A 57152-nucleotide genomic window follows, 5' to 3' on the forward strand; every position below is an offset into this window, starting at 1 on the left:
TTAAAGATATTTCGTGATGGTCTTGAATTCATCGACCGGACCGCGCCGATCGGCCGACATGGCACCAACGACTTCTTCCAGGCAATGGTCGAGGTGATCCTGAATCAGCGTCTTCTTGGCCTGGTTGATTGCTTTTTCGACGGCATGCAATTGCTGGGCGATATCGACACAGGGGCGGCCCGTCTCGATCATCCCGATGACACTCTTCAAGTGACCGTCCGCCCTTTTCAGGCGGGTGGCGACGTCTTTGTGGTGAGAATGCTTTTGATCGTTGCTCATGCCCATCGTTATCCTCCCTATGGGGATATGGTCAAGTGATGGAACTTGAGTTGCGTCACTTTGCGAATGGGTATGTCGTGTTTCTCCAACCGGGTTCGTTGCCTGCGAGTCACGGTTACCGTTTCAGGACCGGCGAGCCACAGTCAGACGAGTCCAGCCGTGCGTGATATCTGAACAATAAGCGGTCGGAAGGTGAAGCCAATTGTGGAACTCCTTGGCAAAGCGCCCGAGCTTGAGGCCGTCAGGCTGAGTGATGACAGGGTCGTGCCCATAGAGGCTGTCTTCACAGCGCCGAAGACACACATGGCCAGCTCGTTGGCGGAGCAACTCGGCTGCGCCTTCGATGAGGGACCACTTGGCGCTTTCATTCGCGTGGACGACCATAAGCAAACTACGGCTGCGGGCGTGCAGCTGGCGACGCAGCAAGCCCGATGGCCAATGCCACTTTAGCGTCTGCTGCAGGTGTGATGGCGGGCGTCGGAGCGCATCAGTCTCTCTTCATCAGAAACTGAAACATGGCAGGCGTTGATGGCTAGAGTGGATCGCAATCTGGACGGGTCTTCCTCAAACGCGCAATATAGGATCGCGCAAGCGCTGAACTCCTACGAGCGGGAATGCTGCCCCCGACGCGTCCATCCACCACGCACTTTGAGGAAGGCCCAATTAAACACACGCGACATGCGGAACGCTTCTCAAACCAAAAGAAGGTGATTGCTGCGTCTTCTCCTATGGTGACGCGCCGTGCTGATCCGGGAGGAAGCTTGGGAGGGCAAGCGGGATCCTGTCGGGGTGAAGGTTGCCATGCCTGACAAGGTGCCCCTGCTGCAAGCACATGACATGTCCTGACAAGCGTTGGCCGCAGTAATTGGGAAAATATCGGATTCGACACGCCTCGCATCGAGAGTATCGTCAGGGTGCTGGCGGTTCACGACGTCGTGAATTAGCAGCTTGTAACCTTCTTCGCTCCCGACCGAATTGCCCTGTGTGCGCATGATGAACCGGCGCATGCAACCCAAGGGAGATGATAGCCATGTCAACGCGATCAACCGTAAGCGCAGCTGCATTGGCGAGCGCTGTATCATTCGCGCTTTCCTCATTTGCAATGGCAGCACCGCTGACCCCAGAACAGGTAAAGGCGGCGATGGATGCGGGCAAGGAGAAGTGCTTCGGAGTGGCCCTTAAGGGCCAGAACGATTGTGCCGCCGGTCCCGGTACAACCTGCCAGGGCACTTCCACCATCGACTATCAGGGCAATGCCTGGAAATTCGTCGATGGCGGAACCTGCACCACAATGCAACTGCCCGGTGACAAGAAGGGTGCTCCAGAGGCGCTGACCCGCGATATTCCATCATAAGAGCATAAAACACCGGAGAGTGGAGGCTGAGATGGGCACATTAGCAGCACGGCCCGAGCTTCGCATGTCACAAGCTGTCCGCTTTCCGGAACATGCCATTGCGGCGCGGGTGGGCACCAGTTTCAAACACGAGCATTTGGCGGCGATCCTCAATGACAATTTGTATGCGGGCTTCTTCGAAGTCCACGCAGAGAATTATATGGGCTCCGGCGGTCCACCGCATCATGCGCTTGCCCGTATCCGGAGTGACTACCCTGTCTCGCTTCACGGCGTGTGCATGTCGATTGGCGGGCCGCAGCCACTGGAGAAGTCGCATCTCGGACGGTTCAAGGGACTGATCGAACGCTACGAGCCAGCGCTCGTATCCGAGCACCTTGCCTGGTCGACGCATAACACGACCTACTTCAACGATCTGCTGCCACTGCCCTATACGGAAGCCACTCTTGCCCGCGTTGCCGACCATCTCGACGAGGTGCAGGAGACCATCGGCCGTCCGATACTGCTGGAAAACCCGTCAACCTACCTGGTCTTTAATGAGTCCACCATGAGCGAGACGGATTTCATCAGGGGGCTTGTCAGGCGCACAGGCTGCGGTCTGCTGCTCGACGTCAACAATGTCTTTGTTTCCGCCGCCAATCTCGGTTTTTCCGCACTGGATTATCTGGCCGACTATCCCCTCGAACATGTCGGCGAAATTCACCTGGCAGGGCATGCCGAACAGCAGGACGATGAGGGGGCGCTCCTTCTCATCGACAGCCACGATGGACCGGTGGCCGACGCCGTCTGGAAGCTCTTCGACATCGTGATCAGCCAATGCGGCCCTGTTCCCAGTCTTGTCGAATGGGACAGCACCATCCCCGAGTGGCCTGTCCTCAAGGCGGAGGCGCGCGCGGCGCAAGTTATTCTTGATCGCCACGCCCAGAGTATCATGCCTGGAACAACCCATGGCGCGGCTTGATTTTTCCATTCCAGACTTAAGTGGCATCCCATCCTATGCGGCGGCTTTTGCTTTGCCGCTGCTTGACCCTGACCATGCAACGCCTGTCAAGGTTTCCGGACCCAACGGAAAGGCCGCGGCGAGGCGCTACAATGTCTATCGCAACAACGTTACGGTCAGCCTCATCGAGGCTCTGGCAGCAACATTTCCGGCAACGCGGCGCATAACCGGCGAGGACTTTTTTCGGGCACTGGCACGCTCGCATATTCGCGCCAGTCCGCCGACCTCACCGCTGCTGTTCGAGTATGGCCGCGACTTTCCCGCATTCATCGAGCGATACGAATATGCCCAGTCATTGCCCTGGCTGGCGGACGTCGCGCGCATCGAACGCGCCTGGCTTGATGCTTATCACGCCGCCGACGTTCCGCCCCTTTTACCGCAGGACTTGGCATCGATTCGGCCCGAGCGGCTTGGAGAGATCGTTCTTGTTCCGCATCCGGCAACGCGGATTGTCTTTTCGCCTTACCCGGCGGTCAGTATTTTTGCGGCAAACCGCAGCAGCGGCCCGGTCGGGCCAATCGAAGCCACCGGACCGGAAGCTGCTCTGGTGACCCGGCCGGCGCTCGAAGTCACCGTTCAAATCCTGCCGCCTGGCGGCTTCACCTTCCTGGACCACCTCATCAAAGGGGAAACGTTCGGTGAGGCCGTTGCGGCAGCAACTGCAGCATCTGCGGAATTCAACCTGTCCGCCAATATCGTTGGAATGCTTCAGGCCGGGGCATTTACCGCGATCCATCAGGGAGATTGAGGGAATGACCGTTCATAAGGACATTGGCAACAGGCCCCCAAAGGGACTACGCGGATTGTTTGAGCGGGCAAACCGCCTCATTGCCGGGGTTGCCCCACCATCCTTGACCCAGCTTGTATTGCGCATCGGACTCGCGGTGCCTTTCTGGAGGTCAGGCATCAACAAGTGGGACGGTTTTCTGCAGTTGAACGATGTTGCGGTGCTGCTGTTCAGCTCGGAGTTCAAGTTGCATTTGCCGGGCGGCCCATATCCATTTCCTGCACCGGGCATCTTTGCCTTTGCAGCCGCTTGCGCAGAGATTGTTCTGCCGCTGCTTCTCGTTGTCGGCCTCGCGACACGGTTTGCCGCCCTCGGTTTGCTGTTGATGACGCTGATCGTTGAGCTCACAGTTCCCGAAGGCTGGCCGCTTCATGTTACATGGGCGGCAATGGCGCTCGGAATTATGGCCTGGGGACCGGGACGGTTTTCACTTGATAGTTTGCTGACACGGAGCAACCCTTGAGAGAGGCCGGCTTCCCTGGTGTTCGATCAAGCCCCGACAACTTCTTCGATAAGCTAAAAGAACAGCGGCCGACAAAAAGGGAGAACCAGCATGGATGCCACAACACTGCGCGCCGTTCAGGCGCCGATCAAGGAGCGTTACAAAACCCATCCGAAGGACGCATACATCACGCTGAAGGCGCATGGCACGCTCGATGATCAAAACATCGCCTGCAAAGTGGAAACTGGACGCCTTCTCGCAGTCGCGGGCCTGCATCCCGCGACGGGGGGAACCGGCCTGGAACTGTGCTCCGGTGACATGCTGCTCGAAGCACTCGTCGCCTGCGCCGGTGTGACCTTGAAGGCAGTGGCGACGGCGCTGGAGATTCCGCTTCAATCCGCAGCCGTTTCGGCCGAAGGTGATCTCGATTTCCGCGGCACTCTCGGCGTTGCCAAGGATGCTCCGGTTGGCTTTGCGCAAATCCGCCTAACCTTCGACGTTGAAACGAACGCACCGCAAGACAAGCTCGACCAGCTTCTCAAACTTACCGAACGCTACTGCGTGGTGTATCAGACCATTCGCAACGGACCGCCCGTAGAGGTGATACTGCGGCGTTCGTGATGTTCTGTTTCTTGTTGAAGGCTCTTGTTCGAAAGAGACGTGGTCGAAGTCTGGACCCAAGGAAGACGTTGCCTTGGTCAGAGTTGACCTCAAAGCTGCCGATTGTCGCGATCTTCGGAGCGCCGCCGTGAACCATCGGGCGAAATCACTCACATCTGACCGAACTAAGAAGCCGGCGCGCGCACCGCGCCTGCGTTCCCGGATGCGTAAATGCTCAGGATGCTGGCGACCGCCCGGTTCATGGCTGTTGGTATGCCCAGTTCCTCTCCCAAGGCGGCGACTCCGCCACTCAGCCACGCCAACTCCATCCGCTTGCCGCGAACAAGATCATGGTGCATCGACGATGTCATCGAAGCTGGAAGTGTATCGCAAAAGGCCAGCCGGTCCTCGGCAAAGTCCGGAGCGAGGGGCACGCCTTTTGCCCGCCCGACGGCAACCGTTTCATTCATAATGTCGAACAAGAGGGCACGGGCAGCGGGATTTTCCCGGATTGGTCCAATGGTCTGGCGGATAGCCGACGTTGTTGCCGACAGTCCGACGAGAAAGACGTACTTCTCCCAGATCAGCCGCTCAATCTCATTGCTGATATCGGCGTCGATGCCGCCGGCGATGCAGGCTTGATGGAAGGCTTCAATTCGGACGGTGCGGGTCCCGTCATATTCGCCGAAAACGATGCGTTGCATTGTTCCGTCGTGGCGGATGATCCCCGGCTCGGCGATTACGGCTGCGATACAGCAGAGTCCACCGATGACCGCTTCGGGTGGTACGTGCTTGCGCAAGACCTCGTCCTTATGAACGCCGTTCTGCAAGGAGAGGATCGCCGCGCCGTGTTCAGCCAATGGCTTGAGTGTGGTGGCAGCTAGTTCCGTGTCCCATAATTTCACGCCGACGATGACAAGGTCAACCTCAGCGACTTTGCTGATATCGTCAACCGCTTTGATGTCCTGCAGATGGATGTCACCATGTTGGCTGATTACACGCAGCCCGTCCCTTTGAATGGCTGCAAGATGGGCGCCGCGCGCGACGAAGGTCACATCCGCACCGCCGGCCGCGAGTCGTGCCCCAAAATAACCACCGACGGCTCCTGCGCCGAGAATCGCAATACGCATGATCGTGCCTCCAAGAAATGAGAATGGGGTCATACATCGAGAAGGCACCGTAACGTTAACTGGAGGCTGATGGAAATGTCGGAAGATGCGGCATGAAAAGCTCCTGCCGTGATCCGCTCTATCGTCGCCATCGCTTTCCCGCCGAGATAATTGCACATGCAGTCTGGCTCTACTTCCGCTTTCCACTGAGCCTGCGCATGGTCGAGGATATGCTGGCCGCCCGGGGCATCATTGTCAGCCATCAAACGATACGAGCATGGGCAGAGAAATTCGGACGACGCTTCGCCAACGAGATCCGGCGAAGGTCGGCCGGTCGACTTGGTGACAAGTGGCACCTCGACGAGGTTGTTGTTACAATTGCGGGCAAGAGACGCTGGCTCTGGCGCGCTGTTGATCAGGACGGCTTCGTCCTCGATGTTCTGCTGCAAAGCCGAAGAAATGCAAAAGCTGCAATACGCTTGATGCGCAAGCTTCTCAAAAAGCAGGGCCACGTGCCGCGCGTCATGATCACTGACAAACTTCGATCATACAACGCCGCGAAACGGCAGGTCATGCCGAGTGTGGAGCATCGCTCACACAAAGGCCTCAACAACCGGGCCGAGAATTCACATCAACCCATCCGAAGACGAGAACGAATGATGAAGTGCTTCAAGTCAACGCGACAGCTTCAGCGTTTCGTTTCCATCCACGATCCTGTCGCCAACCTGTTCCACTTTCCCCGCCACGGCATTTCATCTTCTGACCATCGCCACCTACGAAATGCCGCTATGCACACCTGGCGGCAGATCGCTCATCTCGACACCGCCTGACAACAGGAAAATGAGAGCGCTATCCAACCTGGCTACTTTAACTTTACGATGCCCGCAGGCCCAAGCGTTTATCGAGCTCATCCGTCGCGTCTGGTGTTCGGGTGAAAGGCTGGTCGTATGTGGCGATTTCAACTTGCTTCCGAGAAGCTCGACATTCGAAATTCTCCGAGCCCTTGGTCTCATCGATCTGGTGACGACCGGCGGCTTTACCGATACGCGGACCTCCCAATACCCAAAGCAGGATCGTTATGCCGACTATCTGCTGGTGTCTCCGAACGTGAAGGTCGTCGACTTCGAGGTCGTTGCAGAACCCGAAGTGTCCATCGGCCTCTCTTGCTTACGGCCGCTGAGTAGACATAACCGTTTGAGACCTGCAAATATCATCGTGCCGTCGCATTGGCGCTAGGCCACGGTCTTGCCCCTCGTCGCGCCGGTCGGCGCGCGCCAACGGTTCTGCTAGCAGCTGACTTTCTGGTGTCCGTAGGCCGGATCACAGGAAGCCCACTCTACACTGGCTTGCTCGCCAGGGCCCTTGCTCCCGGACTCCGCCAGGCAGAGCGATCGCCGCCAGCGTGCCGATCGCGGTCATCGCACTAGAGACGGCCCGGAAGCCGTGGGTACGCTCCGCAAGGCGATTTCATCGGAATGCCCCATCCGGCGCAATTCAAGTAGCGGGTAGAATTCGACAGAACCTTGTTTCATGAACTTGCTCATAATGCCGATGTCCGGTTTATGCCGAACATGCTGCGAATAAACCAGACACATTGCGGATCTGGTATTTAAATCGCGGCATAAATCTGCTGGCTGTAGCCGCGGCAAGGGCGTCCAGTGCTAAGTAGCAAATGTCACTAGAGGCAATTTACGGCTCGTTCGGACCGAGGGTCCGCCGCTCAATGCTAGACGAGACGAGATTCTCGCCGAAGCTTGGATATTGCGCCAAGATCGATGTCTCTTATCTGATCTGCTAACGCGGATGGCGCTTCCAATGCCTTAACTATAGCGGGATCGGCAGTCATCGGCGATCCCGCGAATGGAGGTTCAGGAGCATACTCCATCATTAACTGGATTTTACGCGCGACATCTTCACCTGCCAGTTCGGCGGCCATGACCAATCCAAGATCGATACCTGCCGTCACACCGCCGCCAGTGGCTCTTGTCCGGTCAAACACAACACGCCGACTTGCGGGAATTGCTCCGAAAGCGGAGAGTCGGTGCAGCGCCGTCCAGTGAGTGGTGCACTGGTAACCCTGAAGTAGACCAGCGGCGGCAAGCACCAATGTGCCTGTACAAGCCGCCATCAGGAACTGACAGCCGGGCTCCTGGCGCCGTAAAAAAGATAAAAGACGTTCGTCTTGCATCGCATCCAAATGGCCGGGCCCACCAGGAACAACCACGATGTCAAGCTGTGGGCATTCGTCAAGCAGCATTGTTGGGACGATACTGAGTCCGCTCGCACTTTCGACGGGGGCGTGTCCACTGGCCAGGAGGTGGCAACGTGTATCTGGTAGCCGCGTCAGAACTTCCCAAGGCCCAGTTAAATCAAGCTGGGTCATCCCGGCAAATAGGGTAAAGCCGATCTCACGAGTCGGTGCGTCAGACATGGAAGTGCTCCACCGTTTAGGGGACTAATACCCGCTTTGGCGAGCATGCGCATGGAAATACCAGTGAATGCAACATTTGGCGCCATCCGGCTAGTCCCGTCAGCGAACCTGCTTGACCGACCTCATGATGCTCTCGGACGTCGAGAGGCCTAGCCCCAGGTCCAGACATAGTTTGAAAAACTCGTCAGCGTGGGCTCTATCGAGATTTGCTTTGCGAGTGAGGTCCCGCGCGCACTTTCCAAGTGGAACGACATCACTTGAACTGACCCGTTGCGGATTGCCGCCCGTGCGTCGTCTTCTGCTGATGCAGAAAGTGAAGCCGATCGACGACCGCATCGTGCAACGCGATCAGGTCCGCTTCACTCAAGTTATCAACGTTGATCCCGTGCATTCTGGGCCTCTATCCAGAGCAATCGTCGCTCCGAAAAAGCGCCAATGCAATCGCGGATCACCGGCTACCCACAGCATCATTCAGCTAACAGAATTCTGGCCTTGCCACCCAATTTGCCCCGCGTACCTATAGCTGTAACTGGGGCAGATGTCCGGTGTGGGTTCTGGCTAACGATTTCAATTTGAAGCGATAAGCCAGAAATCGGTGCTAAACTTTTGCTTCCGCATTTCAATTCTGAGAGAGCAACGGTCGCGCAAACTTATATAAAACAGTGGATTAAGGGAAAATTACTGCAGAACATTGCGCAATTTTGGTATTTCGCCGCAATATCCGAAGAACTACCAATTCGAGGCCATGCGCCTGAGCGACTTTATAGCGCTATCGGGTTATATCTGCCCCAAACGAAAGCGCGTAGACTTCGCTGGATTACAAACTATGGAGGGGTTCGTGAACAAGCGTCTCGTTGCCGTAGCGCCCTTGTGCAGCATTTTACTCTGCACCAGCGCGCAAGCTACCTCGGATAAGCCACGCTCGATTGCCGCCTGCACAGCGGCATTGGAAAAAAAAGGCATCAAGGCGGACAGACTTTCCGAAATATCGACGGAAGTCAGGCGGAACGGCTGCTGCGCAAAGGTCACGGGAAGTGTAAACAGCGCCAGAAACCCGGGCGCGAACTTTGTTTGTAGGACCCGCGACAACGCCGTGTACAGCCTCAGGATCCGCCGGGAGGCGAAGAGACCTTGACTGGTTCTTAAGTAGGCACTTGTACACAGCTTCGAGTATCGCGTTAGACCCTTCTGCCGGCCGATATAAATGTTGGCTTCTCGGGCCGCCTCCATAAGGCAGTTCGAGTCTCAGTGCAAGTGATCCTGCCTTCCAATGCGTCCAGACACGTCTGTTTCGCTGCAGGCAGCATCAACACCAGCCTGGCAGACTTTGCCGACAGTTATGCTCTCAAGTGGTGACAGCTGCAGAATTTCACCTCGCCTTACTGGGGCGACGACAAGAACTGTTCCAAATCATACGCTAAGGTAGAACGAAAAAAGAACGCGCATACGTGACCGGCGACGGCTGTCGCACTGCATTTAATCAAGGTCTTCCTCAAAGTGTGTGGTGCTCGGCTTGAACGATCGCCCGAAAACACTTCTCCCTGCGCACACCGGACGCATCAGGTAGCTGAAATTGTTCACCTCGACGGCCTGCCAGCGCGCCTGATGAAGCATCTTGGCATTCCAGTCAGCGACGACACCATATCGCAGCAGTTTAAGCGCAATATCACCGCTGTGGCACCCAGGTAGGTGTTGAAGCTGGCCCAAGACTGTGACTTTGGGCCATTCTGGCGGATTTGGAACGCAACGAAGCTGTCGATGACCTGTCAGACCGCCCGGCTTCAGGGCGCCAGTTTGTAAAGCAAAATCACCACACACTTTGAGGAAGACCCCTTAAATGCGAGATGACGACCAGGTTCGTTCGATGGTATTTGATGTCGAGGCGTGACGTCGGTTCTCAATTTGGCGACCGATCCGGTCGACGGTTATAAGCAAGCGGTCGTCCTTTTGATTAGTCCGGAGCAAGGCGACTCTAGCGAAGTCATCGATACCAGTGTCAAACAACGCCGCTTTGAGCAGCGGACGCTTCTGGACCACTGCAATCGCGGCGAGACAGACTCGTTGGCTAAGAGGCTGCCGATTGTGCGACACCCGAGTTGATGGAGCTTACTGCTCTCCTCGGAAGCATCCTCTAGCAGTTTGATACGTCCTTAGTGGAACACGACACATCCTGCCGGCGCACCGCTATCACGACCGAGTGAGGCTGGATTGTGGCATGTCCAGTGTCGGGAAAATTATCTTTAATTAATTAGAAATAGCGACGGCTAGCCTCTAGGCTCTCGGGCAGGCCGAGAACTGCCGGCGATGGATGACCACCGCGACGCGACGGAACTGGACGGCCTGCCAACGGAAGGACGATTGGTCCTCCACCTTTCGGGAGATGCAAGAAATGCGCTCTTTGATCTTTAAAACGGCGCTCGCCGCCATCCTTATCTCTACCCCTCTCGCAACCGCCTATGCGGCCTCCCATGATTCACACGATTCACACGGGTCGCGCGCCTCCGGCGAGTTTGATAGTCACGATCATGACCGTCGCGATTATAGGGCTTTGTACGACCTCGACGATGACCCTGTTGTGAATGAAGTGACGCCGATGCCGACCTTCGTCTCCGACACCCGGTTGAACACGATCCTCGGAGAGCTCCATGCCGCCGACGGTCGTATCATGGCTGACCGCGGGCGTAGGATGCTCAACCCCGCGGAAGTTCGCGGTCTCCGTTCGAAGGAAGCCATGATCCGCGGAGAAGCGGTCCGGACGGCGGCTCTGAACGGCGGCGTCGTACCCGGCATGCGTTATCACGTGATACAGCGTCAGATCGCCAATCTCGATACAACAATCTCACGCGACGCCCGCCACGTCTGATCACTAACCTCCATTGCCCGGTTGATCAAAGCAGGACGTGAAACCCTCGCCGGTTTGACTGGTGTTGAAATTCAAGGAATGCCGAGAACAACCGGGCAAGAATTAAAAGAAAACGATATCTGCCAGCAGCCCTACGATGCGCATGCTGCCTCCGGCTTCTACGTATCACTCCTTCCCGAGCTCGTGCGGAACAGCGGAGCGCTGAGCGCACCAAGGGGCAGAGCCCAAAGCCCTTGTTTTCTGAAATGGGCGCAGGTGCGAAAAAAGGTGGGATGGAGCGATTGGCCCACAGCTATTGTGCAATGCGACAATTTGCACCCTATTATGCAGAGTCGTGTTGCCACGAATTTGAGCGGTGCGGGTTCTATCCTCCCGGAAGCCCCGCCATCAAATGCACTGCACCTCTCAGGACCGCTGCTCTCCTCCTCCCTGCAGCGGTCGTTTTTATGCGTCAACGCGGCGCAAGCGCAACGGAATCATCTCTCAACCGCAAAAAAAACGGGCGACGACATCAGCCGAGGCTCCAGGATCGTCGTCCCGTATCCACCGCCATCCGGCATCGCTGTGGAACGGGTCGCCGATGTAGAGCCTTTTGGAAATTGGATAACCGTGGCGCCAGAGCCAGTTCAGGCGAGCCTTCCGGCTCAGGCCGAAGGTTCAGCGGGCGGTCGATGCTTTGCTGGAAGAGATGGCCAGTCCGGCGAAGTTTTAAATCAGCTCACTAGCGCGTCGTAAAGCCAGTCGGAGCCCATCGCAAGAGCAACTGAAGCAACCACAAAGACTAGTAGGATGAACTCCGCCTGATCCAAGTGCGGCATGTGGTTGTGATGAGGACCTTTACCAAAGTTCAGCATAAATGCCTCCGTTAAAAGGAGTTCATATTATAGCATCTTCTTGAAGCCTAAATATTCAAAATTTCGCGATCCTACCATCAGGACTTTGGTGCATGAATAATTTCTGGACGTTCGGCGATACAAACGGCTGGAGCAAGCCATGGCTCAGTGGAAAGCCGTCAGCGGCCAGATTGTCTGAAACAGTCAGCACGTGCCTTAATATGCCTGTCCTGCAAACAAGGTGACAACGCCGCCTGGTTCAACGGCAACAAGGCTGTGCAAATAACAGCATAGAATATATGTGAAAGCATTCGCCCCTTTCGGGCAAAACAGTTGGCGGAGTGACCATGGCGTGATGTGCAACAAGACGGCTTGGACCGTATGAGCCGGAGAACCCGTGGCGTTGTCTTGCGCAATAAAGCGCGTCAACGTGAGAGGGACCGGATCAAGCGGAAAACGTCAGGCCAGCGGTCATGACGTACCGCAGGCGAAGGCCGGAGACATGACTGCACCCGACCCGCCAAGCTTCAACATCTCCCAAAATCACCTTGCCAAACGGGCGCCATCCAGACATGACAACGCCAGGTAAAGTTGTCGTCGGCGGTATACCTAGATCTTGGGATCAATATAGCCAAAAATACGTTGGCAGATAACCGGTGGTCTGGAGGTATTCGATGCCCTCGATGGCCGGAAAGATCGCCAGGAAATAGAGGGCATCGAAGAATGTGCTTCCTAACGCTTTCGTGGAGAATCTGTGTTCATGCTCGTCCTGATACAGCCATGGCTTTGGCCAGTACCGCGGCGTTCTGGCTACATATGCTTCGAACTCCGGGCCAAATTTGTCCCGAAGAAACGCCTCTTCCTTTCGGGCGGTCTCCCTGAACACCGCATAGGTGCCGAAACCCAGGCATGCGGCAACGATTATCGATCCAAACATGAGGCCGATGCCGAATGCTCCGATAGTCGAAAACAGATATAGAGGATTGCGAGTGACCGAGTATGGCCCGCTTATCGCCAACTCGCTGTTCTTCCGGCCTCCCACATATAAGATGCTCCACAATCTCCCGAATATGCAGACGAGGATCAGGACAAAGCCTGTCATCTCTACAACCTCGTGAAAGATAGATGCTTCATCCCAACCGGGTCGAGAGAACAACAGCGAGCCGATCGCCGCTATGCTTAATCCCTGGACGACCTGAAGTCTTTTCCGCTGATTGAATGGTTGCGGGGCAGTAGAAACGGACATCATGGTTCTTTCGACAGAGCTTTTGGCACTTGCGCCATACCGTCTATCCAATGTCGACGGATTTGTCAGAAGTGTGGCGCTGTCCCAGTTTGTCTACCATCCTTGTTTCTCGCAGAACAGTTTGAAATCCTTGCTGCATTAGCCCTCGCGAGTGTCGCAAGCCAGCGGCCATCAATTTGGCCATTTACAGGTCGCCTGCATTTGCCCAACAATTTGCGATAGTGCCCTCACAACGGCCTTCTATGAGAGATCCGCTGATCAGCAGATCGCAGAGGATAATCTTGGGTTATCAGCGTCGTCTTGGCTCCGAGGTTAATTACTTTCGCGTTGGCAGGTAAATTCGTCAAACCTCCGGCCGTCAAAATTTGATCGGCTGGAAAGACTTGCTCAACGGTCGAAAATCCAAATGCAAATTCGTCCATAGCTTCTGTCGTAAATGAGCCTATCAGGAGCGGGCTGCTGTTGGACGGTTTGTCGATCATAACGTCGGTTGGCCAGAATCGCAGCACCCGGCGACTGATTGGGTTGCTCAAATCCCGCTTGGTCAACGTCAGGGAAGCCGGCTTACCAAGATTGGTGTTTGGTAGGGAGGCAAGGTGTTCGAAAGGTTGACGCGTTGGAATGACGGAGAAATATATTCCGTCCACCCAACCGTGATCCGATTGCGTCCACCCTGATGAAAATCTTGGCCAAATCACCCGGTGGCAAGTCAGATTGCAGCGACAATGGCTCGCCGACATCGCCATCCAAAAGCGAGCGGGCTTCGGGCAGCGTCTTCCATCCGCCACTCAGCCAATCCTCGTGGTCATGGCCTGGATCTGGAGTTGGTTGGCATATTTGATCTTCGCTGTGTCAAAGGATGATCTGACATGAAACGGATAGACGATTGCCAACACCAGACCAAGTATTGCCGCCATTTTACCTACCGACCCTGCAATCGGTCGATCATGAATCACAAAAGCAAAAACCGAAACGACGCCGGTACCAAATAACAGACCTGCAAGAACGTCGCTTGGCCAATGCGCTTGAAGATACATTCGGGAAAGGGCGATCATTGTGACCACAAAGGCGGCGGCGGCGTAGATGGCCATGCGCCAGCGCGCCGACAAGTTGCGCGCGCATAGGACAGCAAGGGAGGAGGCAACCCCGAGCCTTCGGGCAGCGGGCTCGACATACAGGTGATCCTTTCTCTTTGTAACAGGATGGTGCCGTCCGAAGTAGACATCGGCCGGAGTGAGATTGCTGATGCTCTCATGATATCGGCGATGGTTGTAATGATCGACGAATGCGGCGATTTGCGCTTCGAGGTCTTCTGAGAAGAAGTAGTTCTCGAGCAGGATGCGGTTCTTCAGGGGTCTGGTGCCAGCGCTCGATCTTGCCTTGGGTCTGTGGGTGTCCGGGAGCACCGTGAGCCTGTCTGATAGACCGCTTTTCGAGCCATTCGCCCAGCTCGCCCGCGAACTCCTTCGACCAACTGTAAATAGAGGCTCTCGGCAATGCCCTCACGGCGGCAAAGCGCTGCGATGCGTGGACGCTGGTGTGTATTCACGGGGTACGATCCTTTTCCCACATGCTCAGGTGCTGGAGTCGGCATCCGCCGATCGGATCGGGCAGCAGGCGTTGACATTGGATTTTAATAACTGTAGTAATACCGCATTGAGTTTTGGATCGTTTGACTTTTGTTTCTTCGCGCCTTGAGCGTGCTCTAACGAACTTCCCCTTCAAAAATCGAGAATAGCGGCAAACGTGCATTTGCGCGGTGCTTATCTTTTATTGCTACGAAAGGGTTTGTTATGACCACTGGCACAGTTAAATGGTTTAATACTACAAAAGGTTTCGGTTTTATTCAGCCCGACAATGGCGGTGCGGATGCCTTCGTTCACATCTCGGCAGTCGAGCGCGCAGGAATGCGCGAAATCGTCGAAGGTCAGAAGATCGCCTACGAAATGGTTCGCGATGCCAAGTCGGGCAAGATGTCCGCAGAACAGCTTCAGGCTGGTTAATCAGCGTTGGCTTCCCTGGTGACCACGGATGTACTGGCACCGCGGGGAAGTAAATGCGAATGGAAGGTCAGGCTAAAAGCCTGGCCTTTTTTGTGACCTGCTTTCGCTTTGGGCGAGCCGGAACAAGGACACGACAATAATGGTAGAGAATTCGAAGAAGACACGTGATGCTGCTGAGTTGTCATTCAGCAAAACCCAGACCCAGGCCCTAACACGAAGCCGTATAATATCCGAACAGGATGCTCTCATCCAGGCGCGCGACATCAAAACCGCTCGATTGAGAGAATTGCGACTGGATAAAGAAGCTGAGGACGCAACTCACGTTGACGCCAATCCCGGTTCGAAACGTTCCGGCCGACGCTCGCTGGACCCAAACTAGTATCTGAGGTTTGGAAGTTCTTCCACGACGGTGATTTGGAATCACACGCCCTCAGATCTGCATAAAACTTGCCTCCTTTAAAAACTTACACAATAGGACGACCATCGATTGAAACATGTTCAGGACTTCGCCGATCGGCGCAATGCGGCTGCCGAGGCCAAAAAAGCCCTCCTTAAAAAGTTTGTGACTGCGCCAAAAGCCAATGATCCCCAAATGGTCGCCAAACGCACGGAGCGGGAGGCACTTTCGGCAGCCCGTGCGGCGAGGCGAGCGGAGCGAGAGCGCTTGTTCCAGGAAGAGCAAAATCGTCAGCAGGTAGAGGCAGCAGCCGTCATCGAAGCTGCCGCGGCGGAAGCCAACGCGCGGGAAGCTGATGCCAAGAACCGCATCTCCCGCGTTGTGTCAGACGAAGCCGAGCGCAAGGCTGAACGTGACCGGCGCTATGCGGCGCGCAAAGCGCGGCAAGGCTAGCGCCCGATGTCAATCTCTGGTTTCGATTTGGTCAAAATCAGTGGGAAACGCCCCGCCCAAAGGATATTATTACGCGATCAGCGGGAGATAAGACGTGTTACCATACCGACCAGTTCGGTCATTGCTAAACGGTTTCCTGAGAGAGCCGTCCCAAATATCGTGAACGCAATTGCCGGTGGAAAAGACAATCGGAACGGCGAGTGCGTCGGCTCGGCTGTTGTTACCATTCAGATTCATATCCAGCATGGCGGCGTCGAACACTTGCACGTCGATCAGGGCAATGGCCTGATCGATCGTGGCGGCCGAGGTCACGGTTTCGCATCCGAGATCGGCCAGCCCCTACACTGCCCCGAGCCAGGTTTTACACCCATGCTTTCGTGAAGATCCTCGCGGCAAGTGCGAGCGCTCTCGGTTTTCAGCGGTTACGGCGCCGGAGACCGAATCCATGAAGCGATAGGACTCATGTAGCTCGGCGTTCATCGATCCAACGCATCATGGATAGACGCGGTGAACGCATATGTGCCTTGTGCAGTCGACGTCGGCGGAACCGAAGGGCAACGGAGGCCTCATTGACGAATACTCCCTATGGGCAACGTCCGACCTGATACGGGCATGTCCTGCTTTCGTGGAGACGCGAGCACGCGAATGCTTAGCAGCATGGGGTAAGCTTCTTCTTGGCAATCTGATGCTGATCGCCAATGAGCTGCGCGGCGTATGTCGTCAACAGCACTTGCGGCATAATATATTTCTTTCTGTCCCGGCAGATCAATAAATCCTTCGGACAAAGCTCAGCCAGGCTTGCTTATAAAGCTATTTGGGCGGAAACATCTCTTGCCTGATCAGCAGGTCGAAGCGGGCAATAGATTGCTTGAGATGAAGCGGACTTTTACTCGTGGCCACTTCGGTCCATGGCTCGCCAAGGACTCTGGCATCTCTCAGGGAACTGCACACAAATACATGCGGATCGCCAAGGAGGCTGCGTGATGCCGGTCTATCGCAATGTGCGCTGCGTTCGCGACTGGATCGTCACCGCGAGGGATGCGCCTCAGATCATCCATATCGATCCGTACACCTTTGGGCATTGGATCGCGAAGGCTATATCCAGCAGACAGCCCGCAAGGGATGTTGCCGGCTCGGCTCAAACATAGATGCACATGCAGAACCCGTCAGAATCGCCCGTATCAAACCGCCACACGCGAGAGGGCAAAATCCAGCGGCCAAAGAGCTGCCGGATCGAGAATGCGCTCAGCGATGCTGCTTCATGCTGACGTTGCCGGCGCGACCAGCCCCGACAATATAGCCGATCATTAACACCATTGAGGATGGTGAGCTAAGGAACCTCAGGTTAGAAGCCCCGTCAGCATCCCCAGCTCACGCTGATGCTATAGCCTTTTCGATCTCTTGGACCGAATGCCCTGTCAGGTCTTTCGAAATCTCACCAATCAGGATTGATACAAGTTCCTTATGATAATGCTTTCGCAACTCTCCAAGAGCTTTGGGTGCTGCGATTATAACGAGGCCAGTGATCCTTCCCTTGAGCACCCGCTGATTAAGCAAGTCTGCAATTCCGGCAGCAAAATTGTCCTCGTTAGCTTGGCCTTGATCGGGATTTGCCGAACTGCTCTTGCGTCCAGCACTTGCGTTGTTTGTTTCGGTGTCGACATCGGCTTCTGCAAGAGCATTTAGTTTTGGAATTGCGTCCTCACTAACATTCTGAAAAAGATTCAACTTGCGCCCGGCATTGCTCGCGGCTATCGCCATCGTCGAGCGCGCCGGACCGGCCATACTCGAGATGCTTCACGCCTATACACTCGGCGAAAACCGCGCCCACTTCGGCAAGCTCGCCGTTCAAATGCTTGCCCAAAACTGTATGTCTGCCGATCCACAACAATTGCAGTTAATTTGATAATGACGTCGCTTGGATTCTCAAATTAACTACAGCAATCTCGCCTGAACGGCCGCATTCGTACGATTAAGTACAGCGCGACAAACAATCCCAACAACATTGGCGCTTGTTCGTTGCCGATGGGTGAACGATCAGTCGTCAGCCGCTCGGAAACACTTAACAATTTCAAGAGGATGCCTTCATGGGACATTATACTCGAATTCTCATTGTTGCACCAAATTTGAGAATTTTAGCGTACAAAATCTCATAATTGCGAGGTCTTCCTCAAAGTGTGTGGTGCTCGGCTTGAACGATCGCCCGAAAACACTTCTCCCTGCGCACACCGGACGCATCAGGTAGCTGAAATTGTTCACCTCGACGGCCTGCCAGCGCGCCTGATGAAGCATCTTGGCATTCCAGTCAGCGACGACACCATATCGCAGCAGTTTAAGCGCAATATCACCGCTGTGGCACCCAGGTAGGTGTTGAAGCTGGCCCAAGACTGTGACTTTGGGCCATTCTGGCGGATTTGGAACGCAACGAAGCTGTCGATGACCTGTCGGATCGCCCGGCTTCAGGGCGCCAGTTTGTAAAGCAAAATCACCACACACTTTGAGGAAGACCCAATTAAGTGCAGCAGTTAAGCGTGATCGGCCGCATTCTTACAGTTAAGTGCAGCGTGACAGAGCGCCTTGATGGTGAGCGTGACCTCGAACTCTGCCTTCGGCCGGATGGAGCCGGACTCGCGCACCAGCCAGTCGGCGATTTCTTCCCGGTGCTCTTCCGCTACGCGGTCGGCCGTCCGCAGGATTTCGGCGCGCCGCTCATAGGATACCGCGGCCCAGACCGGCTGCGCCAAGCGGGCTTTGGCGGCGGCAGAGGCGATCTCGGCCGGCCCAGCCATGCCGATCCGACCGAGCTTCTTGCCCGTCGCAGGCTCGATGACATCCGCGACAGCTTCGGGCGCGGTCCATTTGCCATCGAAAGTAACGCCGCTCAACTGTCGTTCCTAGAGAAGCCTGTTCGTGATGTTTCCGTTCATGGTGTTGTATCCTCCCGTAATTGTTGATGATGGTGACGCCGATCAGCGTCGTGAAGATCAAGTTTCAGTGTCGACCGCCCGCCAAGTCGGCTGAAGTACAGAAAACTCCTCCGCGCATGAATGATTTACTCGACTGTCGTCTACCGCATTGCTGTTGAAAAATTCCAGAAGTGCGGCGTTGAAGGTGTGCGCCGACTCGATGTTGACGATATGCCGGCCGGGCAACGACAGATGCCGGCCCTGTTGCACGCCGGCGGCAATGCTTTCCAGGTCGGCTGGCGGGCACACCGGGTCGTCATCGCCGGAAACCGCGAGCAGAGGGTTGGCGATCCGTTCGATACCATCGCGCAAGTCGGCCCCGGCCAGAGCGGCACAGCAGCCGATATATCCATCGATCGACGTGGCGACAAAACTGTCGAGCACCTTGCCGACGGTGCCGCCGGGTTCGACTGCGTTGAAACTCGGAGAGAACCAGCGTTCGGCGGTGGCGGCGGTCAGTGCCGCAAGACCGTTCTCCCGCACGGCGTCCATTCGCGCGGTCCAGCTTTCGGCGGTACCGATCTTCGCGGATGTCGCGCACACAGCGATACTGCCAAGGCGCTGCCCGGCATGAATGCCCAGCCACTGCCCCGTGAGGCCGCCGATAGACAGACCGCAGAAATGCACTCGCTCTATTTGCAGCGCATCGAGCAGCGCGAGCACGTCGTTGCCGAGGTCGGAGAGACCGTATGGCGGCGGTGGAGCCGACGACAGTCCGTGACCGCGACGATCATACCGCAGCATGCGGAAATGCCGCCACAGTCCGGCCACCTGCGCGTCCCACATGTGAAGGTCGGTGCCGAGCGAATTGCAGAAGATAAGCCAGGGCTTGCTTTGGCTGCCAGCCGTGTCGCCGTCGATGCGGTAATGGAGGCGATGACTGGGAAGATCGAGATAAGGCATAGGTCAAATACTCACGATCTGGACCGTCGGCAGAAGGTGCCCAGCGGCGCCGAACCCGGCGCCGACCAGGCGATCACCACCGGCACCCCATATTTTCAGGCTCGGCACGATGCCGAGCAGGCGGTTGCCGATGGCCGATTCAACAGTGCCGGGCTCCGGCCGTGCGCTGCCTGAAACAGGATGACCGGCGGTCGGGCACATGCGATCAGCGCGGATACGACACCGGCCAGAAACAGCCGGGAGAGATGCATCCGCGTAAAGATTGCCTTTCGTGCCGGTCATCGTTTCCTCTCCCCTATGCCGCGGCAAGCTGCACGGCGACGGCGCGGCGTGCGTTGCTTATCGCGAACACCAGCATCGCCAGAGCCGCGATCGCCGCAGGGATGGAGAAGATCAGAAAGTTCTGCTGGATCGGAAATTCCATCGCCAGCAGCGCGCCGCCCATGGTGGGGCCGACAATGGCACCGATGCGGCCAACGCCCGAAGCCCAGCCGAGCCCCGTGGAGCGGACGGACAGGTTATAGAGCTGGGCCACGCTGGCATAGAGCAGGATCTGCGTGCCGATGGTGGTGGCGCCCGCAACGAACACCATCAGAAACAGCAGCCCAGCGGACGGGTTGAAGCCGATCAGCGCGATCGACACGGCAGCAGCAACGAAGAAGCCGACCACCACCTTTGGCAGACCGAACCGGTCGCCCAACCGACCGCCAGCGATCGCTCCGACCATGCCGCCGAAATTGAGCGAGAATAGGCTGAGCAGGCTCGCCTTCTCGGCATAGCCGGCTTCCTGCAGCACCTTCGGCAGCCAGGACGACAGGAGATAGACGAGCAGCAGGCAGCAGAAGAAGGCGACCCACAGCATGAGTGTACGCAGCGTACGTTGGTGACGGAACAGCTCCGCGACCGACGCGGACGCGCCCTTGATTTCGGAAAAGACCAGCCTGTCGGCCTCGCCGAGGCGCGCGGAGGGATCAATCTTGGCGTAGATCCGCTTCGCCTTCTCCTGCTCGCCCTGACGGATGAGGAAGCCGAGCGATTCCGGCAGCTTCCACAGGATGACCGGCAACAGCACCAGCGGCAGCGCGGCGACGAAGAACATTGGCTTCCAGCCGAACTGCGGGATGAGGCCGATGCCGAGGCCCGCCGCGACCATGCCGCCGACCGAATAACCCGAGAACATCAGAGCCACCATTGTGCCGCGAAGGCGCTTGGGCGCATACTCGTTCATCAGCGCCACCGCATTCGGCATGAGCCCGCCGCACCCCAGACCGGCGACGAAACGGAAGATCTTGAACTCGCCCGGCGAGCTGGCGAGGCCGGTGAGCAGAGTGGACACCGTGAAGAGCACGAAGCTGATGGCGATGCCCTTCTTGCGGCCGATCCTGTCGGCCAGCGGTCCGAAAAAGAGAGCGCCGAACATCATGCCGAATAGCGCCCAGGCCTGCAGCGCGCCGGCCTGCGGCTTGCTCAGGCCCCACTCGGCGATCAGCGTCGGCAACACGGTGCCGGCGACGAACACGTCATAGCCGTCGACGATCAGCAGCAGGGCGCAGAGCCCCACTACCAACCATTGAAATCCGCCGAACGGATTGTTGTCTATAGCCTCATTCACATCGATGGTGCGCATTGTCACTCCTCCCAGAGTCGTTGTGCATTCCAATTCTCAAGTCTTCAGCCGAGATCACCTCCGGCGACGGGCAGCACGCTGCCGGTGATGTAGGACGCCTCGTCGGAGGCCAGGAACAGGATCGGCGCGGCCTGTTCGTCGATAGTCCCGTACCGCTTCATGAAGCTGGACTGCTTCACCTGATCCACGACCACGGCCATCCACGCCTTCTCTGTCTCCGTGTCGCCGGCGGCATTGCGCGGGACGCGGCGCGGCGGCGCCTCCGTCCCGCCGGGCGCCGTGGCGACCACGCGGATGTTGCGTTCCGCCAGTTCCATCGCCAGCGATTGGGTGATGGCGTTAACTCCGCCCTTGGCCGCCGAATAGGGCACGCGGTGGATGCCGCGCGTGGCGTTCGAGGAAACGTTGACAATCGTGCCGCCGCCGCGATTGAACAGGTGCGGCAGGACAGCGTGACAGCAGTAGAGCGTCGGCATCAGCGAGCGGCGGATCTCGGCATCGATCTGCTGCGGCTCGAATTCAGCATAGGGGCGCATGCGGATCGCCCCACCGACATTGTTGATCAGGATGTCGATGCCGCCGAACCGCGCCTCGGCAAACTGCATCGCTGCCGCCGCGCCTTCATAGGTTTCGAGGTCAGCCTTGAATGCCGCGGTTTCGGCATCTCGTGCCTCGGCCGCAACATCGGCGATGAAGTCGGCGCGATCGACGAAGACCACCTTGCCGCCTTCCTCTGCCGCGCGGATCGCTACGGTGCGGCCGATGCCCTGCGCGGCGCCGGTCACGACCAGCACCTTGCCGGCAAAGCGATCCGCGAAGCGCGCGGTGCTCATGCTGCCTCCTTCACGACCGCATTAGGCGTGAACTTTTCGTAGTGGAAGCTGTTCGGCTTCACGTCGTTGTCGTCGAAATGCCTGCGCACCGCATCGACCATCGGCGGCGGGCCGCAGAGATAGACGTCGACGTCGCCGCCGTTCAGCACCTCGACCGGCATGTGCTGGGTGACCCAGCCTTTGCGCGGATGGTCCGAGGCCTCCTCGGCCACCACCGTCGTGAAGCTGAAGTTGGGCAGGCGCGCTCTGTGCGCCTCGATCTCCTCGACCAGCACCAGGTCGAGATCACGCGTCACGCCATAGATCAGGTGGATGTTCTGCCGCGAATTCTCGCGCGCCAGCACTTCCAGCATCGACAGGAATGGCGCAAGCCCCGTGCCGCCGGCGAGGAACAGCAGCGGCCTCTGGACGTCGCGGAGATAGAAACTCCCCAGCGGCCCTGTGAGTTCGAGTTTCGTGCCGACCTCGGCACGCTCCAGCCAGCCGCTCATCAGCCCGCCGGGTATCTTCTTGATCAGAAAGCCGATGCGCCCTTCGCCGGGCGCCGAGCTGAACGAATAGGAGCGGCTCTGGCCGCTGCACGGCACGTCGATGTTGACGTATTGGCCGGGCAGGAAGGCAGGCGCAGCGTCCACGTCCAGCTCCAGCATGATGGCCGCATCGTTGTGCGGGCTCACGCGCGCCACTGTCGCGGAGAACTTCTGCTGCCCCGTCTTGCAGGCGACCGACGTCGTCGGCACGGCGATCACGCAATCCGAGGTCGGCTTCATCTGGCAGGTCAGCACAAGACCGCTCTCGGCCTCGTCGGCGGTCAAGGCGTCGTCGATGAAGTCGTCGCCGAGGTCGTAGCTGCCGCTCTCCGCGCGGCACTTGCAGGTCCCGCACACGCCGTCGGAACAGTCCATCGGCAGGTTGATCTTGCTGCGAAAGGCGGCATCGAGAACCTTCTCGCCGTCCTTGCACTCGATGAAACGGGTCAGCCCGTCCTCGAAGTTTAATGCGATGCTGTAGCAGGCCATGGAACTCTCCTCATTAGTCCCTGCCCCGGTCGGCGACGTCCGTCAGATGTGATAGACGTCGATGACCTGGCGGATGTAGTCGTTCTTCAGCACGATCTTCTTGCTGGCGATCAGCAGCACGTCGTCGCTCTTGCGCAGGGTGACGAACAGGGTTCCGAAGAACTGGTCGGTGACCTTGTAGCGATGGTTCAACGTGTGGAAGTTGTAGCGCACATCGACCTCGCCGCCCCGGACCGCCAACACTTCGACATTGGTCACGTTGTGGCTGGTGCGCGGTTCCGGCGTGGATGCGCCGGAACGCTCGGTCTTGATGCGGAACACGCGGTCTTCCAGTCCATCGCGGTTGGGGTAGTAGATCAGCGAGATCTGCGAGTGCGGATCCTCGGTGATCTGGTCGTCGTCGTCCCAGGCTGGCATCCAGTAGGTCACGTCGGGGGCATAGCAGGTCAGCCATTCGTCCCATTCGCGATCGTCCAGAAGGCGCGCTTCCCGGTAGAGGAAGGCACAGATGGCGTCGTAGGAGATGCTCATGCGACCACTCCTTGCTTCTCGGCCACGAGGGCATCACGCATCACCTTGGCCCAGTATTCGTGCTGGCGGACGAACAGGCCCTCGTCCTCGCTGCGCTCGCCGGACAGCAGCGGCTCGATGCCCATCCTCTTTGCGTTTTCGTCAGGACCATCGATCCAGAGCGGCGCGCCGCGCGAAAGGTCGTTCCATAGCGCAGCGGTGCCGGCATAGCCGGCCTGGCAGGCGCGGAATTCCTCCAGGTCATCGGCCGTGCCCATGCCGGAGACGTTGAAGAAGTCCTCGTACTGGCGGATGCGCAGCGCGCGGTCGGCGGCACTTTCGCCTTTGGGCGCGAAGCAGAAGATGCTGATCTCGGTCTTGTCGACGCTGATCGGGCGCGTCACGCGGATCTGCGTGCTGAACTGGTCCATCAGGAAGACGTTTGGATAGAGGCAGAGATTGCGGGTCTGGTTGACGATGAAATCCGCCTTGTCCTCGCCGACGCGTGCCTTGATCTCGTCGCGGTGGTTGTAGACCGGACGAACCTCGGGGTTCATCGTATTGGTCCACAGCAGGATGTGGCCGTTGTCAAAGCCGTAGACGCCCGCGACCGAGCGGCTCCAGCTGTTGGCGTCGACGGCCTTCGTGCCCTCCTCCTTGCGCCGGCCCATAGTGGCGGCGTAGTTCCAGTGCACGGAGCTGACGTGATAGCCGTCGCAGCCATTCTCCATCTGCAGCTTCCAGTTGCCATCGTAGATGTAGGACGAATTGCCCCGCAGCACTTCCAGCCCATTCGGCGCCTGGTCGACGATCTGGTCGATGATGACCTTCGTCTCGCTGAGATAGTCCTCGAGCGTCGCTACCTCGTCATTCAGGCTGCCGAACAGAAAGCCCCGATAGCTCTCGAACCGCGGAACGCGCTTCAGGTCGTGCGATCCTTCCTGCGCGAACTGGGGCGGATACTGGGTGGATTTCTCGTCCTTGACCTTCAGCAGTTTGCCCGTGTTAGAAAACGTCCAGCCGTGGAAGGGACAGGTGAAGCTGCCCTTGTTGCCGTGCTTGCGCCGGCACAGCATGGCGCCGCGATGGGCGCAGGCATTGATGACCGCATGCAGTTCCCCGTTTTTGTCGCGGGTGACGACAACCGGCTGACGGCCGATATAGGTCGTATAGTAGTCGTTGTTCTCAGGAATCTGGCTTTCGTGGGCCAGATAGACCCAGTTGCTTTCGAAGATGTGCTTCATCTCCAGTTCGAACAGGTCTTCGTTCGTGAAGATGTCGCGGCGGCAACGGAATATGCCGGCCTCCTTGTCGTCCTGCACGGCGGTGGCGAGCAGATGATCCAGGTCCCGGGCTTTGTCGATAATTGCAGACATGACCTTCCTCCCGCAAAGTGCGCTATGACGGGCGCAGCCTTTGCAACAATGTCGATGATGACGATGGTGTCGGAGCTGGCGGCCCGCTTGGGCCGCCGGCCTCGGCGCTTACGCGGCTGCGCGCTTGCGCTGCTCGTTGATCTGGTTGTCGACGCCATTCACCAGAGCTGTCAGGTGAATGTCGAACTCGATCTCGGCAAACGGGCCGCTCAGGCCATTGGCTTTGATGCTGGCCTCATCGGTTCGCTCGATGAGCGCCGGAACCAGACCGTCGCGCGTCGCATAAGCGAAATCGTCATTGACCAGCGGATCGCCTTCGATGTTGATCTGGGTCGTCAGCTTGCGATGGTCGTCGGCGCTGATGAACAGGTGGATATGCGCCGGGCGCTGGCCATGGCGACCGAGTGCCGACAACAACCGCTCGGTCGGGCTGCCCGGCGGCACGCCATAGCCGTGCGGCACGATGCTGCGGAACTTGTAACAGCCCCTTTCGTCCGCGACGATCGTGCGGCGCATGTTGAACGGCACCTGCTTTCCCGTCGGGTCGAATTGCGAATAGAAACCGCGGGTGTCGCAGTGCCAGACTTCGACGGTGGCCCCCGGCAACGGCTCGCCGTCGGCGCCGAAGACGGTGCCATGCATGATCAGGGTGTGGCCGTCTTCGTCGGTGCCGTCGTCGAGACGGGCAAATCCGTGTGATACGGGCGCGCCTGCCACATAGAGCGGGCCTTCGATGGTGCGCGGGGTCGGGTTTTCGATGCCGAGCGCCTCATCGATCGCGTCGAGGCGCTCGTCGAGGAAATGGTCGAGACCAAGACCGGGCGAGATCAGGCCGGCCTGGCTGGTGGCGCCGATCTCGTTGAGCCAGGCGATGCCGGTCCAGTATTCGTCGGGGGTGATGTCGAGATCATCAATGGCCTTGAACAGGTCTGACATGATCCGGTGGACGATCTGCTTGACACGCGGATTTCCGCCGTTGTTGTCGAGGCCGCTCAGGACCTTGAGAAAGTCCTGGATCTCCGGTTTGCCGAAAATTTCTACACTCATGTTGATTCCTCCACTTGGATTGCTTTGAAAGCTGGGGCCGCTTCCGTCCTCTCGGCAGCGGCGCCTACTACGGGGTGCTAGCTATCGTCGTCACGGACCGCCGAGGGATGTCGAAGCAGCGGCGTCGCCTCGATATCCATGAACCTGAACAACGGCAGCCCTGACAGAATCTCGTGCAGCTCCGCATTGTCCTTCACTTCGAAGACGCTGTAGTTCGCGTACTGGCCGGCGATGCGCCAGATGTGCCGCCATTTACCACTACGTTGCAGCTCCTGCGAATAGGCCCTTTCCCGGGCGATGATCTCGGCCGCCTCTGCCGCGGGAAGGTCATGGGGAATGTTTACATCCATCCGTACATGAAACAGCATAATCTCACCCCACCACACGCAAGCTCGAAGCGTGCTTGCCGCCCCTGCGGAAACGATCGACGGCCTCCTCGGAGAGCATCACCCCGAGGCCGGGACCCGTCGGCAATTGTAGCTCGAAGTTCTCGAAGCGGAGCGGCTCCTCTAGGAGTTCCTCGGTCAGAAGCAGGGGACCAAAGAACTCGGTGCCCCATTCCAGTTCCTTGACGGTTGCCATCAACTGCGAGGCGGCGATCGTGCCGATCGGCCCCTCCAGCATGGTGCCGCCATAAATGCCTACACCCGCGGTTTCCGCGATCGCGATCACCCGGGCGGCGGCGAACAACCCTCCCGCCTGCTCGATCTTGATCGAGAACACGTCGGCTGCCCGCGCGGTCGCCGCCTCGAGGGCGCTTTCCGGTCCAACGAGAGCCTCGTCGGCCATGATGGCAATCGGGCAATTCCGCCGCAGACGGGCGAGCGCTGCGATCCCCGGCACTGGTTGTTCGACCAGTACACAGCCCGCGTCGGCCAGAGCCTGGATCGCATTGCGCGCCTCTCGCTCCCGCCACGCCATGTTCACGTCGACCCGGATGGAGGCCAGGTCCGGCAGCGCCTTGCGGATGGCGCTCACATGGCGGATATCATCGTCAATCGACTTTACCCCGATCTTCAGCTTGAAGTCCTTGTGGCGCCGCCGGTCGAGCATGGCTTGCGCCTCATCGATGTCCTTGACGGTGTCGCCGGAGGCGAGCGTCCAGGCAATTGGAAGGCTGTCACGGCGCCGCCCACCGAGTAGTTCCGACATCGGCAGACCGAGGCGGCGCGCATGGCAATCGATGAGCGCCACCTCGACCGCGCATTTGGCGAAGTGATTTCCCTTTACCGCTTTGACGACGACGTCCATGGCAGCCTGGATGCGCGTCGCATCACGGCCGATCAGCAGCGGCGCGATATACGCGTCGATCGTCAACTTCATGCCTTCCGGACTTTCCGGCCCATAAGCGAGACCGCCGATCGTCGTCCCCTCTCCGAGCCCCTCGAAGCCGTCGGAGCAGCGGACGCGGACGATCGTGATGCTCTGCCGGTTCATGGTCACCATCGACAGCCGATGGGGCCGGATGGTGGGCAGATCGAGTATAATCGTTTCGATCGCACTGATACGGATTTCCGTAGACACCAGGCTTTCCTCCCTTGATTACGAGGAAATTAGCGCCCATTTTGAAATCAGTCCAAAACTATAAAAGTTGGATTTGATACCTGAAAGGTATAATGATGGAACTGAGGCAGCTGCGCTATTTTCTTGCCGTCGCGCGCGAGCGGAACTTCTCGCGTGCCGCGGAAATCCTGCATATCGCACAGCCGCCCCTCAGCCGGCAGATCCAGCAATTGGAAGACGAACTGGGCGTTCTGCTTATCGACCGGTCGAACCGTCCTCTCGATCTGACGGAGGCCGGCCGCTTCTTCTACGAACAGGCTGGGCAGATCATCGCCCGGACCGAGCACATGCGCGAGCAGACGCGCAAGATCGGCTTGTCCAAACGAGAGCGTTACGTCATCGGCTGCGTCGGTTCGACCCTTTATGGCGGCATGCCGGACCTCGTCCGCCGCATGCGCCAGCGCTGGCCGGAACTCGACATCGAGATCCGCGAAATGATGTCGACCGAGCAGGTCATCGCTCTCAAGGAAAGGCGGATCGATCTGGGTTTCGGCAGGGTTCGCTTCAACGATCGGGAGGTCGAGAGGCTGACGCTTCGAGAGGAACGACTGGTCGTCGCTTTCCCCAAGGGACATCCGAAATCGCTCTCCACCGAGCCGATCGCGCTTGCCGAACTGGAGGGTGAGCCGCTCATCGTCTACCCGTCGGCTCCGCGCCCGAGCTTTGCCGACGAGATCCTCAACATGTTGAGCGAGCAAGGCATTTCTCCTGGCAGCGTGGAAGAGGTCCGTGAAATCCAGACCGCATTGGGTATCGTGGCGGCCGGGGTGAGCTTGTGCATCATTCCCGCGGCGTCGCAGCGGCAAAGACCCGACGACGTGTGCTACCGCACCATAAAGGACGAGAACGCCACGTCGCCGGTCATCATGAGCTTCAGGCGCGACGATGCGAAGGGAAGGATCGAAGAGATCAAGCAGATCATTCGCAAGATGTACGCCGACAATCCGCCTTGGCTGCAGCTATCCAACGTACAACTCGACGGAGCGTGAGGTCCCTCGCATTCGCGGCTGCACCGAAAGCCGGCATCCAAGACTGGCGCTCCAGCTCTTCGCACCTTTGCGCAAAGCAGGAATTCCCCGGAGATCCGTTTTCGGCCACGATTTACCAATGACCGCCTTCGCAGATTTCGAACTGGTGACAGCTGTCGATTTACACTTGAAACGGTTCTTCCTCAATTTCTGTGGTTAACAGAGTGTTAGCGCCGCGCTTGCTATCTGCGGGGATGCGAACGCAATTGAAATGGTCACCCGGCCCAGGGGTCAAAGTTCTGGGTATCACCCTTCAAGATGAAGAAAACTGGGTTGTTTCTGCCGCTGCGAAACCTGTCGGTATCTGCCCGGATTGCGGAAGGCGAAGCCGGCACCGGCACGGCTGGCACAACCGCCGCCTCCAGGACTTGCCTGTTCAGGGTCAAGTTGTGAAAATCAAACTCGCACTGAACCGGTGGCAGTGTAGGCACCGGAAATGCGGGCGACGAACCTTCACCGACAGGTTGCCCGAGATTGCTTCACCCTACACGCGACGAACTGAACGGATGGATGAGATTGTACGCTTGATTGGCCACAAGATGGGCGGTCGCCCGGGTGAATACTTGATGCATCGGCTCGGCATGCCGGTCAGTGACGACACGATCTTGCGGCAATTGAAGCGCAATAATCCGGCGTCCATGCAAAAAGACAATATTCGGGTTGTGGGCATTGATGATTGGAGCTGGCGGCATTCCTCGCGGTACGGCACGATCATGGTCGATCTTGAGCGTCAATCGGTCGTCGATGTTCTGGACGACCGCAGCGTTGAGAGCGCAAAAGCATGGTTGCAAGAACGTCCGACGATCGAAGTTGTTAGCCGAGATCGCTGTGGCCTGTATGCCCAGGCAGCCCGGGAGGGCGCACCGCAGGCCCGCCAGGTGGCTGACCGTTTTCATCTGGTCCAAAATCTCAGGGCGGCGATCAAAGAACAGATGAGCGTTTATGGCCACGCCCATGTTAGACCCATTCTCTCCGAAGATGCGATCGCCAGCGCTACGGCACAACACCGCCGAGCCCGCTTGCAGCACAGACAATCCCGTCAGGAAATATTTGCCACGCTTCAAGCTTTGCGCCAGCAGGGCCTCACCTACAGCGAGATTGCAAGGCGGACCGGATACGAGCGCCGCAGCATCGCGAATTGGCTCACTTCTAACGCACCTCGAGACAGAAACCGGGCAGCATTGAATCCGACATCGCCGTTGTATTTTGAAACTTTTCTGGCTGAATGCTGGAAGAATGGAAACCGCATTGGGCGCCATCTATTTCACGATATCAAGAACCGCGGCTACACGGGCAGTCGTTCCAATCTGGAGCGCCTGTTGAAGGTGTGGCGTGAAGCCGAAAACATCCAACCCGACGACCCGCTTCCAGATGTGCATGTTTTAGAACCTGTCCGCGATCCTGATACCGGCCATGTGATCTCGTCTGTGGTGGCCGCAGCTTTGTGCATAAAACCGCGCGGCCTGCTGACAGATCTTCAGACCAGAAAGGTCAATGCTTTGAAGCAGGGCTCGACAGTGTTCGCCATAATGCGTGACTTGGCCATGCGCTTCAACGGCATCTTGCGCAGCAGGAATTCGGAGGCACTGGATGAATGGATCGACGAACTCACGGCGATCATGCGTTTCGCCAGCGTTTTGCGCCGGGATATTGATGCCGTCAAAAATGCAATCGAACTCCCTTGGAGCAACGGTCAAGCCGAAGGGCAGATCAACCGCCTCAAGATGCTGAAGCGAGCAATGTACGGTCGCGCCGGCCCAGAACTGATAAGGGCAAGAATGCTGCCGCTGAATCACAGAAATTGAGGATGAACCTTCAATCATGAGAATGCCGAGTCAATGATTTCAAATGGTTATCCTTGTACATAATTTGATAATTTGTACTTAACTTGGAGAGTGGAAGGAACCGTGGGGTAATGAATAGGCCGTAGACCCATGCCGTCTTTTGAACGGAGCAGACGGTGGATGGGCAAAGTAGTTATGTGGACAGTGCGGTTGGAGGCGACCGATGCGGAAGGGAGGGTTGTGGAAATGTCGGAGATCGCGTCAATAAGCCGTGATCTCAAAAAGCCGACAGGTGCAGATTTCGGCTTGAAGCTGTCGGAGGGCAAGGCCGTTCTGGAACGGCTGCAAACGCGGATAACGCAGCGACAGGTCGACGATGCCTCAGCCATGAGTCGATGCTGCATGGGGTGTGGATCACGGCGTCCGATACATGACTACCAGACACGAACGACCCAGACGCTCTTCGGAAAAACCGTCGTCAGGCTCCCTCGATTCCGGTGCTGCGAGTGTCAGAGTGGCAGACCAAGATTCAACATCCGCTGCGCTCTCGATCACCTTCTGCCGGGGCGCACGACGCCAGAGCTCGACAATGTTCTCGCCGAACTGGGCGCGCGGCATTCATTCCGCGAGGCAGCGCGAATTCTCAACCTGTTCCTGCCCACAAGCGGGATGAGCAACCACACCGCGATCCGATCACGTCTTGGCAAAGTGGCTGATCAGATCGAGGTTCGTGACAACAAGGCGCCATACCGAATGAGCCGCGCCACGAAAGGCCCGGTCTCGGTGTTCATTGACGGCACATATGTCCGAGCGGTTCCGGGGTTCCAGACGCGTCATTTCGAGGTCGTCATGGGGCGCCTCGAGGCGTCCGGTCGTCGCCCCTCGCATTTCGCAACGATGCCAAACGTCAAGACTGCGCGACACCAGACAATCCGCGCCTGCTTGAGGACGCAAGGCTGGCTGCCAGGACGCGAGATTGTTGTGTTCAGCGATGGTGATCCGTCGCTGGCCGATGCGGTCCGGCATGCGGCCAACTCCGACGCGGTGCACATTCTAGACTGGTTTCACGTATCGATGCGCGTTCAGCACCCTCGGCAATGTTGCTGATCGCTGGTGAAGGCGGACGAAGCCGGTCAGTTCGAGTTCCAGTTTGCTGCCCGCGATCTCGATCAAATGCGTGCGAAGTTATGGTGCGGAAAAGTCACGACAGCACGCTGGCTGCTCTGTGCGGCGGCTGGCGAGCTGCGCCGCGTGGATCGCAAACGGCATTCCCGACGTGTCGTCGCGAAGATCAATCGCCTGGCACAAATGATCATCGAATTCGACAGGTATCTGGAAATCAACCAGCCGTCCATGCCGAACTACGCCAAGCGGTCGCTGCAGGGACTGCCCGTGTCGAGTTCGCGTGCCGAATCATCCGCAAATGCCCTGGTCAACAGGCGCATGAACAAACGTCGACAAATGCGATGGTCACCACAGGGCGCGCAGCGCGTACTTCAGACGAGAGTAGCTGTGCTCGATGGACGATTGCAGGACGGTCGGCTTGCTCTCGCTGCCTAACCCCACGGTTCCTGCCACTCTCGACGGCACAATTCTGGCAATCATCTGTCTGGAGGGTGCGATCGCCCTCGCTCGGATTGCGGACAATGAGCCGCCAGAGTCCCGGCTAAGAGTCAGTATCGATGTCGGCCAGGCAACGATCCACCCACGAAGAGACAAACCCGCACCACTGATCACTACTGCTGGAGCGCCACATCGAGCAGCAGCATTCGCATCCTATATGGAGTCCAATTTTCTTTTGGGAACGGAGGAAGGAGATGTGATCCGCCTGACCCACGATGGCGCAATCGCCGAAACACTCGTCAAGACCACCAATCCTATCGTTTCGGTCGATCATTGCATGCGAACCGGGATGACGGCAGCGGTTGACAGTGACCACGTGTATCTCAAACGAATTGGCGCTGACGCTCTCAAGCACAGGGACGTCGAGAATTCCCACCTTGAAATCGTTTCGCTCTCAAAGGACGGCGACTGGATCGCGTTGGCAGCCGCCGACCGGCTGTCCATCTCGCGGCTCGATGATTCCGTTACCTCTCGGCGCGAAATTTTTCTGCCGTCGGTTCCTGTTTCCGTTCAATGGAGTGATGACGACCGTTGGCTGGCGTGCGGCCTTCAATCCGGCGGTTTCTGTTTGGTCGACGTGGCCGAAGATCGATCCAGCATCGTGACTGACTTCCCCGGCCCTGTATCTACTGTAGCGTGGAGCATGTCCGCCAACGCGCTTGTAGCCTCCGGAGCCTTCCGCATCGCCGCCTGGTCAATGGAGTCGCCGCCGCTCGACGGGGATACTGCCGGGGCCTTGGCAACAGGTCGTGCCGGCTTTGTTGCGGTCGAAGCTGTAGCGGCCCACCCGACGAATAATCTCGTCGCCGCAGGCTACGCCAATGGCCAGATCGTTGTCTCGCGGATCGGCGCACCTGACCAACTTTTGGTAAGACCCTCGGGTGCGTCGGTAACCGCCCTCACCTGGTCTGCCGATGGCAAGCATCTGGCAGTTGGAGATGCCGACGGGAATGCTGCGATTGTCACCTTTCCCGCTCAGTTATTCAAATGAGGTACTTAGGCAACAATGGAGGATATGATGCAAACCGAACTTACCGCCGAGGAGAAAAGCAAGGACGATTTTTTTGACCGACTCGCCAGACTGTCCGAGGAGATGATCGCCAAGCACGGAAAGGACTTCAGCATGGGAGCGCTGGTACTTGCTGCACGCTGGATCGCTGAGGACCGGATCGGCAAAGCGAAACCAAGTTGATGCTGTGCGGCTAGTGCGCATGAGGTGTGGCGTTATCTGAAACTGGGCGTGACGGCGGGTTCATCGGATTTCACGCGTGGACTGCGGTCACGGCTTTCCATTCCGCCATGGCTTTGAGATGATTTAGGTGAATTTGGTATCGGCGTTGGCGAGCCGACGCATCATGAAACTGGTGCGAAACTTTTACGCCAGCAGCCTTGTAAACAGATCGAAGCACTGAATCGCCCATTACGCCAACCAAATGTTTCTGGCGGTAGATCTGCGCCGAACCGACAATGCTTTCCTTAAAGATGAATTGCTTTGATCCCAAGGCATCGTAAACTTTTCGCCCGGATAGTTATAAACTAATTTTTACGTCGGATTCATTTTCATCGAGAGTATCTTTCTTACGATGACGTCGCACTGCTCCAAGTCGCGCACGATTCTGTTTCAATCGGGCGAAGTGTCAGAGCTGGAGTGATCATGGACGCCAAACCGGAATAGTGCGCGACTAAGGCCGCAAAGCATGAACCAGCGAATGATTCGAAGCCGTCGTTACGCGGCCCTTTCTCCAACCAGCGCCCCACTGTTGGCTGACGCTATTTCCGGCGAAGCCTGTGCTCCACGCAAATAGAGCGCGCAGGTTGTACGAAGCATGGAGGCGAAATTGGGTATTTCCCCTTGCGCCTGTAGCGCTTCATCGTAGAGCGTCGAGATGAAGCGCGGAGTCGTCATATTCTGGCTTTCGGCAATCTCATCCAGCAATTTCCAGAAAGTTGCCTCCAGTTGAATGCTGGTCGAATGCCCGGCAATGCGCACAGAACGGTTGATCTGCCGATAGCCTTGCGGATCCTGTTCTGCAAATACCTTACACATTCCAAGAACCTCCCTTCTTATCCTCCACGATGCTCGCTACCTGCGCGTGAAGGTGTATTTTGCGCGCTGGTGCACCATGGGCAAAAATTATTCCGCTCATAAGGCGGTGTGGTAGCCGATTGCCACCACTTCTCTTCTCCCGGGCCCATAATCACCGACAAGTCCTGACACTGCAACCTTAGTTTTAGGGCAGCCCATCAATAGTTATGGAGGCGCTTTTGGCAAAAGCCATTCATTCGATGATCCGTGTTCTCGATGAGGAGAAATCCAGATCATTTTACCTGTCCGCATTCCGCCTTGAAGTAGCGGACCGGCTCGACTTCGATACCTTCACGCTTGTCTATTTGCGTAACGACGAAACCGATTTCGAGCTCGAACTCACCGTTAACAAAGGACGCACGGAGCCGTACCATCTCGGCGATGGTTACGGTCATCTGGCTGTTAGCGTCGATGATCTCGACAAAGAACATGCCCGGTTGAAAGCCGAGCAATTCAAGGTCCGCGATATCGTCGAGTTCAAGCGCGACGACGCCATGCTGGCGCGCTTCTTTTTCATCGAGGATCCGGACGGTTACAAGATCGAAGTATTGCAGCGACAAGGCCGGTACATGTGACCGGCTAAACGGCGTTGGAGGAACGCCGTTTAGCCAGCAAGGGCATCGTGCGGATTTCCCGCCGGAATGCCGATAGCAAGCAAGGGAGGAACTCAATGGTTACCATATTCAACCGCAATCCGGTCTCGCAGGACACGCCTGATCCCGCCCTGCGCAAGGGAATGTCACGGCGCGATGTGCTGAAAAGAGGCGGTACAGCCAGCCTTGGTGCCATTCTCATCATCAGCGGCAGCTCCATCATCCATCCGCAATTTGCATGGGGCCTCGAGACATCCAATCTCAAGCCCGAAACGATGGCGACGCTGATCCAGTTGGCGCGCGACATCTATCCGCATGACCATATCCCGGACCGCTTCTACGCTATCGCGGTCAAACCCTACGACGCCAAGGCAGGTGAAGACCCGAAGCAGAAAAAAATGATCGAGGACGGAATTACCGATTTGGACAAGCGAGTCGGCAAAGGCGGCTATCTTGGCCTTGGCTGGGAAGATGACCGGCTCGCCATCCTGCGAAAAATCGAGGACACACCATTCTTCCAGACTGTCCGAGGGGGACTCGTGACTGGACTCTACAATCAAGAGGAGGTCTGGCCGCTCTTTGGTTACGAGGGCGAATCTTTCTCCAAGGGTGGTTACATCGCACGCGGCTTCAGCGACATCGAGTGGCTCTGAACCGTACGCGCAATCAAGAATCTTTTTTGGCTAATGGGAGGAAACCATGGCTGCACCTTATGATCTAAAGGACGACAGTGTCGTCGTTGTCATCGGCTCCGGCGCGGGCGGTGGAACTCTCGGCAATGAGCTCGCACAGAAGGGCATCGACGTCGTTATTCTCGAAGCTGGCGCACGCCACGAATATGATGACTTCATCAACAACGAATGGGAGAGTTTCGGCCAACTTGCCTGGGTCGACAAACGCACCACTTCCGGTGACTGGCGCGTTGCCAAGGATTTCCCCACTCTTCCAGCCTGGATCGTCAAATCCGTTGGCGGTTCCACGACTCACTGGGCTGGCGCATCCCTGCGCTTTCAGGACCATGAATTCCAGGCCTTGACTCATTACGGCAAGGTCAAGGGCGCCAACCTGCTCGACTGGCCGATCACCTTGGCGGAAATGGAGCCCTACTACGCCAAGGCAGAAGAAAAAATGGGCGTTACCCGCACAAACGGCATCGCAGGTCTGCCTGGCAATAATAATTTCAAGGTCCTCAAGGCCGGTGCAGACAAGCTCGGCTACAAGGAATGCCATACTGGGAACATGGCCATCAACTCCGCCGACCGCGATGACCGAATGTCGTGCCAACAGACCGGCTTCTGCTTTCAGGGCTGCAAATGGGGTGCAAAATGGTCAACGCTCTATACGGAAATTCCGAAGGGCGAAAAAACAGGCAAGCTCGAAGTCCGTCCAAATTCGATGGTGCAGAAGATCGAGCACGACAAGAGCGGCAAGGTTAATGGCGTTCTCTACGTCGACAAGGACGGCAAGCAGCAATTGCAGAAAGCACGAGTCGTTGCCGTAGCCGGCAACTCGATCGAGAGCCCTCGCCTGCTGCTAAACTCCGAGTCGAACATGTTTCCGGATGGGCTGGCTAACTCCTCCGGCCAGGTCGGCCGCAACTATATGCGCCATACGACTGGTTCGGTGTACGCGACCTTCGAAAAGCCCGTGCATATGTATCGCGGCACGACCATGGCCGGCATCATCCGTGATGAAGCGCGTCATGATCCGTCTCGAGGCTTTGTGGGCGGTTATGAGATGGAAACCCTGTCGCTCGGCCTGCCGTTCATGGCTGCATTCCTCGATCCAGGCGGCTGGGGACGCTCCTTCACATCGGCGCTCGATCAGTACGTCAATATGGCCGGTCTGTGGATTGTCGGCGAGGACATGCCGCAGGAAGACAACCGCATCACACTGCACAAGGATGAAAAGGACAAGTACGGCCTGCCCATCGCCAATGTAAACTTCAGCGATCATCCGAACGACGTCGCCATGCGTGACCACGCGTACCAGCAAGGCCAGGCCCTATATCATGCGGTAGGCGCGACCCGGACCTTCCCAACGCCACCCTATCCTTCGACGCATAATCTCGGAACCAACCGCATGAGCGAGAAAGCGAAGGATGGCGTGGTCAACAAGTATGGTCAGAGCCACGACATCCAGAACCTCTTTGTGTCGGATGGCAGCCAGTTCACCACTGGTGGTGCGGAAAATCCTACTCTCACCATCGTTAGCCTTTCCATACGGCAGGCTGACTACATTGCAAAGGAGATGGCAGCGAAGACGATCTAACGTGCGGTCAGCTCCGGCCCAGCGCTGACCGCACGACTATGTCATTGACGCAATTTTCCAACCGAGATTGCGTCATTGGCGTATGTAATTGAGATGTCGATTTCTAGAACAGCTTACTACCGGTAGGCAAGGATTTGTTGATGCACAACGAATTGCCCTGGAACCGTTAAATCGAAATCAAGATGACATTACGGGCTGGCTCCGTGCACGCCATACCTGCGGCTTGGTTGTCCCCAATGCTTCCAGTGTTCTCGCTTTGCGAACGTCTCATCGAAGTTTGATACGCATGGCTGCATTTCTTGAAGATGTCTACACCTACAGTTGCAGGTAACCGTGCCCATTTTTCATGGCCTGCTATGACGCTATAACCTGTTCACTGCCGCAGGGGCATGCGAAGAACTGAATGCCTCATCCTTGCGCAAGGAATTGATAATGGCTGCGATCGTCTCGGTACCGGGTTTAACCGGTTTTGTCGCAAACGCTTCCGTAAGGGAAGGTGATCTATGTGTCGCACTGCACGCAATTAGGTTCTTCCTCAATTTCTGTGATTAAATGGCAGCATTCGCGCCCTCATAAGTTCTGGGCCGGCCCTGCCATACATGGCTCGCTTCAATGTCTTGAGACGATTGATCTGTCCTTCGGCCTGTCCGTTGCTCCAAAGGAGCTCGATTGCATTCTTGATGGCATCGATATCCCTGCGTAAAACACTGGCGAAACGCATGATTGCGATGAGATTGGTTTCGATGGCATCGTCAATCCATTCATCCAGCGCACTGGCATTTCTACTACGCAAGATGCCGCTGAAGCGCATGGCCAAGCTCCGCATCTTGGCGAACGGCTCTGAGCCCTTCTTCAAGGCATCGACTTTTCTCGCTTGCCGGTTGGTCAGCAGGCCGCGCGGCTTTATGCACAAAGCTGCGGCAATAACGGAAGAAATTACATGGCCGGTATCAGGATCACGAACCGGTTCTAGAGCGCGCTCTTCCGTGGAAATATCGTCCGGCTGCCCCTTTTCGGCGTCGCGCCAAACCTTCAACAAGCGCTCCAGATTGGAACGACTGCCCGTGTAGCCGCGGTTCTTGATGTCGTAGAAGAGATGACGTCCGATGCGGTTTCCATCCTTCCAGCATCCAGCCAGGAAAGCTTCAAAGTACAGTGGCGATGTCGGGTTCAATGCTGCCCGGCTCCTGTCCCGGGGTGCATTGGAAGTAAGCCAATTCGCGATGCTGCGGCGTTCATATCCGGTCCGTCTCGAAATCTCACTGTAAGAGAGACCCTGTTGGCGCAGTGCGTGAAGCATCTCGAAGATGTCCTGACGGGACTGCCTGTGCGCCATGCGGGCGCGGCGGCGCTGTGCAGTGGAGCTAACAATAGCATCTTCTGACAAAATCGGCCTAACATGAGCGTGGCCGTAAAAGCTCATTTGTTCCTTGATCGCTGCCCTAAGATTTTGGACCAGATGAAACCGATCGGCCACCTGCCGGGCCTGCGGAGCACCCTCTCTGGCGGCCTGAGCATACAGGCCGCAGCGATCTCGGCTGATGACCTCGATAGCAGGGCGTTCTTGCAACCATGCTTTTGCGCTCTCAACGCTGCGGTCGTCCAGAACATCGACAACCGATCGTCGCTCGAGATCGACCATAATAGTGCCGTAGCGCGTAGCGTGCCGCCAGCTCCAATCATCAATGCCCACAACTCGGATATTGTCGGCTTGTCTGCAGGCCAGAGCGTCGCGCTTCAATTGTCGCAAGATCGTGTCGTCGCTGACCGGCATGCCGAGCCGATGCATCAAGCACTCACCCGGGCGACCGCCCATGCTGTGGCCAATCAAGCCGACAATCTCATCCATCCTTGCTGTTCGGCGCGTGTAGGGTAAAGCAATCTTGGGCAACCGGTCTGCGAAGGTTCGCCGCCGGCATTTCCGGTGTCTGCACTGCCATCGATTCAGTGTGAGCTTAATTTTCACGACTTGGCCCTGAACGGGCAAGTCCTGGAGGCTGCGGTTGTGCCAGCCGTGCCGGTAACGGCTTCGCGTTCCACAATCCGGGCAGACTCCGATTGGTTTCGCAGCGGCGGAAACAACCCAGTTTCCTTCATCTTGAATAGTGATACCCAGAACTCTGACCCCTGGGCCGGGCGTCCATTTCGATTTCGTTCGCATAAACGCAGATAGCAATGCGTCCGCTAACAGTCTGTTAACCACACAATTTGAGGAAGAACCCCTTTAAGGGTAAAGCGACATTTGGCGATATTCGTAATTTCTCAGCATCTTTGTACAAACTCACATGTTCAACTCCGCTTTACGTTGCGAATCTGATTGAGCTAGTTGCGCAGCGCAAGGCGACGACAGCAACTACCTCGACGGTTCAGGAAACTAAAACGCCCAGCGTCGATGCCATGGCTGCTTTGCGCCCTCGATTTCGGCCGTAGTGCTGAGCTTGGCCGCTGCCCGAAAGCAGACGTCGCCAGCGATAGGGCCGGACGGCTTGATTACGATTTCTGCGTGTCTGCCTGGCCGTTTGGTATTGCATCCACTGATTCCAAAGGAGACGCCGCTCCTTCAGGCCGGATCGCGCTATACGACTTCCACCGCCTCTAGTATCCACGCTGTTCGCTCGGCGAGTTCGGGGATCTTGGCCAGGTAAGACTGATAGTGGGACGTCATGCGGTGTGCCTCGACGGCGGCGGCGTCCTTATAGAGTTCATCGAGTACATAGCGCTCGCCATGTGTTCGGTCGCGCCAGACATCCCAGCGCAGATTGCCGGGCTCAGCCCGGCAAAGCGGTGCCATACCCACAAGCAATGTTCGTAGCTCTGCGGCCTTGCCAAGGTGGGCAGTGAGGATGGCAGTGATTTTCGTCGGGGTCTGCGTCATTCTAGGACTCCTGCGAATACACGAGGGGAGAACTCGTGGACACGAGTTGCGGAGCTTTGAAGCTGCACTAACGACGCGTCATCGTCTTCAATGCAGCTTCTCATCAGATCAGGCAGAGACCATCGCCCGGTCGAGTGCTTCGACAAGCTTAGCTGCAAGGGGATGATCGGATCGCGGGTTCTGGCCCGTGATGAGCTCTCGGTCCACGATCACATGGGGGGAGAAGTCGACCGGATTCGTCGTGACCTCACCGCCGGCCATCCCCAATGCATCGGGCATTGTGAAATAGAGCTTGCCGTGAAGGACCTTCTCTTCGATTGGTTTCTCCTCGCTCCCGGAGAAAACCGTCATCTTGTAGCTCGCATACTGCCAGCCCTTGGCGAGTTCAGGCGCCTTGGAGACGTCTCCGGCAATCAATGCAGCCCGATACTCTTTTGCGCGCGGCAATGCGGCGAGAGAGGCTATGGGGCCGTGGCAAAGTAAGGCCGTCGGTTTTTGACGGGAATGAAAGTGGCGCAGGATCTCTCCGAGGTCTGCGTCCTGCATAAGATCGACCACCGGGGCTTGACCGCCTGGCACGAAGACGCCCGCATAGTCATCGAGACCGCCCACTATTACCGATCGCAATGTCCTGACGTCGTTCATCGCCGGATAGTCGTCGAAGAAAGCCCGGCCGCGCCTATAAGCCGCTTCGTTGCCGTCGAAATGCTGCGCAACGTCAGACACGGGGTCTATGTGCGGCTTTGTGCCGTTGGGCGTGGCCAACTCGATCTCGTATCCCGCGTCAACAAGTGCCATGGCTGGTACCACTGTTTCGTTGAGATATTGGCCGGTCGGACCCGTTTCGCCCCCCTGAATTTCAATCCGGGTAGCATTTGACCCGACGATCAGAACTTTTCCCTTGCTCATAGTATGCTCCTCACTCGATGTGAATTGGGGCGGCGCAGTCCGGTGGGGTCACGATGTCAGACCCCACCAAGAGTTATTCCCTAAGGAGAGACGTCCTCGTCCTGCCCCATCTATCGGGCCGCCCTCACAATGATCTCCGCAACGGCTTCGGGATGAGACAGCATTGCGACATGGCCGGACGGTACTTCAACCATTTCAGCGTTCGCGGACTTCACCTGGTCCCTCTGCAACGCGGGGGAGATGATCTGGTCGTCCGTCGCCACAACCATGAAAGTCGGTTTGTCGCGCCAGGCGGGATGCTTGACGGGCGCGGTGGTGGCGCGCACGTGGAATCGGCCTTGTACGACTGCAACAAGCTCCTTTTCCTGCGGGGACAGGCCCGCCGCAAAGTACTTCGAAATGCCGTCATCGGTAATCTTGAGGTACCCATCCTCGTCCTTGACGTAAGTCGTCCGGCTTTCCTGCTCCGGATACTTGGAGGCAACATCGACCAGGGATTGCCCAGCATCAGGAGCGTAGGCAGCCACATAGACCAATGATTTGACCTTCGGGTCACTACCCGCCTCCGTGATGACGACGCCGCCCCACGAATGACCGACGAGCACGACGGGGCCTTCGGCATCGCGGATTGCGCGCTTGGTGAAAGCCACGTCGCCCTCCAGGGACTCCAACGGATTCTGGACGGCGATCACGTTCAACCCGGCATCTTGCAAGGGTGGGATGACCTTCTGCCAGGACGAACCGTCTGCGAACGCGCCGTGAACAAGGACGACGGTCTTGGCCTGGGGATCGGCCGCGATTGCGAAAGAGGAGGTGGATGCGAGAGCCACCAAGACGGAACAGATAGCTCGAAAGATTCTGGACATGCGATGCCCTCCGATGAACGATCCCTGTATACTCATCCGGCCAGCCCACCCACGCACGTTAATTGTCGCTAAATTCCGCGATTGTGACGGGGCGGCGACTGTGAAGCCAAGTGCTATCCGGCTTTCCGTTCAGAGCCGTTTGTACCGGGAACCGGGCCAGTCTGTGGAATGTCGGAAAGCCGCACCGGACGGGGAATATTCGCCAATCAATCGCCGATCGGTCTCGGTGGAATCAGTGTACCCCTTCAGCCTCCCCCGGCGTTCGAAGTCGTGAGCAAGCTCAAGATGTCGGGATCTGCGTCGACAGTCCCGCTATCCGAGGAGAAAGCCGTGTTCGGACCGCACGGTAGAGGACACTGGGCACGATATGGAGCCTGCCGCTGTTCGACAAGCGGGCGCTCTCCGAAAGCAATGAGTTTGAACGCCGCATATGTCTTGGCGATGCCCGACAGTTTGAGTTGTGCAGGTCCTGTTCCCGGATGAAGTGAAAGGAGGGACTTGTCGATAAGATTGCCGATGGATTCGATGATATGTGCTTGCTCGAGGTCGTCGTCTTCCATCATTACGACGGCAGATTCCAGCGAGAACTCACCCGGGAATACCGACAGCCTCCTGAACACTCGTTGGTCCGTCTCAGACAGAAGCGCGTAGCTCCAATCCATCATCGCTTCCGCTGTCTGGTGGCGCGGGGCGGCGTACCGACTACCTCTCCATCGCAAGGCGAGTTGGTTGTCCAACAACTCCGCGATCCGGTCGAGGCCATATGGTTCCATGCGGCTCGCCACCAGTTCGATCGCAAGCGGATTGCCGTCCAGTCTCCTGCAAATGGCGGCGATTGTCGCTGCCTGTTCGTCGACGAATGACTCCAGATGGCCGCTATCAACCGCACGCTCTACGAAAAGCTGGACTGCGGGCCAGAGTAACGCCTGTGCCGTTGTCAAGTGTCCTGTGTGCGGAGGAACGCCAAGCGGGCGGAGAATGTGGACGGCCTCGCCGGGCAAGCGGAGGGCTTCGCGACTCGTGGCGAGAATATGCACCCTGGCCGTCCGCTCAAGAAGCAAACCGACGATATCAGCCGCGGCGTCGATAACATGCTCGCAATTGTCCAGGATCAATAGGGCGCATCGTGAGGACAGGTGGCCGATGACGTCCAAAATAACATCACTTTCCGAAAGGGCGATATCCAGGGCCGCGGCAATCGCTCTCGGTACAGCCGCTTCGTCGCGAACGGTGCTGAGGTCGATAAAATGCGCATGCTCGAACATGGGCAGGGCGTGGGCCACCAAAATGGACAGGGTCGTCTTTCCGATCCCTCCCGCGCCCACAATCGTAACGAAACGGCGTTCAGAAACCATCTGCGAAAGTTTGGCTATGCTCTCGTCCCGGCCTATGGGATGGCTCAGGCGAGGTGGGAATTTCTTTGCAGTGCAACGACCCGTGCAGGATGACTGACCGTAGTTCAATGGCAGATGCCAGGCCTGCGGCGACTCAGGTGCCTCATTCCATGTGACCGGGGCGACGAAGCTGTAGCCGCGACCCGCTACGCTAACGATGTAGCGATCGCCGTTTTCGCCACAGCCGATCTCGCGCCTCAGATGTGTCATCTGCACTCTTATGTTGGAGGCTTCCACATTGAGGCCAGGCCACGCGAACGCCATGAGTTCCTTGTGGGAAAGGACCTGTCCATGGCTCTGGACGAGAGCGACCAGCATGTCGAAGGCACGGCTGCCTATCGCAAGCAGCTCGTCGCCTCGATGGAGCACCCTTGCGGCCGGGTTCAACTGGTATGGCCCAAAGCCGAAAAAACCGTTTGTCGCGTGATATCCCATTTCGGTTGCCCTCAATGGCCCTGTCGTTGAGCGGTGAATCCACATAAGCCCATTTTTGATATTACCGGACCTTGCTCTCTGCGGAGGTTAAATCCGGTAAAAAATGGGGGTGGGATCCGCTTGCCGCAGCATCAGCCTTGCGCTGGCGGCCGAGATTTCACTCGCTTTGACCACATTTTACGCACGGCCGAGGTACTTTCGGCTTAGATATCAATTCGCCGCCATTGCTGGTGCGAAGTCTCCGAAGCTGATCGAAGGGCATGGAGTGAAGTGAATGTCCACCGCGGTTCTCTTCCAACCCATCAGAATACGAGGATTAAATCTCCTCAACCGCATCGTGATCGCGCCTATGTGCCAGTACTCTGCTGAAGACGGCTGTATGAACGAGTGGCATCTCATTCACCTCGGAAAGCTCGCATTATCTGGAGCGGCTTTGCTGACCATTGAGGCGACGGCGGTCGTGCCGGAGGGGCGTATCACTTATGCTGACGTCGGGTTGTGGAACGAGCGGTGCTATGCGGCGATGGGACTTGTTCTTGAGAGCATACGTCGCTGGACGGACATGCCGATCGGGATACAGCTCAGCCATGCCGGCCGGAAGGCATCGACTGAAGTTCCCTGGAAAGGTGGAGGACAGATACCACCGACCGAGGCACTGGGCTGGCAGACCGTTGCTCCGTCGGAGCTTAGGTACAGTAAAGGGATGTTCCCCCCCGAATCCTTGGACAAGGAGGGTTTGAAGCGTGTTCGTGATGCATTCGCGACCGCCGCAAGACGCACCGCCAAGCTTGGCTTGGATTTGGTGCAGGTCCATGCCGCTCACGGATATCTCCTCCACCAGTTCCTCTCCCCGTTGAGCAATCGCCGTGGCGATGAGTACGGAGGATCCCTGGCTAATCGGATGCGTTTTCCCCTTGAAGTATTTGATGCCGTCCGCTCGGAGGTGCCTGCCGAGATGCCGGTCTCGATCAGGGTGTCCGCCACGGATTGGGTTGATGGAGGCTGGGACCTGGAGCAGACACTTCAATTCGCTGCGGAACTGCAGCGGCGCGGTTGCGACGCCATACACGTCTCCAGCGGCGGCTTGCACCCTGGTCAGTGCATCCCGGTCGGACCAGGATATCAGGTCCCGTTTGCCCGTACTGTCAAGAAAGAGGTCAAGATGCCGGTCGTCGCCGTTGGACTTATAACAGGCTTCGATCAGGCCGAAGCTATTGTTGGAACGGGCGACGCCGACATGGTGGCGCTCGGTAGGACAATCATCTTCGACCCGAACTGGCCATGGCATGCCGCAGCGGAGCTTGGCGGCAAGGTGCGCGTTCCTGCGCAATATCTGCGCTCCCAACCCAGCCGTTTCAGAGACCTGTTCGCGAACGAGTAATCTGCGGCGCCTTAGGGACGTCGGTCGACGTAATGCGCATTCTTCTGGGCGATGTTTGTCGGCAGGCGATGGCTGTGACATACTAAATGGAACTTGGGGTACGTCCGTTCAATTTTGGCGTCGATGACACGCCCCTAAGTGCTCATCTGAAATTGCCGCAACCACCAGCCTGATTGACCTGGCTGCCGTTGTGAGCCGATCATGCGCGACGGGAGAACAATGGCTTCGACGGAGCCGGACAAAATAGTCGCATTTGGCCCCTTTCGTCTCCACGGGGAGCATCGCCGCTTGTTTTGCGGTACCGAAGAGGTTCAGCTTGGCGGTCGCGCCATGGAGATGCTCGCGACGCTGGCCCGGAACAAGGGCGAAGTTGTCAGTAAGGAAGAGCTCTACAACGCGGCGTGGCCCGGCATCTTCGTACATGAAGCCAATCTGAAAGTGACAATCGCTTCGCTCAGGCGGGCACTTAAGGAATATTCTCCCGGAGGTGACTACATCCGCACCTTCGTGGGCCGCGGCTATTGGCTGAGCGATCAGGTAGATGTTGGAGACATGCCGCGCATCGCGGATCTGCCTGTCGTGGCAAATACACGCTTTCCCGAATTGGGCACCGTTGTCGGGCGGGATGCCGAAATCGCTGAACTGCGAGGCAGGATCACTGCCAACCGACTGACGACGATCGTCGGTCCCGGGGGCATTGGTAAGACAACAGTTGCAATCGCGACGGTGCAACCACTGGAAGACGATGAGGGAGGCCTCGTCACCTTCATCGATCTCGCTCGGGCGGCAAGCGAGGAATTCGTCATCCCTTCAATTGCTACGGCGCTCGGCATCAGTTCAGGTAGTCAGGATCGGCTCGAGGCGATCTCATCGATCCTCGCTCGAAGGAAGACCCTGCTTCTATTGGATACGTGTGAGCATGTACTCAATGCCGTCGCGCATCTTTGCGATGTCATCCTCGCGAACACTAGGGATGTCAAGATCGTCGCGACCAGCCGGCAAGTTCTCCGTGCGAAGCGAGAGGAGGTGTTCTGGCTCGCTCCGCTGGAAGTTCCTCCGCCTCGCCGCACCTACACAGCGGAACAAGTTCTTCGCTACTCTGCAGCCCAACTTCTCATCGAACGAGCGTCCGAGAAGGGGAAATACACATTGGAGGATGGAGATGCCTCTGCAGTCGCCGAGATATGCAGACGGCTCGACGGGTCGCCTCTCGCTATCGAGCTAATTTCGTCCCGGCTGACAAGCCTAAGTGCTCCGGAAGTACTCGGTGAGCTTGGCGACCAGTTCAACACACTGGTTGACCGTGACCAGGAGGGACCGCCTCGCCAACAAACCCTGCTCGCGACCATGCAGTGGAGCTACGAGCTGCTCACAAACAGCGAGGCGGCCGTTTTGCGCGCCATATCGATCTTCATGGGTACGTTCGATTTGGATGCGGTTGTCAGTGTTGTCGCTCATCACCGCCTAGATCCGACCGACGTTTTTGATGCCGTCGCCGGGCTCCGTGCCAAGTCGATGCTGAGCATCGAGCAGATAGCAGGCGAAATGCGATACCGCCTTCTCGACAGTACTCGCGCGTTCGCAGGGAATCTGCTGGAAACCTCCGGGGAAATGCCCGCTGTGTCGGGGGCCTATGCTCGCCTCATGCTGGGAATCTTCGCCCGAGCGAACGCCGATCAGTCAAGACTTCCAGCGCGACAATGGTATGCGGCCTACGCCAGTCATGCGGACGATTTGCGTCGGGCCATTGGCTGGGCGCTCTTTCGTCACGGAGATCCGCTCCTCGGCATGCAACTGGTCGCATCCGGCATACCACTATGGCATGAGTTGTCGTTGAGCGAAGAGGCCCGGAGGAACTGCGAACATGCGCTCGCCGAGTTTGATCGCACGGGCTGCGCCGACATGTCGTTGAAACTCAAGCTGGTCGTGGGGCTTGCGGCCGTAAACAGCTACCTGTCAGCCGATGCTGGGGAAGCCATCAAGACCATTGAAACTGCAATCAGGCTTTCGCGTCTGATCGGTGATACCAATGCCGAGTGCCAGGCGCTGGGCGCTCTGGCGAGATATCGGCTGCTGCCTGGCAACCAGACAGAGGTCCGGAAAATTCTCAAGGAGTTGAAGCGCGTCGCAACGCACTCGAAAAATCGCCCGGCACAGTGGGAGCATGAGATTCTTCTTACAGAATTGGAAATCATTCACTGCCAATACCCACCCGCGATCGCCAGGATGGAGCGGTTGAGCCAGGAGGTGCGGCGCTTTCCCGATGGGACTGCTTCTCGCTTCGATCTCGACCCAAAAATTAGGAGCGAAACGACGCTGGGCGCACTCCAGTGGTTGGGCTCTGTCAGACCCGGAACGGGGCTGAACACAGTAAAGATTTGCGCACGCGAAGCCTTGGAACTCCATCATGGTTGGACCCTCATCTCGTGCTACACCCACGGGGGGCTTTTTACTCTAAGTGAATGTCAGGAATGGCCTCTGGCTACGCAGTACGTCGAGCAACTGAAGGATACGATTTATCGCCACGGGATGCCGACGTGGATCCCCGTCGCGAACTGCTACGCCGAAGCACTATACGTACTTTCCGGAGCACGACATGATCCCGATGGGCCTTTGTCGGCGTTCGACGAACTTCGTACCGGCTTACGGCAGTTGGGACGGCATGCGTATTATGCGCTCCTGATACGCGCCCTCTATGCAATCGGACACGTTGATGAGGGCGTACGGATTCTCGACTATTTGTTCGAGATAGGACCCCAGCGCTCGATGGTGCCCGAATTGTTGCGCCTAAGGGCTGTCAAGGAACGATCGCTTGGGCGCGACGACGACGCGCTTTGCACCCTTCGGCAATCGGTCCAGGCCGCGGAGGACAACGGTGCGTGGGGATGGCACATTCGCAGTGCAACCGACCTAGCAGTTCTGCTCAGAGACCGTTTGCAGATTGATGACGCCAAGAGCGTCATCGAGCCCGTATACGGCCGGTTCATCGATGGTTTCGATACTCCCGACTTGCAGAGAGCCGGAGATATTCTGTCGGAGTTGCGGGGTTTTGGACGAGTCCCCGGCTCGTAGTTGCAATGTGCATCCTCAAACGGCCGCCAACCTCCCCGTGGCTTAGAGGCCGATCGGATTGTTCGCCAGCCAACCGTGGATCGAGTGGACCACGACTGATCCCTCGCCGACGCTGGAGGCAACGCGCTTGACGGATCTGGCACGGACGTCGCCAACCGCGAATATCCCTGGGACGCTGGTTGCATAGGGCGAACCATTCGGGGCACCAGCATGGTCGTAGCCGGCCAGGATGAAACCGCGATCATCGAGTTCGACGCAACCGTTGAGCCAGTCAGTGTTCGGAACAGCCCCGATCATGAGAAAGAGGTTCGATATCGCATGTTCGAATTCATCCTCCCCGCGTTGTCGCCATTTCACCGATGAAAGGTAGTTCTCGCCGACAAGCGAGGTGATCTCGCTGCGGGCATGCAGGGTGATCCGCGGGGACTGCACGATGCGGCCGACCAGATAGTCTGACATGGTCGCCGAAAGACCATCGGCCCGGACGAGGAGATGGACGCGCCGGGCTCGCGAGGACAGGAAGATCGCTGCTTGCCCAGCGGAGTTTCCGCCGCCCACCACCGCGACATCGGCGCCTTCACAAAGCTGCGCCTCGATCGAGGTGGCTGCGTAATGAATTCCCTTGCCTTCGAAATGCTCGGCCTCTGCTATGTCCAGTCTTCGATACCGTGCGCCGGTCGCAACGACGACGGATCGGCCAAGCACCACATTGCCGCCTTCCAGATGCACCGCAAACGGATAGCAGGCGCACTCCAGGCGCCCGGCAGCATCAGCGACGGCAAACCGCGCGCCGAACCTTTGCGCCTGTATCTGCGCTCGCCGGGCAAGATCCTGTCCCGAGATACCCATCGGAAATCCGAGGTAGTTCTCGATCCGTGAACTCGTGCCTGCCTGGCCGCCCGGCCCGACCGCCTCGACGACCAGCGTGTCCAGACCCTCGGATGCGGCATAGACCGCGGCGGCGAGACCGGACGGCCCCGCGCCGACGACAACTGCATCGTACACATGCGTAGGATCCAGCCGCTCCGTGATGCCGAGCGCCTCAGCAAGGTCGCGATTGGCAGGCCGGCTAAGTACCCTGGCTCCGTTGAGGACAACGATCGGCAGGCTGTCGGCGTCGGCATGGAAGGTGGCCATGGCCACGCGCGCGTCGTCGTCGAAATCGGTGTCGAGGCAGCGATAAGGATAGCCGTTCCTCTCCAGAAACGTCTGGATGCGGACCGTGTCGCCGGCGCGGCAACTTCCCACCACGACGGTGCCGCCCTCGGCATGTTCGAGCAGCCTAGCCCGCCTGAGAATGAACGAGCGCAGGATGATTTCGCCGATATCCGGTTCGGCGGTGACCAGCCTCAGCAGCGCGGGGCGGGAAAGACGGATGACGGAGGTGGGAACGACAGCTTTCCCGCAGACAATGACTGCTCGCCCACTCAGGTGATGCAATTCCCCGGTGAACTGGTTTTCGCGGTGCGTGGCGATAAGCGCATGCCCGCCATGCCCGTCGCTCTCGAACACATCGACGGATCCGCTGAGAATGACAAAGAAGTCTACCTCGCGATCGCCCACTTCGTACAGGTACGCGCCGCCATCGAACCGATCCTTCTGCCCGAACGGGGCGATGCGCGCCACCATATCGGGAGTGAGGCGGGGAAATGCCTCCCCGGGGATTTCACGCAGCTCAACGGAAGTCGGGCTACTGAGCGTGCTGAAGTCGCCTCTATCGGCCATTGGAGTAACCTCGATCCGTCCCACGCTGTGACGCGCAGGAAAAGAGTGTAGCCGGGCCGGCTCACTGTAGCCTGTTAAGCAGCGCTTATCATCGCGAATTTCCGGGAACAGGGATACGCCTCTGGCATCTGCGGAAACGACAGTAAGACGGCCTCGGTTGGACAAGCGGGTTCGATGATATGCCAGATTTCTCGCGCATTGGCGGCATTTAGCGCGCGTCACCGAGACCAGATGCTAGCCTCTATCCAATTCAAACGACGAACCAGCATCGTGCGGCGCTCCTGCCTGCCCCGTGGGTACGAACGATCGCTCGACGATGCGCTGCCATCGAGTTTCGAGGATCCAAGATGACCAGGCTTGTCGCTACACTCACTCTCGACGACGCCAAACTGATGCTATCAGCGGCGGAAGCAAAGGCTGCGGAGTTTGGCATCGCCTACAATGTTGCCGTGGTCGATGCCGGAGGACATCTGGTGGCCTTCGTTCGGCAGGACGATGCGCTGATCGGCAGCATCGACTTGGCTATCAAGAAGGCTGTCACCGCGCGTCTCTTCGACAAGAAGCGGACTACTTAGCAACACTGGCACAACCCGGCGAGCCGCTCTTCGGCATCGACCAGAGCAATGACGGCAACGTTATCATCTTCGGCGGCGGGCTCCCTGTCGCCCAAGAGGGACGATTGATCGGCGCGGTCGGGGCAAGCGCCGGGTCGGTGGAGCAGGACATAGCAGTGGCTCAAGCCGCCGTGTCCGCGATGGACCATCTCTAGCGCACACACAGAGCGACAGTTCAGCAAAGGAGCAAAAAAGATGACGACCAATATCGAAGGGAAAGTCGTTTTGATCACCGGCGGCGGCACCGGCCTTGGCGCAGAGACCGCCCAGATGCTTGCCTCGAAAGGAGCAAAAATTGCGGTCGCCGCACGGCGGCGCGGCAAACTCGACGAAGTCGCGTCCAGGATTTCCTCCTCCGGCGGGAAGGCAAAGGGCTATGAGCTGGATGTGGCCAACAAGGACCAGTTCAAATCGGTCGTGGATGCGGTGGCGTCCGATTTTGGAAGACTGGACGTCCTGATCAACAATGCCGGGCTGATGCCGATCCGCCCCATGGCGGAAGTGAACACCGACGAATGGGATGCGATGATCGACGTCAACCTCAGGGGTACCCTGTACGGTATCGCCGCAGTCCTGCCGATGTTCATCAAACAGGAAGCGGGCCACATCATCAACATCAGCTCCGTCGCGGGCGTCAAGGTCTTCGCACCGGGCGGCACGGTCTACTCTGGCACCAAGTTCGCCGTCAGGGCGATCTCAGAGGGGCTGCGCCAGGAGGTCGGAAGCAAGATCAGGGTGACATCAATCGAACCGGGTGCCGTCGAGAGCGATCTCAAGCACACGACCAGTGGAACATCACAGGGCGCGGTCATGGAATTCTACAAGTCGGCGATCCCCGCCAGTTCCATTGCCAGGGCAATCACCTTCGCAATCGAGCAACCCGCCGACGTGGACATCAACGAGATCGTGCTGCGTCCGACGGCACAGGAATTTTGATCGACGGATCGGATCCGGCTGCGCGAGCGCGCGTTGAATATTCCCAAGACCGTTTCCGGCCCTGACCTCGAAAGGAGACTATGAGATGGCTTATCAGAGCGTAAACCCGGCAACGGGCAAGGTCCTCAAGACATTCAATAACCATAGCGATGACGAGATCGAGAGGGCGCTCAATCTAGCCCATTCCCTCTACAAGTCGCCGTGGTGCAAGGGCGACAGAGGTCCTCGACTAGAGGTTCTGAACCGCTTTTCCAAACTGGCGCATGAGCGCCTGGAGGAACTGGCGCGCATACTCACCCTGGAAATGGGAAAGCGGATCAACGAAGCGCGCACCGAGGTGCGGATCACCGCCGATATCGCCCAGTACTATGCCGAAAACGCCGAGTCCCTTCTCGCCCGTGAGAAGGTGGCGACGTCGAAGGGCGACGCTTGGCTGGAATATCATCCGATCGGTGTCGTAGTCGCTGTCGAGCCCTGGAATTTTCCCTTCTACCAGTTGATCCGAGTGGCCGGTCCCAATCTCGCGATCGGCAATCCTGTACTGGCGAAACACGCCAGCATGGTACCGCAGGCTGCGGTCGCGTTCGAAGAACTTCTCACCGAAGCCGGCGTACCGGAAGGCGCATGGAAGAACATCTTCGCGACAGGCGACCAGGTTTCAAAACTGATTGCTGACGACCGGGTTCAAGGCGTGGCTCTCACCGGCTCTGAGGGCGCAGGCAGCATCGTGGCGGCCAACGCGGGCAAGAACCTCAAGAAGTCCGTGATGGAACTCGGCGGCAGCGACGTGTTCGTCGTCCTCGACGACGCCGACGTGGACAAGGCCGTCGCCGCCGGCGTCGAGGCCAGGCTGCGCGGCTGCGGTCAGGTCTGCAATGGTGCGAAACGCTTCCTCATCCATGAGAAGATCGCCGACGAATTCGTCAATAAGCTCGCGGAGAAGTTCACGAGCACCAAGATCGGCGACCCCATGGATGAGACCGTCGGACTCGGGCCGATGTCTTCGATCGGAGCTCGCGACGATATTGCTGGGCAGGTCGAGCGCGCCGTCAAGGCCGGGGCCAGGGTCTTGGTCGGCGGGTCAGTGGTCGAGGGGCCGGGCGCGTATTATCAGCCAACGATCCTCACCCATGTGACAAGGGACAACCCGGCGTACTTCGAGGAGTTCTTCGGTCCCGTCGCGCAGGTGCACGTGATCAAGAGCGATGACGACGTGGTCAGGATCGCGAACGACTCGAACTTCGGGCTTTCCGGGGCGATCTTCACGGCGGACGTCGATCGCGCCAAGTCCCTCGCTTCGCAGGTGGAAACAGGCTCAGTCTGGATCAATACGTCCTCCTTCACCGGACCGGAGCTTCCATTCGGCGGGGTCAAGAAATCCGGCTACGGTCGCGAACTCGCGGGCGCCGGCATCAAAGAACTGGTGAACCAGAAGATGGTGCTCGTCGCGCACTGAGGCCGAGCGCATCACATTCAGGCACCACTGTCACGATGGGCCGCAGCCGGCCCATCGCACTCTGAGTGAGCAGTCAAAACCGAAGGAGCAGACTATGGCCCTCATACGATATCGGACCATGAACACCGCGGCAGCGGAGATCTTCTATCGTGAGACCGTGCCTGAGGTTGTGGAAGGGCGGCCACCGATCTTGCTCCTGCACGGGTTCCCATCCTCCTCGCACCAGTACAGCGGTTTGATGCACCGGCTGGGGAGGGAATTCCACATGATCGCCCCTGACTATCCGGGCTTCGGCCAAAGCCGTGACGTGTCGCCCCCCGGCGCCTTCGTGTACAGCTTCGAGAACATCTCGCGTACCATCGAGGAGTTCATCGACAAGCTCAGTCTTGAACGGTTCGTCCTCTATGTCTTCGATTTCGGGGCGCCGGTCGGGTTCAGGATTGCCGCCCGCAGGCCGGATCTAATTGCCGGCGTCATTATACAGAACGCCAATGCCTACGAGGCAGGCCTGTCGGATGCGGCAAGGCGTCTTGTTTCAATCCCGCGACATGACGAGGCGGGGCTCAAGGAGTTGGATGGGCTTCTGACGCTCGAGGGAACCAAGTTCCAATATTTCACGGGTGTGGCGGACCCCGAGAGCATTTCCCCCGACGGCTACACCCTGGATCAGCTCTATCTGGATCTGCCCGGTCGGAAGGCGCACCTGATCGACCTCCTGCTGGACTACAAGTCCAATGTCGACGCCTATCCGGTGTGGCAGGAATGGCTCTGGCAAGCGTCGCTACCCGCCCAGATCCTCTGGGGGCGCAACGACCCGTTTTTCGTGGAAGCCGGTGCCCGCGCCTACCTGACCGATTTGCCAAATGCGGAGCTGCACCTCTTCGACACCGGGCATTTCGCCCTGGAGGAGCGCCTGGATGCGATCGCACCCCTCGTGGCGGGCTTCGTCAACCGCCTGCCCAAGTTTGTCACCTCATGATCTCCAACGCCTTTTCCGTGTCCGCCCGATTGCCGTTCGAGGTTTCTCTCGCGGACCCAGGGAATTGGAGCGCATTGTCCAAGACGTGGCTTATAGCCTTATCCCTGATGGTGTGGGTTCTGCAGCGCGATTGGTCGAATGCTTTCCGGCTGTCAGAAGCAGGAGCGCGCCAGCCATCGCGGAAAGGATGGACGCCAGGAAGACGGCGATCTTCGCCGCAGCGAAATCCGTTGTCTCCGTGAACGCTTGCCCGGCGATGAAAAGGGACATCGTAAATCCTATCCCCGCGAGCGCGGCTGCCCCGAGCAGTTGCTGCCAGGAATATGCTTCCGGCTTGGTTGTGATGCCCAATCGAACGGCGATTGCGCAGGCCGCCATGATTCCGACAGGCTTTCCCACAAACAGGCCTGCCACGATCGCCAGCATCAATGGCTCGTGACCTGACCAGACCGCAGGTGTGATCTCGACACCTGCGTTCGCGAGCGCGAAGAGCGGCAGGATGAGATAGCTCGATCGCGTTCCCGCGTACCGAAGCAACCGATCTGCGGGTGATTCAATTCGATCATGTATGGCGTCAAGCGCTCTCAGTGCGGGAAGCGAAGGGCCACGCCTCAGGACATCTCCACGCTGCGCCTCTGCCGCGATGATCGTGTCGGCTTGGCCGATGAGCGCCCTGAGGTTCGCCGGAGCCCGCGTCGGGATCAGAAGGGCGAGCACGATACCGGCGAGTGAGGCGTGGAAGCCGCTGGCATAGACGCATGCCCATAGTGTCACGCCTAGGAGCAGGTACATGGACACTCGATAGACATGCGCTCGATTGAAAAACCAAAGAAGGAGCCCGAGGGCGACTGAGGCCGCCGCGTAGAGCAGGTTGAGTTCCTCCGAGTAGAAGAGAGCCACGATCGCGATCGAACCGATGTCGTCCACAATGGCAGCGGCTGTCAGAAAAATTCTGAGCTCGACCGGCACCCGGCGGCCCATCATGGCGATGATAGCCACCGCGAAAGCGGTGTCCGTCGCCATTGGGATACCCCAGCCGTGCTCCCAAGGCCCGCTCGGTATCAGCAGCCAGTACATCAGCGCCGGAGCGAGCATGCCGCCAATCGCCGCGGCAATCGGCAAGATCGCGGTGGCGGTGGTCGCCAGGCGTCCGACGGTCATCTCGCGCTTGATCTCGAGACCGACTACGAGGAAGAAAACCGTCAGGAGGCCATCATTGATCCAGTGGCGCAGCGACATCCCGAATGCTTCGGTTCCGATGAGGAATCCCACATTCTCATGCATCAGCCGTTCGAATTCGTCGTGGACCCGCAAGTTGCTGAGAAGGACTGCCACAATGGTTGCGAGCAGCAAAAGCACGCCTGCCGACGGCCCCCAGGCCGCGAAGTCCAAAGCGGCCGATTGCATGCGGTGACCGAGGCGTCCAAGCATCGCGTCCGTTAATGAGCTTTCGTCCCATGGTCCATCGTAGCGGCGGTCATTGATGAAGAAGGTTGGCGTGAAGCGAACGCCGCTGGCTTGAGCGCTTCGGATATCGGCATCGATTCTTGTCTTCGCCTTCTCAGCCACAACATCGGCCTGCTGCGGTTCCTCGTTTTCCAGTCCAATTTCCCTCGTGACAACGGTGATATCTTCCTCCGTCAGTTGAGCAGACCGCGTCATCAGCCTCATGTGGACTTTCCAGAATTCCTCGTTGCTATGGGCGCTCTCGGCCAGTTCTGCAGCTCTCCGTGCAATCTCGCTGCCTGGTATCGGAAGGTGGCGAAAGACATAGCGAAGGCGATCTCCGAGATGGCTGCGGACGCGTGCAATCTCTTCATTTGCGGCCCTGCAGTGGGAGCAGACGTAGCTGCCGTATTCGACCAGCGTGATTTCGGCACTCGCATCGCCGAGAATATGGTCTAGACGCCCGTCGACGGGGCGATCGAGTCTGCCCGGAGGCTCCAAGTGGGTCATGGCCTGGTCCACCTCATCTCAGGTTGCGCCCCTAATCGCCATCAAGTTCATTCGATAGTCGGCCAATCGAATTATGCCGCTACCGCGCACTTTACTGCTGCCTGGCAATGGGCGTTGTTAAATGAGGTTAAGTTCAGGAAAAGTGTGTGCCGTCGTCTTAGGCCGCTCCAGGATGGAATCATCGAGCTGGTGGCCGCTTTGCGCCGTCAATCCAGTCATTGGCGTTTGCGCTAACGGAATCGAAAGCAGACATTCACTGCTGACGCGCACGACTGCGCGTATGGATTCGTTCCCGACTCTTGCCCAAGACGCTCCCGAAAAATGGATGGAACAAGGATCCCAGGTCCGGATCAAGTTGTCTGACTGATCGCGGCGCACCGCTGCCGCTTCTTCTGCGGCTTGCAAGACAGAGCCGTCCGCGATGGCCCACATGTCTCTTGCGCTACTGGGCAAGATAACCGCCGTCGATGTTCAACTCGACGCCGGTCACGTAGCTTGCCTCCTCGGAAGCTAGATACAGGCAGCCATAGGCGATCTCGATCGACCTGCCACCGCGCTTCATCGGTGTTGCCGCGATGACAGCTTCATTGAGCTCTGGCGCCTGTGCATCCGTCAGCGGCGTGTGTACGAAGCCCGGATGCACGGAGTTGACCCGGATCCCGTCGGATACGTACGTCATGGCCGCGTTTTTCGACATGTTGCGGACAGCACCTTTGGTGGCATGGTAGGAATGCGCACCCGCAACCGCTGCACTGCCCCAGATCGAGGAGATGTTGACGATCGAACCCGCTTGCTGCTTGCGCATGACGCGAATTGCTTCCCGCATGCCGAGGAAGACACCAGTCTGGTCGACGGCGATCATCTTCAGCCAGTCCTTCATCTCCAGCTTGTCGAGCGGCTCGTAGGCGATAATGCCGGCATTGTGTACAAGCACGTCAAGTCGGCCATGTTTCCTGACGATTGCGGCAACGACCGTTGCCCATTGCTCTTCGCTGGTCACATCAAGCGTCATTGCTTCGACGGCGTCGGGATATAGTTTTTCGGACGGCTTGATGTCGCCGGCGACGACGATGGCACCCTCGCTATTGAACAAATCCGCGACTGCGAAACCGATACCACCTGCGGCTCCTGTGACCAATGCAACCTTGTCCTTGAGTCTCATCTCGCAGCTCTTTCTTGGCTTGATGGTGTCGTGTGCAAAAGCGGCGCCTGCGGCGCGGCGTGTTCTTCCCCGAGCAATCCGCGAGGCCCTCGTTCGCCGACGTCTAGTTTCGTGGGAAGTGTGCTAGTCGCCAGCCGGCGCGAGGATCTGCATTCGCATCACCTTCACTCCACCATCGGCGAGTTCGGGCAGCTTGGCAAACCACTCCTTCACATACGGCATGGCGTTATGAGCCTCAAAGTCGGCTTCGTTGGCGAATATCTCGTAGAAGATGAAGTGTCCGGGGGTCTCGCGGTTCTCCTGAAGAAAATAGACGATGTTTGCGGGATCGCTGCGGACAAGGTCAATGAGAGGAAGCGTGACGGCCCG

General features: G+C 58.0%; 55 protein-coding genes and 4 pseudogenes (1 of these 59 cut by a window edge). 28 read left to right on the forward strand and 31 right to left on the reverse strand.

Annotated features, from left to right (window positions below; genetic code table 11):
* Entirely contained in the window at nt 1-279 is a 279-nt protein-coding gene (locus BLM14_RS21780) for a metal-sensing transcriptional repressor (protein ID WP_100002192.1), read from the reverse strand.
* Nucleotides 280-477: 198 nt separating this feature from the next.
* On the opposite strand from BLM14_RS21780, the pseudogene BLM14_RS21785 reads away from it, so the two are divergent.
* From BLM14_RS21785 to BLM14_RS21810, 6 genes and pseudogenes are all read left to right on the forward strand, one after another.
* A pseudogene (locus tag BLM14_RS21785) lies at nt 478-791 on the forward strand (NAD(P)/FAD-dependent oxidoreductase); the annotation flags it as partial.
* A gap of 518 nt (nt 792-1309) precedes the next feature.
* Nucleotides 1310-1633, forward strand: coding sequence for a BufA1 family periplasmic bufferin-type metallophore (locus BLM14_RS21790; protein WP_100001950.1), 324 nt, complete (start codon nt 1310-1312; stop codon nt 1631-1633).
* A 64-nt stretch (nt 1634-1697) separates the two neighbouring features.
* Nucleotides 1698-2591, forward strand: a complete 894-nt coding sequence (bufB, locus tag BLM14_RS21795) for an MNIO family bufferin maturase (RefSeq protein ID WP_237143628.1) — start codon at nt 1698-1700, stop codon at nt 2589-2591.
* Nucleotides 2578-3378, forward strand: coding sequence for an HvfC/BufC N-terminal domain-containing protein (locus BLM14_RS21800; RefSeq protein WP_100001952.1), 801 nt, complete (start codon nt 2578-2580; stop codon nt 3376-3378). Before bufB ends, BLM14_RS21800 begins: the two co-directional genes overlap by 14 nt.
* Nucleotides 3379-3382: 4 nt before the next feature.
* Nucleotides 3383-3880, forward strand: a complete 498-nt coding sequence (locus BLM14_RS21805) for a DoxX family protein (RefSeq protein WP_100001953.1) — start codon at nt 3383-3385, stop codon at nt 3878-3880.
* A gap of 90 nt (nt 3881-3970) precedes the next feature.
* A complete protein-coding gene (locus BLM14_RS21810; RefSeq protein WP_100001954.1) occupies nt 3971-4480 on the forward strand; it encodes an OsmC family protein in 510 nt (169 codons plus the stop codon).
* Nucleotides 4481-4644: 164 nt separating this feature from the next.
* Here the strand turns inward: BLM14_RS21810 and BLM14_RS21815 are convergent, their stop codons facing one another.
* Nucleotides 4645-5589, reverse strand: a complete 945-nt coding sequence (locus BLM14_RS21815; RefSeq protein WP_100001955.1) for a ketopantoate reductase family protein — start codon at nt 5587-5589, stop codon at nt 4645-4647.
* 92 nt (nt 5590-5681) lie between these two features.
* On the opposite strand from BLM14_RS21815, the gene BLM14_RS21820 reads away from it, so the two are divergent.
* Both BLM14_RS21820 and BLM14_RS21825 read left to right on the forward strand, forming a co-directional pair.
* The gene (locus BLM14_RS21820; RefSeq protein ID WP_100001956.1) at nt 5682-6398 is read left to right on the forward strand and encodes an IS6 family transposase; all 717 of its coding nucleotides are present in this window, start codon (nt 5682-5684) and stop codon (nt 6396-6398) included.
* A gap of 46 nt (nt 6399-6444) precedes the next feature.
* Nucleotides 6445-6804 (forward strand): annotated as a pseudogene (locus tag BLM14_RS21825) (endonuclease/exonuclease/phosphatase family protein); the annotation flags it as partial.
* 490 nt (nt 6805-7294) lie between these two features.
* On the opposite strand, the gene BLM14_RS21830 reads toward BLM14_RS21825, so the two are convergent.
* The gene (locus BLM14_RS21830; protein ID WP_100001958.1) at nt 7295-7999 is read right to left on the reverse strand and encodes a DJ-1/PfpI family protein; all 705 of its coding nucleotides are present in this window, start codon (nt 7997-7999) and stop codon (nt 7295-7297) included.
* Between the two features lie 253 nt (nt 8000-8252).
* On the reverse strand, nt 8253-8390 hold the full coding sequence (locus BLM14_RS21840) for a hypothetical protein (protein WP_157929575.1): 138 nt from the start codon (nt 8388-8390) through the stop codon (nt 8253-8255).
* A 1998-nt stretch (nt 8391-10388) separates the two neighbouring features.
* Here BLM14_RS21840 and BLM14_RS21850 point away from each other — a divergent pair.
* Nucleotides 10389-10862, forward strand: coding sequence for a hypothetical protein (locus BLM14_RS21850; RefSeq protein WP_100001960.1), 474 nt, complete (start codon nt 10389-10391; stop codon nt 10860-10862).
* 1455 nt (nt 10863-12317) lie between these two features.
* Here BLM14_RS21850 and BLM14_RS21860 read toward each other — a convergent pair.
* The 4 genes and pseudogenes from BLM14_RS21860 to BLM14_RS21870 form a co-directional block, all read right to left on the reverse strand.
* Nucleotides 12318-12944 carry a methyltransferase family protein gene (locus BLM14_RS21860; RefSeq protein ID WP_100001962.1) on the reverse strand — a complete coding sequence of 209 codons (627 nt, stop codon included), beginning with the start codon at nt 12942-12944 and terminating at the stop codon, nt 12318-12320.
* A gap of 224 nt (nt 12945-13168) precedes the next feature.
* Nucleotides 13169-13588 (reverse strand): hypothetical protein, encoded by a 420-nt coding sequence (locus BLM14_RS31205; RefSeq protein ID WP_133123870.1) that lies wholly within the window; start codon nt 13586-13588, stop codon nt 13169-13171.
* 141 nt (nt 13589-13729) lie between these two features.
* A complete protein-coding gene (locus BLM14_RS21865; RefSeq protein ID WP_100002193.1) occupies nt 13730-14032 on the reverse strand; it encodes a phosphatase PAP2 family protein in 303 nt (100 codons plus the stop codon).
* 84 nt (nt 14033-14116) lie between these two features.
* Nucleotides 14117-14399, reverse strand: a pseudogene (locus BLM14_RS21870) (integrase core domain-containing protein); the annotation flags it as partial.
* 335 nt (nt 14400-14734) lie between these two features.
* On the opposite strand from BLM14_RS21870, the gene BLM14_RS21875 reads away from it, so the two are divergent.
* Together BLM14_RS21875 and BLM14_RS21885 are read left to right on the forward strand one after the other, a co-directional pair.
* On the forward strand, nt 14735-14944 hold the full coding sequence (locus BLM14_RS21875; protein ID WP_100001963.1) for a cold-shock protein: 210 nt from the start codon (nt 14735-14737) through the stop codon (nt 14942-14944).
* A 487-nt stretch (nt 14945-15431) separates the two neighbouring features.
* Nucleotides 15432-15794 (forward strand): DUF6481 family protein, encoded by a 363-nt coding sequence (locus tag BLM14_RS21885; RefSeq protein ID WP_100001965.1) that lies wholly within the window; start codon nt 15432-15434, stop codon nt 15792-15794.
* Between the two features lie 69 nt (nt 15795-15863).
* Here BLM14_RS21885 and BLM14_RS21890 read toward each other — a convergent pair whose 3' ends face one another.
* The gene (locus BLM14_RS21890; RefSeq protein WP_204252036.1) at nt 15864-16106 is read right to left on the reverse strand and encodes a response regulator; all 243 of its coding nucleotides are present in this window, start codon (nt 16104-16106) and stop codon (nt 15864-15866) included.
* Nucleotides 16107-16667: 561 nt separating this feature from the next.
* On the opposite strand from BLM14_RS21890, the gene BLM14_RS32745 reads away from it, so the two are divergent.
* Both BLM14_RS32745 and BLM14_RS31210 read left to right on the forward strand, forming a co-directional pair.
* A complete protein-coding gene (locus BLM14_RS32745; protein WP_418314263.1) occupies nt 16668-16778 on the forward strand; it encodes a hypothetical protein in 111 nt (36 codons plus the stop codon).
* Nucleotides 16778-16942: a hypothetical protein gene (locus BLM14_RS31210; RefSeq protein WP_157929573.1), complete on the forward strand. Its 165-nt coding sequence runs from the start codon at nt 16778-16780 to the stop codon at nt 16940-16942. The genes BLM14_RS32745 and BLM14_RS31210 overlap by 1 nt, the downstream gene beginning before the upstream one ends.
* A 223-nt stretch (nt 16943-17165) precedes the next feature.
* Here BLM14_RS31210 and BLM14_RS21900 read toward each other — a convergent pair whose 3' ends face one another.
* The 12 genes from BLM14_RS21900 to BLM14_RS21960 form a co-directional block, all read right to left on the reverse strand.
* Nucleotides 17166-17579 carry a host attachment family protein gene (locus tag BLM14_RS21900; RefSeq protein WP_100001967.1) on the reverse strand — a complete coding sequence of 138 codons (414 nt, stop codon included), beginning with the start codon at nt 17577-17579 and terminating at the stop codon, nt 17166-17168.
* 740 nt (nt 17580-18319) lie between these two features.
* A complete protein-coding gene (locus BLM14_RS21910) occupies nt 18320-18679 on the reverse strand; it encodes an aldehyde dehydrogenase family protein (protein WP_100001969.1) in 360 nt (119 codons plus the stop codon).
* 99 nt (nt 18680-18778) lie between these two features.
* Nucleotides 18779-19663, reverse strand: coding sequence for a 3-oxoadipate enol-lactonase (pcaD, locus tag BLM14_RS21915; RefSeq protein WP_100001970.1), 885 nt, complete (start codon nt 19661-19663; stop codon nt 18779-18781).
* 3 nt (nt 19664-19666) lie between these two features.
* Nucleotides 19667-19945, reverse strand: coding sequence for a hypothetical protein (locus BLM14_RS21920; RefSeq protein ID WP_100001971.1), 279 nt, complete (start codon nt 19943-19945; stop codon nt 19667-19669).
* 13 nt (nt 19946-19958) lie between these two features.
* On the reverse strand, nt 19959-21290 hold the full coding sequence (locus BLM14_RS21925; RefSeq protein ID WP_100001972.1) for an MFS transporter: 1332 nt from the start codon (nt 21288-21290) through the stop codon (nt 19959-19961).
* Nucleotides 21291-21334: 44 nt separating this feature from the next.
* Complete coding sequence (gene benD / locus BLM14_RS21930) at nt 21335-22123, reverse strand: benzoate diol dehydrogenase BenD (protein WP_100001973.1); 789 nt, start codon at nt 22121-22123, stop codon at nt 21335-21337.
* On the reverse strand, nt 22120-23142 hold the full coding sequence (benC, locus tag BLM14_RS21935; protein ID WP_100001974.1) for a benzoate 1,2-dioxygenase electron transfer component BenC: 1023 nt from the start codon (nt 23140-23142) through the stop codon (nt 22120-22122). The genes benD and benC overlap by 4 nt, the downstream gene beginning before the upstream one ends.
* 42 nt (nt 23143-23184) lie before the next feature.
* The gene (gene benB, locus BLM14_RS21940; protein WP_100001975.1) at nt 23185-23673 is read right to left on the reverse strand and encodes a benzoate 1,2-dioxygenase small subunit; all 489 of its coding nucleotides are present in this window, start codon (nt 23671-23673) and stop codon (nt 23185-23187) included.
* Nucleotides 23670-25028 (reverse strand): Rieske 2Fe-2S domain-containing protein, encoded by a 1359-nt coding sequence (locus BLM14_RS21945; RefSeq protein WP_100001976.1) that lies wholly within the window; start codon nt 25026-25028, stop codon nt 23670-23672. The genes benB and BLM14_RS21945 overlap by 4 nt, the downstream gene beginning before the upstream one ends.
* A gap of 108 nt (nt 25029-25136) precedes the next feature.
* Nucleotides 25137-26075, reverse strand: coding sequence for a catechol 1,2-dioxygenase (gene catA / locus BLM14_RS21950; protein ID WP_100001977.1), 939 nt, complete (start codon nt 26073-26075; stop codon nt 25137-25139).
* 77 nt (nt 26076-26152) lie between these two features.
* A complete protein-coding gene (gene catC / locus BLM14_RS21955; RefSeq protein ID WP_100001978.1) occupies nt 26153-26443 on the reverse strand; it encodes a muconolactone Delta-isomerase in 291 nt (96 codons plus the stop codon).
* Between the two features lie 4 nt (nt 26444-26447).
* Nucleotides 26448-27599 (reverse strand): muconate/chloromuconate family cycloisomerase, encoded by a 1152-nt coding sequence (locus BLM14_RS21960; protein WP_100001979.1) that lies wholly within the window; start codon nt 27597-27599, stop codon nt 26448-26450.
* Between the two features lie 95 nt (nt 27600-27694).
* Here BLM14_RS21960 and BLM14_RS21965 point away from each other — a divergent pair, with 95 nt between their 5' ends.
* The 6 genes from BLM14_RS21965 (at nt 27695) to BLM14_RS31595 (ending at nt 33265) form a co-directional block, all read left to right on the forward strand.
* Complete coding sequence (locus tag BLM14_RS21965) at nt 27695-28627, forward strand: LysR family transcriptional regulator (RefSeq protein WP_100002194.1); 933 nt, start codon at nt 27695-27697, stop codon at nt 28625-28627.
* Nucleotides 28628-28860: 233 nt separating this feature from the next.
* A complete protein-coding gene (locus BLM14_RS21970; protein WP_100001980.1) occupies nt 28861-30471 on the forward strand; it encodes an ISL3 family transposase in 1611 nt (536 codons plus the stop codon).
* A gap of 159 nt (nt 30472-30630) precedes the next feature.
* Nucleotides 30631-31557, forward strand: a complete 927-nt coding sequence (locus BLM14_RS21975) for a hypothetical protein (RefSeq protein ID WP_133123900.1) — start codon at nt 30631-30633, stop codon at nt 31555-31557.
* Nucleotides 31558-31563: 6 nt separating this feature from the next.
* Nucleotides 31564-32010, forward strand: coding sequence for a hypothetical protein (locus tag BLM14_RS21980; RefSeq protein ID WP_100001982.1), 447 nt, complete (start codon nt 31564-31566; stop codon nt 32008-32010).
* Nucleotides 31994-33064, forward strand: coding sequence for a WD40 repeat domain-containing protein (locus tag BLM14_RS21985; RefSeq protein WP_157929576.1), 1071 nt, complete (start codon nt 31994-31996; stop codon nt 33062-33064). The genes BLM14_RS21980 and BLM14_RS21985 overlap by 17 nt, the downstream gene beginning before the upstream one ends.
* Before the next feature lie 27 nt (nt 33065-33091).
* Complete coding sequence (locus BLM14_RS31595; RefSeq protein ID WP_165788394.1) at nt 33092-33265, forward strand: hypothetical protein; 174 nt, start codon at nt 33092-33094, stop codon at nt 33263-33265.
* 534 nt (nt 33266-33799) lie between these two features.
* Here the strand turns inward: BLM14_RS31595 and BLM14_RS21995 are convergent.
* Nucleotides 33800-34120 (reverse strand): ribbon-helix-helix domain-containing protein, encoded by a 321-nt coding sequence (locus BLM14_RS21995; RefSeq protein WP_100001985.1) that lies wholly within the window; start codon nt 34118-34120, stop codon nt 33800-33802.
* 218 nt (nt 34121-34338) lie between these two features.
* Between BLM14_RS21995 and BLM14_RS22000 the strand changes: the two genes are divergently transcribed.
* The 3 genes from BLM14_RS22000 to BLM14_RS22010 all read left to right on the forward strand — a co-directional run bounded on the left by BLM14_RS22000 (nt 34339) and on the right by BLM14_RS22010 (nt 37023).
* Nucleotides 34339-34734, forward strand: coding sequence for a VOC family protein (locus tag BLM14_RS22000; RefSeq protein WP_100002195.1), 396 nt, complete (start codon nt 34339-34341; stop codon nt 34732-34734).
* A gap of 95 nt (nt 34735-34829) precedes the next feature.
* On the forward strand, nt 34830-35405 hold the full coding sequence (locus BLM14_RS22005) for a Twin-arginine translocation pathway signal (protein ID WP_100001986.1): 576 nt from the start codon (nt 34830-34832) through the stop codon (nt 35403-35405).
* A 46-nt stretch (nt 35406-35451) separates the two neighbouring features.
* Nucleotides 35452-37023, forward strand: a complete 1572-nt coding sequence (locus BLM14_RS22010) for a GMC family oxidoreductase (RefSeq protein WP_100001987.1) — start codon at nt 35452-35454, stop codon at nt 37021-37023.
* A 535-nt stretch (nt 37024-37558) separates the two neighbouring features.
* On the opposite strand, the gene BLM14_RS22015 is transcribed toward BLM14_RS22010, so the two are convergent.
* The 5 genes from BLM14_RS22015 to BLM14_RS22035 all read right to left on the reverse strand — a co-directional run bounded on the left by BLM14_RS22015 (nt 37559) and on the right by BLM14_RS22035 (nt 43502).
* Entirely contained in the window at nt 37559-39184 is a 1626-nt protein-coding gene (locus tag BLM14_RS22015; protein ID WP_237143629.1) for an ISL3 family transposase, read from the reverse strand.
* Nucleotides 39185-39598: 414 nt separating this feature from the next.
* The gene (locus BLM14_RS22020; RefSeq protein WP_100001988.1) at nt 39599-39898 is read right to left on the reverse strand and encodes a putative quinol monooxygenase; all 300 of its coding nucleotides are present in this window, start codon (nt 39896-39898) and stop codon (nt 39599-39601) included.
* Nucleotides 39899-40006: 108 nt separating this feature from the next.
* Complete coding sequence (locus tag BLM14_RS22025) at nt 40007-40807, reverse strand: type 1 glutamine amidotransferase domain-containing protein (protein ID WP_100001989.1); 801 nt, start codon at nt 40805-40807, stop codon at nt 40007-40009.
* 110 nt (nt 40808-40917) lie between these two features.
* Nucleotides 40918-41673 carry an alpha/beta fold hydrolase gene (locus tag BLM14_RS22030; protein ID WP_100001990.1) on the reverse strand — a complete coding sequence of 252 codons (756 nt, stop codon included), beginning with the start codon at nt 41671-41673 and terminating at the stop codon, nt 40918-40920.
* A gap of 245 nt (nt 41674-41918) precedes the next feature.
* Nucleotides 41919-43502 (reverse strand): ATP-binding protein, encoded by a 1584-nt coding sequence (locus tag BLM14_RS22035; protein WP_100001991.1) that lies wholly within the window; start codon nt 43500-43502, stop codon nt 41919-41921.
* Between the two features lie 274 nt (nt 43503-43776).
* Here BLM14_RS22035 and BLM14_RS22040 point away from each other — a divergent pair, with 274 nt between their 5' ends.
* Complete coding sequence (locus BLM14_RS22040) at nt 43777-44883, forward strand: NADH:flavin oxidoreductase/NADH oxidase (RefSeq protein ID WP_100001992.1); 1107 nt, start codon at nt 43777-43779, stop codon at nt 44881-44883.
* Nucleotides 44884-45102: 219 nt separating this feature from the next.
* Nucleotides 45103-47955, forward strand: coding sequence for an ATP-binding protein (locus BLM14_RS22045; RefSeq protein ID WP_100001993.1), 2853 nt, complete (start codon nt 45103-45105; stop codon nt 47953-47955).
* Nucleotides 47956-47997: 42 nt separating this feature from the next.
* Here the strand turns inward: BLM14_RS22045 and BLM14_RS22050 are convergent, their stop codons facing one another.
* Nucleotides 47998-49680 (reverse strand): FAD-dependent oxidoreductase, encoded by a 1683-nt coding sequence (locus BLM14_RS22050; protein ID WP_100001994.1) that lies wholly within the window; start codon nt 49678-49680, stop codon nt 47998-48000.
* 347 nt (nt 49681-50027) lie between these two features.
* Between BLM14_RS22050 and BLM14_RS22055 the strand changes: the two are divergent.
* The 4 genes and pseudogenes from BLM14_RS22055 (at nt 50028) to BLM14_RS22070 (ending at nt 53665) form a co-directional block, all read left to right on the forward strand.
* A pseudogene (locus tag BLM14_RS22055) lies at nt 50028-50449 on the forward strand (GlcG/HbpS family heme-binding protein).
* 40 nt (nt 50450-50489) lie between these two features.
* Entirely contained in the window at nt 50490-51230 is a 741-nt protein-coding gene (locus tag BLM14_RS22060; RefSeq protein WP_100001995.1) for an SDR family oxidoreductase, read from the forward strand.
* An 85-nt stretch (nt 51231-51315) separates the two neighbouring features.
* Nucleotides 51316-52686 (forward strand): NAD-dependent succinate-semialdehyde dehydrogenase, encoded by a 1371-nt coding sequence (locus BLM14_RS22065; RefSeq protein WP_100001996.1) that lies wholly within the window; start codon nt 51316-51318, stop codon nt 52684-52686.
* Between the two features lie 118 nt (nt 52687-52804).
* Nucleotides 52805-53665 carry an alpha/beta fold hydrolase gene (locus BLM14_RS22070; protein ID WP_207795636.1) on the forward strand — a complete coding sequence of 287 codons (861 nt, stop codon included), beginning with the start codon at nt 52805-52807 and terminating at the stop codon, nt 53663-53665.
* A gap of 90 nt (nt 53666-53755) precedes the next feature.
* On the opposite strand, the gene nhaA is transcribed toward BLM14_RS22070, so the two are convergent.
* The 3 genes from nhaA to BLM14_RS22090 all read right to left on the reverse strand — a co-directional run.
* Nucleotides 53756-55621: a Na+/H+ antiporter NhaA gene (nhaA, locus tag BLM14_RS22075; RefSeq protein WP_100002197.1), complete on the reverse strand. Its 1866-nt coding sequence runs from the start codon at nt 55619-55621 to the stop codon at nt 53756-53758.
* Nucleotides 55622-56063: 442 nt separating this feature from the next.
* Nucleotides 56064-56783, reverse strand: coding sequence for an SDR family NAD(P)-dependent oxidoreductase (locus BLM14_RS22085; protein WP_100001999.1), 720 nt, complete (start codon nt 56781-56783; stop codon nt 56064-56066).
* 123 nt (nt 56784-56906) lie between these two features.
* Nucleotides 56907-57152 carry the 3' portion of a putative quinol monooxygenase gene (locus tag BLM14_RS22090; RefSeq protein WP_100002000.1) on the reverse strand. 183 nt of this gene lie beyond the right edge of the window, so only the last 246 of its 429 coding nucleotides appear in the window; the start codon falls outside the window, past its right edge — the gene reads right to left on this strand; it ends in the stop codon at nt 56907-56909.

This window comes from Phyllobacterium zundukense (genome assembly GCF_002764115.1).
GTDB classification, from domain to species: domain Bacteria; phylum Pseudomonadota; class Alphaproteobacteria; order Rhizobiales; family Rhizobiaceae; genus Phyllobacterium; species Phyllobacterium zundukense.

Bases quoted from the DNA above. Each gene is read 5' to 3' on its own strand.
- BLM14_RS22035 (WP_100001991.1), bottom strand. From the start codon at position 43,502: ATGGGATATCACGCGACAAACGGTTTTTTCGGCTTTGGGCCATACCAG.
- BLM14_RS21820 (WP_100001956.1), top strand. From the start codon at position 5,682: ATGAAAAGCTCCTGCCGTGATCCGCTCTATCGTCGCCATCGCTTTCCC.
- BLM14_RS21800 (WP_100001952.1), top strand. From the start codon at position 2,578: ATGGCGCGGCTTGATTTTTCCATTCCAGACTTAAGTGGCATCCCATCC.
- BLM14_RS22040 (WP_100001992.1), top strand. From the start codon at position 43,777: ATGTCCACCGCGGTTCTCTTCCAACCCATCAGAATACGAGGATTAAAT.
- BLM14_RS21945 (WP_100001976.1), bottom strand. From the start codon at position 25,028: ATGTCTGCAATTATCGACAAAGCCCGGGACCTGGATCATCTGCTCGCC.
- BLM14_RS22070 (WP_207795636.1), top strand. From the start codon at position 52,805: ATGAACACCGCGGCAGCGGAGATCTTCTATCGTGAGACCGTGCCTGAG.
- BLM14_RS21965 (WP_100002194.1), top strand. From the start codon at position 27,695: ATGGAACTGAGGCAGCTGCGCTATTTTCTTGCCGTCGCGCGCGAGCGG.
- benD (WP_100001973.1), bottom strand. From the start codon at position 22,123: ATGAGCACCGCGCGCTTCGCGGATCGCTTTGCCGGCAAGGTGCTGGTC.
- BLM14_RS21780 (WP_100002192.1), bottom strand. From the start codon at position 279: ATGAGCAACGATCAAAAGCATTCTCACCACAAAGACGTCGCCACCCGC.
- BLM14_RS21850 (WP_100001960.1), top strand. From the start codon at position 10,389: ATGCGCTCTTTGATCTTTAAAACGGCGCTCGCCGCCATCCTTATCTCT.
- BLM14_RS21810 (WP_100001954.1), top strand. From the start codon at position 3,971: ATGGATGCCACAACACTGCGCGCCGTTCAGGCGCCGATCAAGGAGCGT.
- BLM14_RS22010 (WP_100001987.1), top strand. From the start codon at position 35,452: ATGGCTGCACCTTATGATCTAAAGGACGACAGTGTCGTCGTTGTCATC.
- BLM14_RS21860 (WP_100001962.1), bottom strand. From the start codon at position 12,944: ATGATGTCCGTTTCTACTGCCCCGCAACCATTCAATCAGCGGAAAAGA.
- pcaD (WP_100001970.1), bottom strand. From the start codon at position 19,663: ATGCCTTATCTCGATCTTCCCAGTCATCGCCTCCATTACCGCATCGAC.
- nhaA (WP_100002197.1), bottom strand. From the start codon at position 55,621: ATGACCCACTTGGAGCCTCCGGGCAGACTCGATCGCCCCGTCGACGGG.
- benB (WP_100001975.1), bottom strand. From the start codon at position 23,673: ATGAGCATCTCCTACGACGCCATCTGTGCCTTCCTCTACCGGGAAGCG.
- BLM14_RS21995 (WP_100001985.1), bottom strand. From the start codon at position 34,120: ATGTGTAAGGTATTTGCAGAACAGGATCCGCAAGGCTATCGGCAGATC.
- BLM14_RS22025 (WP_100001989.1), bottom strand. From the start codon at position 40,807: ATGAGCAAGGGAAAAGTTCTGATCGTCGGGTCAAATGCTACCCGGATT.
- catC (WP_100001978.1), bottom strand. From the start codon at position 26,443: ATGCTGTTTCATGTACGGATGGATGTAAACATTCCCCATGACCTTCCC.
- BLM14_RS21920 (WP_100001971.1), bottom strand. From the start codon at position 19,945: ATGACCGGCACGAAAGGCAATCTTTACGCGGATGCATCTCTCCCGGCT.
- BLM14_RS22050 (WP_100001994.1), bottom strand. From the start codon at position 49,680: ATGGCCGATAGAGGCGACTTCAGCACGCTCAGTAGCCCGACTTCCGTT.
- BLM14_RS22045 (WP_100001993.1), top strand. From the start codon at position 45,103: ATGGCTTCGACGGAGCCGGACAAAATAGTCGCATTTGGCCCCTTTCGT.
- BLM14_RS21975 (WP_133123900.1), top strand. From the start codon at position 30,631: ATGGGCAAAGTAGTTATGTGGACAGTGCGGTTGGAGGCGACCGATGCG.
- benC (WP_100001974.1), bottom strand. From the start codon at position 23,142: ATGGCCTGCTACAGCATCGCATTAAACTTCGAGGACGGGCTGACCCGT.
- BLM14_RS21925 (WP_100001972.1), bottom strand. From the start codon at position 21,290: ATGCGCACCATCGATGTGAATGAGGCTATAGACAACAATCCGTTCGGC.
- BLM14_RS31595 (WP_165788394.1), top strand. From the start codon at position 33,092: ATGCAAACCGAACTTACCGCCGAGGAGAAAAGCAAGGACGATTTTTTT.
- BLM14_RS21970 (WP_100001980.1), top strand. From the start codon at position 28,861: ATGCGAACGCAATTGAAATGGTCACCCGGCCCAGGGGTCAAAGTTCTG.
- BLM14_RS21805 (WP_100001953.1), top strand. From the start codon at position 3,383: ATGACCGTTCATAAGGACATTGGCAACAGGCCCCCAAAGGGACTACGC.
- BLM14_RS22030 (WP_100001990.1), bottom strand. From the start codon at position 41,673: ATGTCCAGAATCTTTCGAGCTATCTGTTCCGTCTTGGTGGCTCTCGCA.
- BLM14_RS21830 (WP_100001958.1), bottom strand. From the start codon at position 7,999: ATGTCTGACGCACCGACTCGTGAGATCGGCTTTACCCTATTTGCCGGG.
- BLM14_RS21875 (WP_100001963.1), top strand. From the start codon at position 14,735: ATGACCACTGGCACAGTTAAATGGTTTAATACTACAAAAGGTTTCGGT.
- catA (WP_100001977.1), bottom strand. From the start codon at position 26,075: ATGAGTGTAGAAATTTTCGGCAAACCGGAGATCCAGGACTTTCTCAAG.
- BLM14_RS31210 (WP_157929573.1), top strand. From the start codon at position 16,778: ATGCCGGTCTATCGCAATGTGCGCTGCGTTCGCGACTGGATCGTCACC.
- BLM14_RS21790 (WP_100001950.1), top strand. From the start codon at position 1,310: ATGTCAACGCGATCAACCGTAAGCGCAGCTGCATTGGCGAGCGCTGTA.
- BLM14_RS21815 (WP_100001955.1), bottom strand. From the start codon at position 5,589: ATGCGTATTGCGATTCTCGGCGCAGGAGCCGTCGGTGGTTATTTTGGG.
- BLM14_RS22005 (WP_100001986.1), top strand. From the start codon at position 34,830: ATGGTTACCATATTCAACCGCAATCCGGTCTCGCAGGACACGCCTGAT.
- BLM14_RS22065 (WP_100001996.1), top strand. From the start codon at position 51,316: ATGGCTTATCAGAGCGTAAACCCGGCAACGGGCAAGGTCCTCAAGACA.
- bufB (WP_237143628.1), top strand. From the start codon at position 1,698: ATGTCACAAGCTGTCCGCTTTCCGGAACATGCCATTGCGGCGCGGGTG.
- BLM14_RS32745 (WP_418314263.1), top strand. From the start codon at position 16,668: ATGAAGCGGACTTTTACTCGTGGCCACTTCGGTCCATGGCTCGCCAAG.
- BLM14_RS21840 (WP_157929575.1), bottom strand. From the start codon at position 8,390: ATGCACGGGATCAACGTTGATAACTTGAGTGAAGCGGACCTGATCGCG.
- BLM14_RS21865 (WP_100002193.1), bottom strand. From the start codon at position 14,032: ATGGCCATCTACGCCGCCGCCGCCTTTGTGGTCACAATGATCGCCCTT.
- BLM14_RS22060 (WP_100001995.1), top strand. From the start codon at position 50,490: ATGACGACCAATATCGAAGGGAAAGTCGTTTTGATCACCGGCGGCGGC.
- BLM14_RS22085 (WP_100001999.1), bottom strand. From the start codon at position 56,783: ATGAGACTCAAGGACAAGGTTGCATTGGTCACAGGAGCCGCAGGTGGT.
- BLM14_RS22020 (WP_100001988.1), bottom strand. From the start codon at position 39,898: ATGACGCAGACCCCGACGAAAATCACTGCCATCCTCACTGCCCACCTT.
- BLM14_RS21900 (WP_100001967.1), bottom strand. From the start codon at position 17,579: ATGGCCGGTCCGGCGCGCTCGACGATGGCGATAGCCGCGAGCAATGCC.
- BLM14_RS22015 (WP_237143629.1), bottom strand. From the start codon at position 39,184: ATGCGAACGAAATCGAAATGGACGCCCGGCCCAGGGGTCAGAGTTCTG.